Origin of the sequence: Agromyces seonyuensis (genome assembly GCF_009789225.1) — a bacterium.
In the GTDB taxonomy this organism is placed as follows: domain Bacteria; phylum Actinomycetota; class Actinomycetes; order Actinomycetales; family Microbacteriaceae; genus Agromyces; species Agromyces seonyuensis.
The window spans coordinates 1-55,529 of record NZ_WSTA01000003.1 but is presented as its reverse complement, the minus strand read 5'-3'; the positions used below and the strand labels follow the sequence as shown (position 1 = coordinate 55,529).

Annotated in this window: 55 protein-coding genes (1 of these 55 running past the window's edge); 30 read left to right on the top strand and 25 right to left on the bottom strand. The window is 72.3% G+C overall.

Going from position 1 to position 55,529, the window contains the following annotated elements; all coding sequences use genetic code 11:
• From pcaG to dctP, 5 genes are all read left to right on the top strand, one after another.
• On the top strand, positions 1-506 hold the 3' portion of the coding sequence (gene pcaG / locus GB864_RS01415) for a protocatechuate 3,4-dioxygenase subunit alpha (protein ID WP_160422498.1). The gene continues 73 nt to the left of window position 1, outside the view; 506 of the gene's 579 nt are visible here — the last part of the coding sequence; its start codon lies beyond the left edge, outside the window; its stop codon occupies positions 504-506.
• Positions 496-2,082 carry a lyase family protein gene (locus GB864_RS01410; RefSeq protein ID WP_236778803.1) on the top strand — a complete coding sequence of 529 codons (1,587 nt, stop codon included), beginning with the start codon at positions 496-498 and terminating at the stop codon, positions 2,080-2,082. The genes pcaG and GB864_RS01410 overlap by 11 nt, the downstream gene beginning before the upstream one ends.
• The gene (locus GB864_RS01405) at positions 2,079-2,873 is read left to right on the top strand and encodes an alpha/beta fold hydrolase (protein WP_160422497.1); all 795 of its coding nucleotides are present in this window, start codon (positions 2,079-2,081) and stop codon (positions 2,871-2,873) included. The genes GB864_RS01410 and GB864_RS01405 overlap by 4 nt, the downstream gene beginning before the upstream one ends.
• The gene (gene pcaC / locus GB864_RS01400) at positions 2,870-3,271 is read left to right on the top strand and encodes a 4-carboxymuconolactone decarboxylase (protein WP_160422496.1); all 402 of its coding nucleotides are present in this window, start codon (positions 2,870-2,872) and stop codon (positions 3,269-3,271) included. The genes GB864_RS01405 and pcaC overlap by 4 nt, the downstream gene beginning before the upstream one ends.
• 197 nt (positions 3,272-3,468) lie before the next feature.
• Positions 3,469-4,524 carry a TRAP transporter substrate-binding protein DctP gene (gene dctP / locus GB864_RS01395; RefSeq protein WP_160422495.1) on the top strand — a complete coding sequence of 352 codons (1,056 nt, stop codon included), beginning with the start codon at positions 3,469-3,471 and terminating at the stop codon, positions 4,522-4,524.
• A 301-nt stretch (positions 4,525-4,825) separates the two neighbouring features.
• On the opposite strand, the gene GB864_RS01390 is transcribed toward dctP, so the two are convergent.
• Together GB864_RS01390 and GB864_RS01385 are read right to left on the bottom strand one after the other, a co-directional pair.
• Positions 4,826-5,488 carry a helix-turn-helix domain-containing protein gene (locus GB864_RS01390; protein WP_160422494.1) on the bottom strand — a complete coding sequence of 221 codons (663 nt, stop codon included), beginning with the start codon at positions 5,486-5,488 and terminating at the stop codon, positions 4,826-4,828.
• 4 nt (positions 5,489-5,492) lie between these two features.
• Complete coding sequence (locus GB864_RS01385; RefSeq protein ID WP_160422493.1) at positions 5,493-6,230, bottom strand: IclR family transcriptional regulator; 738 nt, start codon at positions 6,228-6,230, stop codon at positions 5,493-5,495.
• 159 nt (positions 6,231-6,389) lie between these two features.
• Between GB864_RS01385 and GB864_RS01380 the strand changes: the two genes are divergently transcribed.
• From GB864_RS01380 to GB864_RS01365, 4 genes are read left to right on the top strand one after another with little or no spacing between them, the layout of a single operon-like run.
• A complete protein-coding gene (locus tag GB864_RS01380; RefSeq protein WP_160422492.1) occupies positions 6,390-7,040 on the top strand; it encodes a TRAP transporter small permease in 651 nt (216 codons plus the stop codon).
• 5 nt (positions 7,041-7,045) lie between these two features.
• On the top strand, positions 7,046-8,323 hold the full coding sequence (locus GB864_RS01375; protein WP_160422491.1) for a TRAP transporter large permease: 1,278 nt from the start codon (positions 7,046-7,048) through the stop codon (positions 8,321-8,323).
• A gap of 28 nt (positions 8,324-8,351) precedes the next feature.
• A complete protein-coding gene (locus tag GB864_RS01370) occupies positions 8,352-8,807 on the top strand; it encodes a type II 3-dehydroquinate dehydratase (protein ID WP_160422490.1) in 456 nt (151 codons plus the stop codon).
• Entirely contained in the window at positions 8,804-9,106 is a 303-nt protein-coding gene (locus GB864_RS01365; RefSeq protein WP_160422489.1) for a Dabb family protein, read from the top strand. Before GB864_RS01370 ends, GB864_RS01365 begins: the two co-directional genes overlap by 4 nt.
• A gap of 244 nt (positions 9,107-9,350) precedes the next feature.
• On the opposite strand, the gene GB864_RS01360 is transcribed toward GB864_RS01365, so the two are convergent.
• Entirely contained in the window at positions 9,351-10,142 is a 792-nt protein-coding gene (locus tag GB864_RS01360) for an IclR family transcriptional regulator domain-containing protein (protein WP_160422488.1), read from the bottom strand.
• Positions 10,143-10,252: 110 nt separating this feature from the next.
• On the opposite strand from GB864_RS01360, the gene GB864_RS01355 reads away from it, so the two are divergent.
• Genes GB864_RS01355 through GB864_RS01345 form a run of 3 tightly spaced genes read left to right on the top strand, consistent with a single transcriptional unit; the run spans position 10,253 to position 12,935 of the window.
• Positions 10,253-11,011, top strand: a complete 759-nt coding sequence (locus GB864_RS01355) for a 3-oxoacid CoA-transferase subunit A (RefSeq protein WP_336603832.1) — start codon at positions 10,253-10,255, stop codon at positions 11,009-11,011.
• The gene (locus GB864_RS01350) at positions 11,008-11,724 is read left to right on the top strand and encodes a 3-oxoacid CoA-transferase subunit B (protein ID WP_160422487.1); all 717 of its coding nucleotides are present in this window, start codon (positions 11,008-11,010) and stop codon (positions 11,722-11,724) included. The genes GB864_RS01355 and GB864_RS01350 overlap by 4 nt, the downstream gene beginning before the upstream one ends.
• Entirely contained in the window at positions 11,721-12,935 is a 1,215-nt protein-coding gene (locus tag GB864_RS01345; protein WP_202106907.1) for an acetyl-CoA C-acetyltransferase, read from the top strand. Before GB864_RS01350 ends, GB864_RS01345 begins: the two co-directional genes overlap by 4 nt.
• Before the next feature lie 308 nt (positions 12,936-13,243).
• Here GB864_RS01345 and GB864_RS01340 read toward each other — a convergent pair whose 3' ends face one another.
• Positions 13,244-13,786 carry an acyl-CoA thioesterase gene (locus tag GB864_RS01340; RefSeq protein ID WP_160422486.1) on the bottom strand — a complete coding sequence of 181 codons (543 nt, stop codon included), beginning with the start codon at positions 13,784-13,786 and terminating at the stop codon, positions 13,244-13,246.
• Positions 13,783-14,694 carry an alpha/beta fold hydrolase gene (locus GB864_RS01335; RefSeq protein WP_160422485.1) on the bottom strand — a complete coding sequence of 304 codons (912 nt, stop codon included), beginning with the start codon at positions 14,692-14,694 and terminating at the stop codon, positions 13,783-13,785. The genes GB864_RS01340 and GB864_RS01335 overlap by 4 nt, the downstream gene beginning before the upstream one ends.
• Positions 14,695-14,740: 46 nt before the next feature.
• Here GB864_RS01335 and GB864_RS01330 point away from each other — a divergent pair, with 46 nt between their 5' ends.
• Positions 14,741-15,202 carry a hypothetical protein gene (locus GB864_RS01330; protein ID WP_160422484.1) on the top strand — a complete coding sequence of 154 codons (462 nt, stop codon included), beginning with the start codon at positions 14,741-14,743 and terminating at the stop codon, positions 15,200-15,202.
• A 4-nt stretch (positions 15,203-15,206) separates the two neighbouring features.
• Here the strand turns inward: GB864_RS01330 and GB864_RS01325 are convergent, their stop codons facing one another.
• Positions 15,207-15,728, bottom strand: a complete 522-nt coding sequence (locus GB864_RS01325; protein ID WP_160422483.1) for a hypothetical protein — start codon at positions 15,726-15,728, stop codon at positions 15,207-15,209.
• Positions 15,729-15,851: 123 nt separating this feature from the next.
• Between GB864_RS01325 and GB864_RS01320 the strand changes: the two genes are divergently transcribed.
• Positions 15,852-16,241, top strand: coding sequence for an iron chaperone (locus GB864_RS01320; RefSeq protein WP_160422482.1), 390 nt, complete (start codon positions 15,852-15,854; stop codon positions 16,239-16,241).
• Positions 16,242-16,273: 32 nt separating this feature from the next.
• The gene (locus tag GB864_RS01315; RefSeq protein WP_160422481.1) at positions 16,274-16,912 is read left to right on the top strand and encodes a GyrI-like domain-containing protein; all 639 of its coding nucleotides are present in this window, start codon (positions 16,274-16,276) and stop codon (positions 16,910-16,912) included.
• A gap of 138 nt (positions 16,913-17,050) precedes the next feature.
• Here GB864_RS01315 and GB864_RS01310 read toward each other — a convergent pair whose 3' ends face one another.
• Positions 17,051-17,998 (bottom strand): LacI family DNA-binding transcriptional regulator, encoded by a 948-nt coding sequence (locus GB864_RS01310; protein ID WP_160422480.1) that lies wholly within the window; start codon positions 17,996-17,998, stop codon positions 17,051-17,053.
• A gap of 134 nt (positions 17,999-18,132) precedes the next feature.
• Here GB864_RS01310 and GB864_RS01305 point away from each other — a divergent pair, with 134 nt between their 5' ends.
• Positions 18,133-19,152 carry a zinc-dependent alcohol dehydrogenase gene (locus GB864_RS01305; protein ID WP_160422479.1) on the top strand — a complete coding sequence of 340 codons (1,020 nt, stop codon included), beginning with the start codon at positions 18,133-18,135 and terminating at the stop codon, positions 19,150-19,152.
• A 195-nt stretch (positions 19,153-19,347) separates the two neighbouring features.
• Here GB864_RS01305 and GB864_RS01300 read toward each other — a convergent pair whose 3' ends face one another.
• Positions 19,348-20,013, bottom strand: coding sequence for a hypothetical protein (locus GB864_RS01300; RefSeq protein WP_160422478.1), 666 nt, complete (start codon positions 20,011-20,013; stop codon positions 19,348-19,350).
• Between the two features lie 214 nt (positions 20,014-20,227).
• Between GB864_RS01300 and GB864_RS01295 the strand changes: the two genes are divergently transcribed.
• Together GB864_RS01295 and GB864_RS01290 are read left to right on the top strand one after the other, a co-directional pair.
• Positions 20,228-21,502 (top strand): DUF445 domain-containing protein, encoded by a 1,275-nt coding sequence (locus GB864_RS01295; RefSeq protein WP_160422477.1) that lies wholly within the window; start codon positions 20,228-20,230, stop codon positions 21,500-21,502.
• 79 nt (positions 21,503-21,581) lie between these two features.
• Positions 21,582-22,145, top strand: a complete 564-nt coding sequence (locus GB864_RS01290; protein ID WP_160422476.1) for a dihydrofolate reductase family protein — start codon at positions 21,582-21,584, stop codon at positions 22,143-22,145.
• Between the two features lie 129 nt (positions 22,146-22,274).
• On the opposite strand, the gene GB864_RS01285 is transcribed toward GB864_RS01290, so the two are convergent.
• Both GB864_RS01285 and GB864_RS01280 read right to left on the bottom strand, forming a co-directional pair.
• Complete coding sequence (locus GB864_RS01285; protein WP_160422475.1) at positions 22,275-22,724, bottom strand: hypothetical protein; 450 nt, start codon at positions 22,722-22,724, stop codon at positions 22,275-22,277.
• 142 nt (positions 22,725-22,866) lie between these two features.
• A complete protein-coding gene (locus tag GB864_RS01280) occupies positions 22,867-24,606 on the bottom strand; it encodes an FAD-dependent oxidoreductase (protein WP_160422474.1) in 1,740 nt (579 codons plus the stop codon).
• Between the two features lie 55 nt (positions 24,607-24,661).
• Between GB864_RS01280 and GB864_RS01275 the strand changes: the two genes are divergently transcribed.
• A complete protein-coding gene (locus GB864_RS01275; RefSeq protein WP_160422473.1) occupies positions 24,662-25,234 on the top strand; it encodes a TetR family transcriptional regulator in 573 nt (190 codons plus the stop codon).
• Positions 25,235-25,255: 21 nt separating this feature from the next.
• Here GB864_RS01275 and GB864_RS01270 read toward each other — a convergent pair whose 3' ends face one another.
• From GB864_RS01270 to GB864_RS01260, 3 genes are all read right to left on the bottom strand, one after another.
• Positions 25,256-25,852 carry a GIY-YIG nuclease family protein gene (locus tag GB864_RS01270; RefSeq protein WP_236778802.1) on the bottom strand — a complete coding sequence of 199 codons (597 nt, stop codon included), beginning with the start codon at positions 25,850-25,852 and terminating at the stop codon, positions 25,256-25,258.
• Between the two features lie 66 nt (positions 25,853-25,918).
• Entirely contained in the window at positions 25,919-26,899 is a 981-nt protein-coding gene (locus GB864_RS01265) for a cation diffusion facilitator family transporter (RefSeq protein WP_160422472.1), read from the bottom strand.
• 82 nt (positions 26,900-26,981) lie between these two features.
• Entirely contained in the window at positions 26,982-28,142 is a 1,161-nt protein-coding gene (locus tag GB864_RS01260; protein ID WP_160422471.1) for an SLC13 family permease, read from the bottom strand.
• 152 nt (positions 28,143-28,294) lie between these two features.
• Between GB864_RS01260 and GB864_RS01255 the strand changes: the two genes are divergently transcribed.
• Both GB864_RS01255 and GB864_RS01250 read left to right on the top strand, forming a co-directional pair.
• Complete coding sequence (locus tag GB864_RS01255; protein WP_160422470.1) at positions 28,295-28,870, top strand: NADPH-dependent F420 reductase; 576 nt, start codon at positions 28,295-28,297, stop codon at positions 28,868-28,870.
• Between the two features lie 154 nt (positions 28,871-29,024).
• Entirely contained in the window at positions 29,025-29,603 is a 579-nt protein-coding gene (locus GB864_RS01250) for a dienelactone hydrolase family protein (protein WP_160422469.1), read from the top strand.
• Between the two features lie 99 nt (positions 29,604-29,702).
• Here GB864_RS01250 and GB864_RS01245 read toward each other — a convergent pair whose 3' ends face one another.
• Complete coding sequence (locus GB864_RS01245; protein WP_202106906.1) at positions 29,703-31,973, bottom strand: hypothetical protein; 2,271 nt, start codon at positions 31,971-31,973, stop codon at positions 29,703-29,705.
• A 324-nt stretch (positions 31,974-32,297) separates the two neighbouring features.
• Between GB864_RS01245 and GB864_RS01240 the strand changes: the two genes are divergently transcribed.
• Complete coding sequence (locus GB864_RS01240; RefSeq protein ID WP_160422468.1) at positions 32,298-32,963, top strand: DUF305 domain-containing protein; 666 nt, start codon at positions 32,298-32,300, stop codon at positions 32,961-32,963.
• Between the two features lie 159 nt (positions 32,964-33,122).
• Here the strand turns inward: GB864_RS01240 and GB864_RS01235 are convergent, their stop codons facing one another.
• A complete protein-coding gene (locus tag GB864_RS01235; protein WP_160422467.1) occupies positions 33,123-33,584 on the bottom strand; it encodes a hypothetical protein in 462 nt (153 codons plus the stop codon).
• A 289-nt stretch (positions 33,585-33,873) separates the two neighbouring features.
• On the opposite strand from GB864_RS01235, the gene GB864_RS01230 reads away from it, so the two are divergent.
• Positions 33,874-34,179 carry a hypothetical protein gene (locus tag GB864_RS01230; RefSeq protein WP_160422466.1) on the top strand — a complete coding sequence of 102 codons (306 nt, stop codon included), beginning with the start codon at positions 33,874-33,876 and terminating at the stop codon, positions 34,177-34,179.
• A gap of 295 nt (positions 34,180-34,474) precedes the next feature.
• On the opposite strand, the gene GB864_RS01225 is transcribed toward GB864_RS01230, so the two are convergent.
• Positions 34,475-35,341: a carbohydrate kinase family protein gene (locus GB864_RS01225; protein WP_160422465.1), complete on the bottom strand. Its 867-nt coding sequence runs from the start codon at positions 35,339-35,341 to the stop codon at positions 34,475-34,477.
• Between the two features lie 67 nt (positions 35,342-35,408).
• Between GB864_RS01225 and GB864_RS01220 the strand changes: the two genes are divergently transcribed.
• Entirely contained in the window at positions 35,409-36,470 is a 1,062-nt protein-coding gene (locus GB864_RS01220) for an EamA family transporter (protein WP_160422464.1), read from the top strand.
• Here the strand turns inward: GB864_RS01220 and GB864_RS18865 are convergent.
• The 4 genes from GB864_RS18865 to GB864_RS01200 all read right to left on the bottom strand — a co-directional run bounded on the left by GB864_RS18865 (position 36,467) and on the right by GB864_RS01200 (position 43,616).
• Entirely contained in the window at positions 36,467-38,446 is a 1,980-nt protein-coding gene (locus GB864_RS18865; protein WP_160422463.1) for a glycosyl hydrolase, read from the bottom strand. The two genes, GB864_RS01220 and GB864_RS18865, sit on opposite strands and share 4 nt — an antisense overlap.
• A gap of 47 nt (positions 38,447-38,493) precedes the next feature.
• Positions 38,494-39,213 (bottom strand): efflux RND transporter periplasmic adaptor subunit, encoded by a 720-nt coding sequence (locus GB864_RS01210; RefSeq protein ID WP_160422462.1) that lies wholly within the window; start codon positions 39,211-39,213, stop codon positions 38,494-38,496.
• Positions 39,210-41,246, bottom strand: coding sequence for a glycosyltransferase family 2 protein (locus GB864_RS01205; RefSeq protein ID WP_160422461.1), 2,037 nt, complete (start codon positions 41,244-41,246; stop codon positions 39,210-39,212). Before GB864_RS01205 ends, GB864_RS01210 begins: the two co-directional genes overlap by 4 nt.
• A gap of 207 nt (positions 41,247-41,453) precedes the next feature.
• The gene (locus tag GB864_RS01200) at positions 41,454-43,616 is read right to left on the bottom strand and encodes a prolyl oligopeptidase family serine peptidase (protein ID WP_160422460.1); all 2,163 of its coding nucleotides are present in this window, start codon (positions 43,614-43,616) and stop codon (positions 41,454-41,456) included.
• 92 nt (positions 43,617-43,708) lie between these two features.
• Here GB864_RS01200 and GB864_RS01195 point away from each other — a divergent pair, with 92 nt between their 5' ends.
• The 4 genes from GB864_RS01195 (at position 43,709) to efeB (ending at position 48,147) form a co-directional block, all read left to right on the top strand.
• A complete protein-coding gene (locus GB864_RS01195) occupies positions 43,709-44,521 on the top strand; it encodes an MBL fold metallo-hydrolase (RefSeq protein ID WP_160422459.1) in 813 nt (270 codons plus the stop codon).
• Positions 44,522-44,690: 169 nt separating this feature from the next.
• The gene (gene efeU, locus GB864_RS01190; RefSeq protein ID WP_160422458.1) at positions 44,691-45,557 is read left to right on the top strand and encodes an iron uptake transporter permease EfeU; all 867 of its coding nucleotides are present in this window, start codon (positions 44,691-44,693) and stop codon (positions 45,555-45,557) included.
• Positions 45,554-46,756 (top strand): iron uptake system protein EfeO, encoded by a 1,203-nt coding sequence (gene efeO, locus GB864_RS01185; RefSeq protein ID WP_160422457.1) that lies wholly within the window; start codon positions 45,554-45,556, stop codon positions 46,754-46,756. The genes efeU and efeO overlap by 4 nt, the downstream gene beginning before the upstream one ends.
• Positions 46,757-46,818: 62 nt before the next feature.
• On the top strand, positions 46,819-48,147 hold the full coding sequence (efeB, locus tag GB864_RS01180; RefSeq protein WP_160422456.1) for an iron uptake transporter deferrochelatase/peroxidase subunit: 1,329 nt from the start codon (positions 46,819-46,821) through the stop codon (positions 48,145-48,147).
• 19 nt (positions 48,148-48,166) lie between these two features.
• Here efeB and GB864_RS01175 read toward each other — a convergent pair whose 3' ends face one another.
• Positions 48,167-48,682 (bottom strand): LysM peptidoglycan-binding domain-containing protein, encoded by a 516-nt coding sequence (locus GB864_RS01175; protein ID WP_160422455.1) that lies wholly within the window; start codon positions 48,680-48,682, stop codon positions 48,167-48,169.
• A gap of 150 nt (positions 48,683-48,832) precedes the next feature.
• Positions 48,833-50,605, bottom strand: coding sequence for a hypothetical protein (locus GB864_RS18860; protein WP_160422454.1), 1,773 nt, complete (start codon positions 50,603-50,605; stop codon positions 48,833-48,835).
• A 192-nt stretch (positions 50,606-50,797) separates the two neighbouring features.
• On the opposite strand from GB864_RS18860, the gene GB864_RS01165 reads away from it, so the two are divergent.
• Positions 50,798-51,745, top strand: a complete 948-nt coding sequence (locus tag GB864_RS01165) for a DUF389 domain-containing protein (protein ID WP_236778806.1) — start codon at positions 50,798-50,800, stop codon at positions 51,743-51,745.
• Positions 51,746-51,761: 16 nt separating this feature from the next.
• Here the strand turns inward: GB864_RS01165 and GB864_RS01160 are convergent, their stop codons facing one another.
• A complete protein-coding gene (locus GB864_RS01160; RefSeq protein WP_160422452.1) occupies positions 51,762-52,802 on the bottom strand; it encodes a DUF2804 domain-containing protein in 1,041 nt (346 codons plus the stop codon).
• A 151-nt stretch (positions 52,803-52,953) separates the two neighbouring features.
• Between GB864_RS01160 and GB864_RS01155 the strand changes: the two genes are divergently transcribed.
• Positions 52,954-53,829: an alpha/beta hydrolase gene (locus GB864_RS01155; RefSeq protein ID WP_160422451.1), complete on the top strand. Its 876-nt coding sequence runs from the start codon at positions 52,954-52,956 to the stop codon at positions 53,827-53,829.
• 23 nt (positions 53,830-53,852) lie between these two features.
• Here the strand turns inward: GB864_RS01155 and GB864_RS01150 are convergent, their stop codons facing one another.
• Together GB864_RS01150 and nucS are read right to left on the bottom strand one after the other, a co-directional pair.
• On the bottom strand, positions 53,853-54,584 hold the full coding sequence (locus GB864_RS01150) for an HAD hydrolase-like protein (protein WP_160422450.1): 732 nt from the start codon (positions 54,582-54,584) through the stop codon (positions 53,853-53,855).
• A gap of 91 nt (positions 54,585-54,675) precedes the next feature.
• Positions 54,676-55,371 (bottom strand): endonuclease NucS, encoded by a 696-nt coding sequence (gene nucS / locus GB864_RS01145; protein WP_160422449.1) that lies wholly within the window; start codon positions 55,369-55,371, stop codon positions 54,676-54,678.
• Positions 55,372-55,529: the final 158 nt, after the last annotated feature.

Here is a 55,529-nt window from a genome sequence, read left to right as displayed (position 1 = left end):
TCTTCGCCTACGGCACCGAGTTCGAGCGCATGAACGAGATCGCCTTCCCGCATTCGCCCGGCGCGATCGTGCTCGGCGGCACCGTCTTCCAGGGCGACGGGGCGCCGATCCCCGACGCGATCATCGAGGTGTGGGGAGCCGACGTCGACGGCTCCATCCCCCGTGCGCGGGGCTCGCGCAAGCGCGACGGGCACACGTTCACCGGCTACGGCCGCACCTTCACTGACGACGAGGGCCACTGGGAGTTCTGGACCCGCGCGCCCGGCGCGACCGAGCCCGGCAGGCCGGCCTTCTTCGCCGTCATCGTCTACGCGCGCGGCCTGCCGAGCAAGCTGCACACGCGCATCTACCTGCCCGACGACGAGGCCGCGCTCGCCGCGGACCCGTTCCTCGCCTCGCTCGACGACGACGAGCGGGCGAGCCTCATCGCGACCCGCACCCCCGAGGGCCTGCGCCACGACTTCCGCCTCCAGGGCGAGCACGAGACGGTCTTCCTTGCCTTCTGAGCCCGCCCCGATCGACGTCGGCCTGCTGTCGCCCGTGACGGCCGGCCACGACGACGCCGTCTCGGATGCGGCCGTGCTCGACGCGCTCGTCGCCGTCGAGATCGCGCTCGCGCGCTCGTACGAGCGCATCGGGCTCGCGCCCGCGGATGAGGTGGCTGCGGTGGAGGACGGACTCGCCCGGTTCCGCCGGTCGAGGAGCGACGAAGGAGCGTCTCGAGACCCCGCAGCGGACCTTCAGGGGTCTCGATACGGCGCTGCCGCGCCGACTCGACCGGCGGGAGTCGACCCTGGCGCGCCGACTCGACCGGCGGGAATCGACCCCGGCGCGCCGACTCGACCGGCGGGAATCGACCCCGGGGCGCCGACTCGACCGGCGGGATTCGACCCCGCCGTGCTCGCGCGCGAGGCCGTCGCCGGCGGCAACCCCGTCATCCCGCTCGTCGGCGCGCTCAAGGCCGCCGTTCCGGAGGACGGCCGACGCTGGGTGCATCGCGGCGCGACCTCGCAGGACGTGCTCGACTCGGCCCTCATGGTCGTCGCCGCGCGCGCGGCCGGGCTCGTGCTCGACGACCTCCGGGCCGTCGAGGGGGCGCTCGCGCGGCTCGCCGCGGCCCACCGCGACACCGTGGGCGCGGCGCGAACGCTGACCCAGCACGCCGTGCCGATGACCATGGGCCTGCGGATCGCGAACCGGCTCCGCGGGCTCCGCCGTGCGGCCGCGCGCCTCGAGGACGCCCGCTTCGCCCTGCCCGCCCAGCTCGCCGGCGCGGGCGGCACGCTGGCGTCGTTCGTCGAGCTCGCGGGACCGGAGGGCGCCGCCGAACTGCCCGCCGCCTTCGCCGCCGAACTCGGCCTCGCCGTGCCCGATGCGCCGTGGCACACGACCCGCTGGCCCGTCACCGAACTCGGCGACGCGCTCACCGGCGTGCTCGACGCCCTCGGTGCGATCGGCACGGATGTCGCGACCCTCAGCCGCACCGAGATCGGCGAGCTCGCCGAAGGCGCGGGCGGCGGCTCGTCGGCGATGCCGCAGAAGCGCAACCCCGCCGGATCGGTGCTGCTGCGCTCCGCCGCGCTGCGCGCCCCCGGCCTCGCGTCGACGCTGCACCTCGCGGCGGCCCTCGCGGGCGACGAGCGCCCCGACGGCGCCTGGCACGCCGAGTGGCCGACCCTGCGGGAGCTGCTGCGCCTCGCGCTCGGTGCCGCGGCGAACGGCCGACGGCTGGCCGAGGGGCTGCGCGTCGACGACGCAGCCGTCGCCCGCAACCTGGATGCCACGCACGGCGCGATCCTCGCCGAACGGCTCTCGCTCGTGCTCGGCGCCGACACGGCTCGCGAGGTGCTCGACGACCTGACCCGCCGGTCGCGCGGCGCCGGAGGAGCGTCTCGAGACGGCGCCGGCGCGCCGACTCGACCGACGGAGCGGGACCTCGCCGCCGTGCTCGAAGCGCGCGGCCTCGACCCAGCCCTCGCCGACCCCGCGGGCTACACCGGCCTCGCCGGAGCGCTCGTCGACGATGCCGTCGGCACCGCCGCATCGGGCATCCTGGAACCCGAACCGCTGGAGGAACCGTGACCGTCCCCGTGCTGCGCTTCACCGAACCCGTCGGCCCCGCCGGCGCGCCGCTGCTCGTGCTCGGGCCTTCGCTCGGCACCTCGGCGATCCTCTGGGAGGACGTCGTGCCGCTCCTGGCCGACCGCTACCGCGTGACCGCGTGGGAGCTGCCCGGCCACGGGGCCGCGCCCGCGACGACCGACTCCTTCACGATCGGCGAGCTCGCCGACGCCGTTGCGGCGGCGATCGCCGAGTTCGGCGGCCAGGCGTTCTACGCCGGCATCTCCATCGGCGGCGCGACCGGCCTCGAGCTGCTGCTCCGGCATCCGGACCTCGTCGACGCGGCGGCGGTCCTCGCGTCCGGCGCGAGCCTCGCCACCCCCGAATCCTGGCGCGAGCGCGCCGCGCAGGTGCGGGCGCAGTCCACGTCGAGCCTCATCAGCGGGTCGGCGCAGCGCTGGTTCGGGCCGACGTCGGTCGCCGACCGTCCCGAGCTGACCGGTCGGCTGCTGCACGTGCTGCAGGACGCCGACGATGAGAGCTACGCCCTCGCGTGCGAGGCGCTCGCCGCGTACGACGTGCGCGAGCAGCTCGGCGGGATCGAGGCGCCGCTGCTCGTCGTGTGGGGCGAGCACGACCAGGTCGCTCCGGTCGAGAAGGCCGGCGAGATCGCGTCGGGCGTCGCGAACGCCGAGCTCGTCGAGATCGAGGATGCCGCCCACCTACCGGCCGCCGAGCGCCCGGCCGCGACCGCCGCCGTGCTCGGCGCGTTCTTCGATGCGCACTCGCGCAGGGAAGGAGCATCCCGATGACCCGGCCCGACGGCGACGGCTTCAGCGACGGCGAGCGCTACGACCAGGGCATGGCGGTGCGCCGCGAGGTGCTCGGCGACGCCCACGTCGACCGCGCCGTCGCGGGCACCACCGAGTTCACCGCCGACTTCCAGGACTTCATCACGCGCACCGCGTGGGGCGACGTCTGGTCGCGGCCCGGACTCGACCGTCGCTCGCGCTCGGTCGCGGTGCTCTCGACCCTCATCGCGCTCGGCCACCACGAGGAGTTCGCGATGCACTGCCGCGCCGCGCTGCGCAACGGGCTGACCGTGGACGAGATCCGCGAAGTCATCCTGCAGTCCGCGATCTACGCCGGCGTGCCGGCGGCCAACACGGCCTTCCGCATCGCGCGCGAGGTCTTCGACGCCGAGGCCTGAATCGGGCGCCGTCCCATTCCCCGGGACGGGTCTTCCGGAAATGTACTGTTCAGTACAGAGTCGGATCGCCACCGGGCCGATTCATTGACAGCGCTGTCGACGAACCTTCGCAAGAGCCGACACGGGAATCACCGACTCGCCCATCCAGGCGCACCCGTCCCGGCCGGGACGGGTGCCGACGCACGAGGAGAGGTCACATGGTCACATCCCACCCGGCGCGACGCCGCATCGCGGTCGCGTCGGTCTTCGCAGCAAGCGCGCTCGTCCTCGCGGGATGCTCGAGCAGCGCCGACCCCGAGCCGAGCGCCTCCGGCGGCGCCTCGGAGAACGAGGACGTCACGATCTCGGTCGCGACGAGCCAGAACGAGGAGACCCCGAACTACTACTGCGGCGTCGAACTGCTGCAGGAGCGGCTCGAAGGCGCCGACATCGGCTTCACCGTCGAGCTCTACCCCGCGAGCCAGCTCGGCCCCGACGCCGACCGCTTCCCGCTCGTGCAGGCCGGCGACATCGACATCGACCTGCAGGGCGCCTCGGCGCTCAGCTCGACGTTCGAGCCCATCGGCGTCGTGGACGCCGCCTACGCGTTCGACGACGTCGACCACGCGTTCGACTGGATCGACAACGGCTCCGAGGATCTGTTCGCGGCGTTCCACGATGCCACGGGCGTCACGATCGTCGACGGCTGGTTCTTCGGCAACCGCACCTTCACCACGAAGGACGTCGAGGTGAGGAGCCCCGAGGACCTCGCCGGCGTGCCGATCCGTTTCCCGAACTCGCCGGCGTTCCTCGCCAACGCCGAGGCGCTGGGGGTCACGAACCCCGTGTCGGTCGCAGTGGAGGAGGTCTACACGGCGCTCCAGCAGGGCATCGCGGTCGGTCAGGAGAACCCCATCGTCGCGACGCGCTCCTCGAGCTACGACGAGGTGCTCAACACTGCGATCCTGAACAACCACAACGTCGGCATCCACTGGATCATCGTGAGCGACGCGACCTACGACAAGCTCAGCGACGAGCAGGCCGCCCTCCTCGACGAGACGATCCACGAGATCCGCCCCGAGAACGCCACGTGCGTCGACGAGGCGACCGAGGAGATCCTCGACGAGTACCGGGCGAACGACGCCTTCACGGTGATCGAGACGGAGGACATCGACATGGATGCCTTCATCGACCAGTCCGAGGAGTACTTCGAGGGCCACTTCACGGGCGAGTCGCTCGAGTACTACCAGGCGATCCGCGAACTGGCGGGCTGATCGGCCGAGCAGGATGACGGGGCGGGCGCGATGCGCCCGCCCCGTTCCGTCGGTCGAGACCTCGGCAGGTCGGCCCGCGTGGTCTCGATACGCTCCTTCGTCGCTACTCGACCGACGGGGCGTCGGTCGAGTAGGCGCGCAGCGCCGTATCGAGACCTTCGTGGGGGGTCTCGAGACGCTCCTTCGTCGCTACTCGACCGACGGGGTGTTGGTCGAGTAGGCGCGCCAGCGCCGTATCGAGACCTTCGTGGGTCGGCCTGCGGGGTCTCGAGACGCTCCTGCGTCGCTGCTCGACCGGCGGTCAGCCCGCGAGGCGGTGCTGCAGTGCGACTGACGCCTCGCGCAGCGCGGCCCGGATCGGGTCGGAGGAACCGGCCGCGGCCGAGCGGGTCACGGCGATCGCGGCGACCGCACGGCCCTCGACCCCGAGCCCGGGAACGGCGAGGTGCTCGACCCCGGCCTCCGGGTCGACCGACTCCGATCCCGCGCCGGCCCGGATCGCGGCGGCGAGGGCAGCTGCGAGCGAGGGCTCCGGCTCCGCCACCTCTCCCACCGAGAAGCGCTCGCCGATCGCGAGGTCGGCCGCCACCCCGCCGATGCCCCGGATCGATGCGACGACGAGCGCGTCGTCCCCGTCGACGAGGGCGATGCACACCGCGAGGCCGGTGGCGTCGCGGAGTGCGGTCGCGATGGGCACGGCGGCGTGCCGGAGCGCCCGCGGGCGCTCGACGGACTGGCCGAGTTCGAAGAGCCGCAGGCCGAGGAACAGGCGGTCGCCGACGCGGTCGAGGTAGCGGCGGCGCACGAGGTCGGCCGCGATGCGCGAGACGGTGGACTTCGGCAGGCCGGCCCGACGGGCCAGTTCCGAGACGCCGAGGCCGTCGTCGTCGCCGTCCACGAACGCCTCGAGGATCGCGGTCACCCGATCGAGCACGCCGGTGGCGTCGGCTCCGTCGCTCGCCATCCCGTCAGGCCGCCGACAGCCGACGGGACATGCTGAGCCCGGCCGCGCGCACGAGGGGCGCGGCGTGCTGGGCGTTCATCGAGTCCGCCGGCCCGGCGAGGGAGACCGCGCCGATCACGGTGCGGTCGGCGGAGAAGACGGGGCTCGCGACGGCGACGATGCCCGGGTACGCGACCCCCGCATCCGTCGCGACGTTCGAGGCGCGCACGAGGTCGAGCTCATGGCGGAAGCCGCTCGCGGCATCCGGGACGAGCTCGGCGCTCAGCCGGTCGACGACCGTGCGGTCGGCGCAGAAGGCGAGGAAGGCCTTGCCGCTCGCGGTCGTGAGGGCGGGGGAACGCATCCCGGCGCGCGTCGGCAGCATCGGGAGCCGGCCGGCGACGGCGGCGAGGGAGACCATCTCGGCGCCGTGGTGCACCCAGATGCCGACACGGTCGCCCGTGGCCTCCCACAGCTCCCGCATGACGGGGGCCGCGGCGGTCATGAGACGGCGGGGGAGCCCGGCGCGGGCGCCGAGCTCGAAGACGCGGAGTCCGAGGCCGACGGTGCCGTCGGCGTTCCGGACGAGGAATCGCTGATCGACGAGCCCGGCGGCGAGCCGCGAGACGGTCGACTTGGGCATGTTCGTTCGCGTTGCGAGCTCGGTGATCGACGTCGATCGCTCCGATTCCTTGACGGCATCCAAGATCGCCAGGTAGCGGTCGAGCACCGAGATCGTCGCTGCAGTCTGCGCTGACCTCATGCCGTAAGTATCCAACCGGTACATTGTCGTCGGCAAGCCTCCGTCTCGGCTGTCCCACTCCGTGGGACGCTCCTTCCACGCGCGGCCCGAGGCGGATGCAATACCCACGGGCGATCCGCGCCCACGACGCAGTGGCCGCGCCCGACACGGAGGTGGAACATGCCCGATGAGCCCGTCGAGCCCGAGGAACCGGAGCGCACCAGGCCGCCGGACGGCGGGGGTGCCGGCACCCCCAACGACACCGATCAGTCGATCTTCGGCCACACCGACTCGTTCTACGCCGTGCCGGAGCTCAACCGCGACGCCCCGCGCGACCCCCTCGCGCTGCGCTGGATCTCCAAGGGCGAGCTCGCGATCGCCATGGTGCTCTTCGCGATCGTGTTCATCGGCGTCATGTACCAGGTGCTCGGCCGTTACGTGCCGCAGGCCGCCTGGATCGGCGCCGGCGAGGCCGCGCTGCTCTCGATGATCGCCCTGACCTTCATCACGACGGGCTACCTCGTCGGGCGCAACGGGCACATCGTGCTCGAGATCTTCGACGGCCTCCTCGCGGGCACGAAGCTCTTCGTCGCGCTGCGCGTCGTCTCGGCGGTCATCATGGTGCTCATCTGCCTCGCGCTCTCGTACGAGGCGGTCATCAAGATCGACTCCGAGTGGGCGCGCGCGAGCGCGGCGATGCGCATCCCCCAAGGCGCGATCTACGTCTTCGCCCTCATCGGCTTCGTCTCCGGCGCGCTCAACTCCGCCTGGAAGATCCCCTACGCGAACCGCCCCGAGCGCAAGCTCGAACTCGGCGAGATGGACGTCTGACCCCCATGGACCTCTGGCTCTACATCGCCCTCATCGTCATCCTGCTGCTGCTGCGCGTGCCCGTCGCCTTCGCGATGATCGGGCCGAGCATGCTGTACTTCTACAGCCACGGCCTCTCCTCCGGCTACGCGCTGCAGTCGATCGTGAACGGCGTCAACAGCTTCCCCCTGCTGGCCGTGCCCCTGTTCATCTTCGTCGGCACGATCGCCAACCACCTCGGCATCGCCACCCGGCTCTACGACTTCGCCCGCGCGGCCCTGTCGTGGCTGCCCGGCAACCTCGCGTTCGTGAACCTCGGCACCGCGATCGGCTTCTCGTGGATCAGCGGCTCGGCGCTCGCCGACGCGGCCTCGACCAGCAAGGTGCAGATCCCGCAGATGCTGAAGGCGGGCTACCCCTACGGCTTCTCGGCCGGCCTCACGGCCTCGGGCTCGCTCATGAGCACGGTCATGCCGCCGAGCATCCCGGCGGTGCTCTTCGCCGCGACGGCATCCATCTCGACGGGCGCGCTGTTCGCGGGCTCGATCCTCCCGGCGCTGCTCATGGCGCTCGGCCTCGGCCTCTACGTCTTCATCTGGGTGAAGCTGCACCCGAAGGTCGCGGGCCGGCAGCCGTTCGACGGCGGGATGTTCCGCAGATCGATCGTGCGCGTGCTCGGCCCGATCGTGCTGCCCGTCATCATCCTCGGCGGCATCTTCAGCGGCTGGTTCACCCCGACCGAGAGCGCCGGCATCGCCGCGGCGTACATGCTCGTGCTCGGCGCCGCCTACCGCACGCTCACCTGGAAGGGCCTGCTCGCCGCCGTCAAGGAGACGGTGATCATCTCCGGCGGCATCCTGCTCATCCTCGGCGCCTCCAACCTCATGGGCCAGGTGCTCGCCCGCGAGCAGGTCACGCGGGCGCTCGGCGAGTGGCTGACGGGGCTCACCGACAACCCGGTCGTGTTCCTGCTGCTGCTCAACGTGCTGCTGATCCTGCTCGGCATCTTCCTCGAGGCCGCACCGGTCATCCTCGTGCTCGCGCCGATCCTCATCCCGATCACCGCGCAGTTCGGCATCGACCCCGTGCAGCTCGGCGTCATCATGATCCTCAACCTCATGATCGGCTCCCTGACCCCGCCGGTGGGCGCGGTGCTCTTCGTCGTCGGCTCGATCACGAGGCGGCCGATGGGGCAGCTCTTCCGCGGCATCCTGCCCTTCCTCATCCCGCTCGGCGTCGTGCTGCTCGCCCTGACGCTGTTCCCGGGGATCGTCACCGTCGTGCCGGACCTGCTCGGGCTCTGAGCACCCGCTCCATCAGAAAGGAACCGCCGTGACCCGGAAGCTCTTCGTGCTCAACGGACCCAACCTGAACATGCTCGGCCACCGCGAGCCCGAGCTGTACGGCACCACGACGATCGACGACATCCGCGACTCGTGCGCGCGCCTCGCGGCGGAGGCGGGCTTCGAGCTCTTCTTCGGCCAGTCCAACGCGGAGTCGCAGCTCATCGACTGGCTGCACGACGCGTACCGCGAGGATGCCGCCGTGGTCATCAATCCGGCGGGGCTGAGCTTCCGCTCGATCCCGCTGCTCGACGCGCTGCTCATGCTGCGCACCCCGATCGTGGAGATCCACCTCACGAACATCCACCGCCGCGACGCGCTGCACCAGGACTCGCTCGTCTCGACGGTCGCGACCTCGGTGATCGCCGGCGCGGGCGCCTTCGGCTACGAGCTCGCGATCCGTGCGATCGATCAGCTCGTGCCGCGGGCGAGCGAGGCGGCGTGATCCGTCACGTCGCGGTGTTCCGGTTCGCGCCCGAGTTCACCGCGGCCGACCGCGAGCACTGGATGGGGCTGCTGCGGGCGCTGCCCGGCCAGGTCGAGGGGCTGCGCTCGCTCACGGCCGGCGTCGACGTGGTCGGGGGCGCCGCAGCGTGGGAGCTCGCGATCGTGGCCGACTTCGACGACGTGGCTGCGCTCGAGCGGTACACCGCGTATCCGGCGCATCAGGAGGTGCTGCGCATCTCCGCGCCCGTGAAGACGGCGCTCGCGACGGTCGACTTCGAAGTGCCGTCGGTCGAGTAGCGACGCAGGAGCGTATCGAGACCCCGTTCGTCGGTCGAGTAGCGACCCCGTTCGTCGGTCGAGTAGCGACCCCGTTCGTCGGTCGAGTAGCGACGCAGGAGCGTATCGAGACCCAGCGACCGGTCTCGATACGCGCTCCGCGCTACTCGACCGACGGATGGCCGCTCCGCGCTACTCGACCGACGGATGGCCGCTCCGCGCTACTCGACCGACGGATGGCAGCTCCGCGCTGTTCGACCGACGTTCAGGTCAGGCGGATGCCCGTGCGCGCGAGGTCCTCGGAGATCGCCGCCGCCGCGCGCCGCAGCGGGAGGACGAACGCCTCGTCGTCGGCGCTGCGGCGGGCCGGTGCGGCGACGTTGACAGCCGCGATGACGCGACCGGCGGCGTCGCGCACGGGTGCGGCGACCGAGCGCACGCCCGCCTCGAGCTCCTGGTCGACGAGGGCCCACCCTCGCTCGCGCACCCGGGTGAGCTCCGCGCGGAGTTCGGCTGGGTCGGTGATCGTGGCGGTCGTGCGCGGTGCGAGGTCGGCCGTGCGGAGGAACTCGTCGAGGGCATCGTCGTCGAGGCCGGCGAGCAGCACTCGGCCCATCGAGGTCGCGTAGGCGGGGAAGCGGGTGCCGACGCCGATCGCGACGGACATGATGCGCGAGACCGCGGAGCGCGCGACGTAGACGATGTCGTGGCCGTCGAGGATCGCCGCGGAGGAGGACTCGTGCACCTCGTCGGAGAGGTGCTGGAGGTGCGGCTGCGCGACCTGGGGGAGCGAGAGGCCCGAGAGATACGCGTAGCCGAGCTCGAGCAGGCGCGGGCGCAGGTGGAACTCGCGGCCGTCGGTGCCGACGTAGCCGAGGTCGACGAGCGTGTGCAGGAAGCGCCGGGCCGCGGCACGGCTCATGCCCGTCTCGCGGGCGACCTCGCTGAGCGTGAGCACGGGCCGGTCGGGTCCGAAGGCGCGGATGACCGCGAGCCCGCGGTCGAGGGACTGCACGAAGTCGGGGTCGCGGGGCGCCGGGTCATCCGTCTGCGGCATGGGGTGTCCTCCGATCGTCGGTGCTAGCATCCGAGTATCCACCCTGCGAACACGTGTTCGCAATGCGAACAGGGTTCGACGGGACACCCGAACACACGCGAGGAGGCGCCGTGATCGACAAGACCACGCCGGACGCCGCCGCTGCGGTCGCGGACATCCCCGACGGCGCGACGGTCATGATCGGCGGCTTCGGCCGCGCGGGACAGCCCGTCGAGCTCATCGACGCGCTCATCGCCCACGGCGCGGCCGACCTGACGATCGTCAACAACAACGCCGGCAACGGCGACACCGGCCTCGCGGCGCTGCTCGCCGCCGGCCGGGTGCGCAAGATCGTCTGCTCCTTCCCGCGCCAGTCCGACTCGTGGGTCTTCGACGGCCTCTACCGCGACGGGAGGATCGAGCTCGAGCTCGTGCCGCAGGGCAACCTCGCCGAGCGCATCCGGGCCGCGGGCGCCGGCATCGGCGCGTTCTTCTCGCCCACCGGCGTCGGCACCGAGCTCGCCGAGGGCAAGGAGGCGCGCACGATCGAGGGCCGCGACTACGTGCTCGAGTACCCGATCCGCGCCGACTTCGCGCTCATCGCGGCGCGCGCCGCCGACCGCTGGGGCAACCTCGTCTACCGCGAGACAGCCCGCAACTTCGGTCCGATCATGGCGTCGGCCGCGACGACCACGATCGTGCAGGTCGACGAACTCGTGCCGCTCGGCTCGCTCGACCCCGAGACCGTGGTCACCCCCGGCATCTTCGTCGACCGGGTCGTCCCGGTGGGCATCCGGTCCTGGCTCGACGCCGACGGCGCCTTCGTCGGCGGGGTCGACCTCGAAGGGCGGCCGCTCGCCGCCGCGACCGCCGAGGAGGCAGCCGCATGAGCGCGCAGCGCACCGCCGGCACCCGCATCTCGCGCGACGAGCTCGCCGCCGTCATCGCGGCGGACATCCCCGAGGGCTCGATCGTCAACCTCGGCATCGGCGCCCCGACGCTCGTCGCCAACGCGCTCCCCGAGGGGCTCGAGATCATCCTCCACACCGAGAACGGGATGCTCGGCATGGGTCCGGCGCCCGAGCCCGGCCGGATCGATCCCGACCTCATCAACGCCGGCAAGCAGGCCGTCACCGAGCTGCCGGGCGCCGCGTACTTCCACCACGCCGACTCGTTCGCGATGATGCGCGGCGGTCACCTCGACGTGTGCGTCCTCGGCGCCTTCCAGGTCTCGGAGCACGGCGACCTCGCCAACTGGTCGACGGGTGCGCCCGGCGCGATCCCGGCGGTCGGCGGTGCGATGGACCTCGCCATCGGCGCGAAGTCCGTCTACGTCATGACCGACCTGCTGACGAAGACGGGGGAGTCGAAGCTCGTGGCATCCTGCTCGTACCCGCTCACCGGCGTCGGCTGCGTCACGCGCGTCTACACCGACCACGCCGTCTTCGACGTCACGCCCGACGGGTTCGCCGTGCGGCAGGCGTTCGGCGACAACACGATCGACTCGCTCGCCGAGCTCACCGGGCTCGCGCTCGTCGACGCGACGCAGGGTTCGTCGCCGGATGCCTCGGGCGGCGCCCGCACGAAGGAGGAAGTCCGATGACCGAGCTGCGCGAAGTCGTGATCGCGTCGCCGCTGCGCACGCCCGTCGGCCGTTTCGGCGGCGCGCTCGCCGCGGTGCCGGCGACGAAGCTCGCCGAGACGGTGCTGATCGCGCTGCTCGAGCGCTCCGGCCTCGACCCGGCCGCGGTCGACGGCGTCATCGCCGCGCAGGGCTACCCGAGCATGGAGGCGCCCGCCTTCGGCCGCGTCGCCGCGCTCGACGCGGGCTTCCCCGTCACGACGACGGGCTATCAGCTCGACCGTCGCTGCGGCTCGGGCCTCCAGGCCGTCGTCAATGCCGCGATGGAGGTGCAGACCGGGGCCTCCGAGGTCGTCGTCGCCCTCGGCGCCGAGTCGATGTCGAACGCGCCGTTCTACACCGTCGAGGGCCGCCGCGGCATCGTCGGGGCCGGCCTCATGCTCCACGACGCCCTCACCCGCGGCCGCGAGACCGTCGCCGGTCGCCGCTTCCCGAGCCCCGAGGGCAACGTCGGCGCGGCCGAGCGGCTTCGCCGCGACTACGGCATCTCGCGCGAGGCGCAGGACGCCTTCGCGCTGCAGTCCCACCGTCGCGCCGTCGCCGCGCAGTCCTCCGGCGCGTTCGACGCCGAGCTTGTGCCCGTCACGGTGCCCGGCCGCAAGGGCGACACGATCGTCGATCGCGACGAGCATCCGCGGGCCGACACCTCGCTCGAGTCGCTCGCGGGCCTGCGCCCCATGCTCGGCCGCAGCGACCCGGATGCGACCGTGACCGCGGGCAACGCCTCCGGCCAGAACGACGCCGCGGCCGCCGCGATCGTCACGACCCCCGAGCGGGCGGCCGCCCTCGGCCTGACGCCGATGCTGCGGCTCAGGTCCTGGGGCGTCGCCGGCAACGAGCCCGCCCTGTTCGGCGTCGCACCGGTGCCCGCGGCGAATCTGGCGCTCGCCCGCGCCGGTGTCGGCTTCGCCGACCTCGACGTGATCGAGCTCAACGAGGCCTTCGCCGTGCAGGTGCTCGCGTGCCTCGCCGACTGGGGGCTCGACGCCGAGGATCCGCGCCTCAATCCCCGCGGCTCGGGCATCTCGATCGGGCATCCGATCGGCGCGACGGGCCTGCGCATGCTCGCGACCCTCGCCCACGAGCTCCCCGCGCTCGACGGGAACCTCGCCCTCGAGACGATGTGCATCGGCGGCGGCCAGGCGCTCGCGGCGGTCTTCGAGCGCGTCTGAGGCACCCTCGCTGGTCGAGTAGCGACGAAGGAGCGTATCGAGACCCGGTGACCCGACCGTTGGTCGAGTAGCGACGAAGGAGCGTATCGAGACCCGGTGACCCGACCGTTGGTCGAGTAGCGACGAAGGAGCGTATCGCGACCAGGGGACCGTACGACGGAGCCGGGTCTCGATACGCTTCGCTACTCGACCGGCGGGGGGTCTCGATACGCTTCGCTACTCGATCGGCGGGGAGGGGGGTCTCGATACGCTTCGCTACTCGACCGACGTGGGTGTACTCGACCAACGAACGGTCTCGATACGCTTCGCTACTCGACCCGCGCGGAGACGTACTCCTTCGGGATGACCGCGTTCGCGGTCCACTCGTCGAGCCACTCGGGCAGCTCGAGGTGCGCGGGGTGCTCGCCCGCGAGGGCGAAGAGCTCGTCGTGGTCGACCGAGCCGCCCGACTTCTTCAGGAACCGGCTGCGCACGATCGCCTGCGCGTAGACCGTCGAGCCGACGACGAAGGTCTGCTCGAGGTAGCCCCAGCGCTCGTCGAAGCCGAGGATGCGCGTGTACACGTCGAACCGCTGCCACGGCTGCAGCGACTTGCGGTAGGCGATCGTCTGGCCGGCGACGACCGGGTACCACCCGGCATCCTCCAACCGCTTCCAGAAGCCCGAGCGGATCATGAGGTCCATGCGGGCGACGTCCATGATCGTCAGGTACTTGCCGTTGTTCATGTGCCCGAGCAGGTCGAGGTCGGTCGGCACGACGCGGAACGGCGTGCGGGAGGTGTCCCAGACGCCGAGGCGGCCGCGGCGCTCCGCGTTCAGGCGCAGCAGCAGCAGGCGGAGGTAGAGGTTCATCGGGCGTCCCGTTCGGTCGAGGCGGAAGGTCGGGCGGCGCGCTCGGCGCGTGCGGATGCCGCGCGCCGCTGCACCCACTCGAGCACGGGCGGCCAGAGCGTGTCGGACTGCGTCGGCTTGAAGAAGCCGAGATGGCCGGCGGGGGAGCCGGGTGCGGGCGTCAACTGGAGGCGTTCGATGGGGGCCGCCGGCAGGTGGGCTGCGAAGCGGTCCATCCCGTGCGGCGTCGACCACGGGTCGTCGTCGATGCCGACGTAGAGGGTCGGGATCGCGTAGCCCGCACCGCGGCGGCGGGCATCCATCGACGGATCGTCGAAGAAGTACTCGGTCTTGCGCGTCCAGCCCGACCACTCGAGCATCGCGGCGGCAGGCAGGTCCTCGCCGAGTCCGAACCGGCGTCCCGGCATGTAGCCGACGACCCGCGTCGCGACGGGGGCGACGGCGCCGAGCAGCAGTCGCACGCGCGCTCGCTCGCGCGGGTCCGGGATGAGCTTCGTGTTGGCGAGGTGCATCGAGACGAAGACGGCTCCGTCGAGGCGTCCGCGCCCGGCGCCGAGGGCGATCGCGTGGGCGCCGACGCTGTGCCCGATCGCGAGGAGCGGCAGGCCGGGCGCCAGTTCGGCGAGCCGGTCGGTCGCGGCATCCGCGTCGCGGTCGATCCAGTCGCGCATCCGCACGCCGCGGTCGAGGCTGCGCGGCGTCCGCGCCGAGCGCCCGGTACCGCGGTAGTCGTAGGTCAGCACCGTCGCACCGCGCTCGACGAGCGCCCGCGCGAACGACGCGTAGATCCGCGACGGCACCGCGGTCGCGGCATGGATGACGATCGCCAGGGCCGGCTCCTCCGCCTCGAACAGCGTGCCGACGAGCACCGCGCCGCCGGCGTCGATGCGGACCTCGGACTCGCGCACGTGACCTCCCGAACCAAGTGGATGCGACCCGACGACGTTAGGCGGGATGGCGGGAGCCGTCCGGATCTTCGTGCTGATCGACGCACCCGTGCGGCGCCCGGGCGCCCCGCGTTGGCGGGTCCCGACGAACCGGCGGCGCGTCGCGGGAGCGCCCGCGGGGGAGGTCGATCGATGGGAGGATCCGAGCAGGGACTCCGTCGCCCCCAGGCCTGCCGCTCCGCGTTCGAAGCTGCTGGTAGGGCTGCTCGTCGCCGGCGGTCTGCTCGTAGTGGGCGGCGCCGTGCTGCTCGCCGAGTCGCAGCCCGCCGTCGTCGGCTCCTTCGGCTGGTTCGCGTACCAGCCGCTCTCAGAATCCGTCTTCGTTCCGATGCTGCTCTCGCCGACCTCGATCGCCGGTTGGACCTGCCTCGGCTTCGGGGCGCTCGTGCTGGCCTTCGCCGCGGGACTCGCCGTCGGACGTCGCTCGCGCCCGTCGTCGGCCGACGCGGCCGCGGGAGGCCCGGCCTGAGTCGTCAGACCTCGAGCGCGCTCGCGTCGACGGCGGTGATGCGCGGGGGCACCGGTTGGTCGTGCTCGCCGGGCGCGGCGAGCACCTCGATGCCGGCGACGCCGGGATGCCCGAGGAGCCAGCCGCCGACCATCGACGCGCCGTCCAGCGCGCCGTCGAACACGGGCGCCTCCACGACGGTGCCGGTGAGGAAGAAGCGACCGTGGCCGTCGTTGAAGGCGGCGGCGCGCACGACGGCGCCGTGCTCGGGCACCTGCTCGCTCGGCGTCACCGAAGCGGGTTCCTCGAGCACCGTGATCGAGAGGAGGGAGCCGTCCGGCGCCTTCGCGGAGCCGATCGGGGAGCCTGCGACGGTGAAGTCGCCGGCGCTCGAGCGCTTGAGCTCGCCCTCGACGATCCATCGTCCGTAGCGCGGGTTCTCGAACTTCGCGGCGACGAGCGTGCCCGGTTCGAGGGCAGCGAGCTGCTCTTTCATGCCGCGCACGTCACGGCGCGGCGCCCGCCAGAGATCGCTCAGTTCAGCCACCCCGCGAGCCTACCCGCCGGGCCCGACGCCGCATCGCCCGGTCGGCCCGCAGCGGTCGACCGGTTGTGACGGGTCGGGCCGGATGCCTCGCGGCGGGCGCGCGGGACGGCTACGGTGACGCGCATGGTCGCCGCCAAGCCCTCCAACGTCGACGAGTACATCGCCGGGTTCCCGCCGGAGGTCGCCGGCCGACTGATCGCCGTGCGCGACGCGATCCACGACGTGCTCCCCGGTTCGCCCGAGAAGCTCCGCTACGGGATGCCCGCGATCGAGGTGCGGGGTCGGTACTGGATGCACTTCGCCGGGTGGAAGCACCACATCGGGCTCTACCCCGTGCCGCGTGCCGAGGGAGCGCTCGAGGAGGAGATCGCGCCCTGGCGCTCGAAGACCGACACCGTCGAGCTCCCGTACTCGAAGCCGCTGCCCCTCGAGCTCGTGCGCGACATCGCGGGGCTCATCCTCTCGCTCCACTCGTCGCCCTCGACCCATCCGGCGTCGCACCCGGGCGAGTAGCCGGCTCGTCCGCCGCTCAGTAGCGTCGGAGGATGGCCGCACCGACGAAGCTCGACCTCACGCGCGAGCACCGCGCCCTGTTCACGGCGCCGACGGCCGACTTCGTCGAGGTCGACGTGCCGGAGCTGACGCACCTCGCGCTCGCCGGGCACGGCGATCCCAACACGGCTCCCGCGTACGCCGAGGCGGTCGGCGCGCTCTACGCGGTCTCGTACTCGCTGAAGATGACGAGCAAGCGCTCCGGCGGCCCCGACTGGACGGTCGCGCCGCTCGAGGGGCTCTGGGATGCGGCGGACCCGAGCGTGTTCACCCGGGGACGCAAGACCGAGTGGGACTGGACGATGCTCATCCTGCAACCGGCGCACGTCGACGCGGCGGCGTTCGAGGCGGCCGTGGCCGCGGTCGCGACGAAGAAGCCCGAGCTCGCCGAACCGCTCGCACGCCTCGAACTGCGGCGCTGGACTGAGGGGCGCTCGCTCCAGATCCTGCACGTCGGCCCGTACGACGACGAAGCGCCGACGCTCGCGCGGCTGCACGACGAGGTCATGCCGGAGCGCGGTCTCGCGTTCGACGGCCTCCACCACGAGGTCTACCTCGGCGACCCGCGCCGCGCCGCTCCCGAGAAGCTGCGCACGATCCTGCGCCAGCCGGTGCGCCCGTCGGTCGAGTAGCGCTGGTCGAGTAACGAAGGTCTCGTCGGTCGAGTAGCGAAGGTCTCGTCGGTCGAGTAGCGAAGCGTATCGAGACCGCGTGAGGCGCCGTGCCGGGTCTCGATACGGCGCTGGCGCGCCGACTCGACCGACGGGGCTTCAGGCCGACTCGCGCCGGATGACCGTCGCCGCGAGCGAGGCCGACCCGCGGTCATCCGTCGCGGCGGGCAGGCCGAGCAGCTCGCGGGCCGCGCGCCGGCCGAAGGCCGCGGTGTCGATGCGCACCGTGGTCAGCGGGGGCTCGGCGAGTTCGGCGAACGGCGTCTCGTCGAAGCCGATGACCGCGAGCCGATCGGGCACCGCGAGGCCGAGTGCGCGGGCGGCCGCGAGCACGCGCATGGCCGCCTCGTCGTCGACGCCCGCGACGGCCGTGATCTCGGGATGCTCGGCGAGCAGTGCGGCGAGGGCGTCGCGGTCGTGGGCGGCGGCGGGGTGCCCGACCGCGACGGGGACGAGCGCCGGCAGGCCGGCCTCGGCCGCGGCGTCGCGCGCGTAGTCGAAGCGGAGGGCCCCGAGCCGGCTGAGGCGCTCGTCGCCGCGCAGCGCGAAGGCGATGCTCCGGTGCCCGGCGCCGACGAGGTGCCGCAGCTGCACCGCCGTGTGGGCCGCGAGTCCGTCGACCCAGCCGCCGTCGGCGAGCTCGGGCTCGTCGTCGAAGTAGACGCGGTCGAGGTCGAGCACCGCGCGCGGCGAGATGGCCGCGAGCACGGGGTCGGCGTCGTCCGGGGCGTCGCGGTAGCGCACGAGCAGCGTGTGCCCGTGCTCGGCGAGCTCGTCGGAGAGCCCGCCGATGAAGCCGGCGAGGGCGACGCCGTCGCGGGGGAGGCGGGCGACGTTGAGCACGACGATGCGGCTCGAGCCTTCGCGCAGCGCCCGCGCGAGGCCGTGCGGCACGTAGCCGAGCTCCGCGGCGGCCCGCCGCACGCGTTCGCGGGTGGCATCCGGGATGGTCTGACCCGGGGCGTCGTTGAGCACGAACGACACGGTCGACGCCGAGACGCCCGAGGCGCGCGCCACATCCTTCATCGTCACGCGCTTCGCAGCCATGCGCTTCTCCCCGATTCCCAGCCGACGCTCGGCAGCATCCAGACTAGACTCTCCTACTAATTCGATTTAGTGATCGAGCGACTCGAGCACCGGCGAGGATGCCGGGAGCCCCGGTCGCCCGGAAGGGAAGCACCATGCAGGCAGTCCACGTCACCGGCCCCGGCACCACCGCGATCGTCGAGGTCGACGAGCCCCAGGCCGGCCCGAACGACGTCCTCGTGCGCATCCGCGCCTGCGGCATCTGCGGCAGCGACCACACGTACACGATGTACGGCGGCATCCCGCCGCGGCAGGGCGCGACCCCGCTCGGGCACGAGCCCGCGGGCGAGATCGCGTTCGTCGGCGAGAACGTGATGGGCGCGAAGGTCGGCGACCACGTCGTGCTCGACACCATGCGCTTCACCGACGGCCTGCTCGGCTCGGGCGGGGCGCAGGGCGCGTTCTCGCCGATCGTGGCGATCTACGACGCGAAGCCCGGCGTGCAGTTCCGCGTCATCCCCGACCACATCCCCTTCGACGTCGCAGCGCTCAACGAGCCCATGGCCGTCGCCCTCCACGCCGTGAACCGGTCGCGCGCCGCCGCGGGCGAGCACGCCGTGGTGTTCGGCGCCGGCCCGATCGGCCTCGGCGCCCTGCTCGGGCTCAAGTCGAAGGGCGTCGCGAAGGTCGTCGTCGTCGACCTCCTGCCGAGCCGGCTCGAGAAGGCGCTCCAGGTCGGGGCCGACGCAGTCGTGAACTCCGGTGAGGAGGACGTCGCCGCGCGCCTGATCGAACTCTTCGGCGAGGCCCCCGCCGTCCTCGGCCAGCGCGGGGTGCGTCCCGACGTCGACGTGTTCATCGACGCGGCCGGCGCCCCCGTCATCCCGACGACGGTCTTCGGGCTCGCCAAGCAGGGCGCCCGCCTCGTCATCCCCGCCGTGCACAAGAAGCCCGTCGAGGTCGATTTCGGCACGCTGCTCACGACCGAGATCGAGATCATCATGTCGATGGGCTACCCGACCGAGATCTTCGAGGTCACCGACGACATCATCGCCAACTGGGAGAAGTACGCGCTCATCATCAGCGACCGCTTCCCGGCTGTCGACGTGCTCCACGCGCTCGAGGTCGCCGCGACCCCCGGCGCCGCCGACAAGGTCACGGTCGTCTTCGACTGACGTCCTGACGACCCGAATCAGGATGCCCCGTCGCCGTCGTCCTCCGTTGGTCGAGTAGCGAAGCAACCCCCTCCGCTGGTCGAGTAGCGAAGCAACCCCCTCCGTTGGTCGAGTAGCGAAGCGTATCGAGACCGGGTGACGTGTGCTCCGGGCTCCGGAAGGTCCGTTGCCGGGTCTCGATACGCTCCTTCGTCGCTACTCGACCAGCGGGAGACTGCGGCGGTCGAAGTCCGGGCGCACCTCGAAGCCGTCGCCGAGTTCAGCCTGGAGTTCCGTCGCGAGCGCGTACCCGCGGTCGTACCAGGCGTCGTCCGGCGCAGCCGAGTCGTCGACCCCGTGCCAGGCCGGGGCGACCGCCGTCTCCCAGTCGTCGCGCCAGGCGCGCAGCCGCGCCTCGAGGTCGGCGGACACCCCGAGATCGGCCCCGGTGAGCGTATACCGGTCGGCGAAGCTCTCCCAGAGCGGCTGGTCGTGCCCGGCATCCGGGAACAGGCGGATCACCCGACGTCCGTCGGGCAGCACGACCGGCCGCCCCTGCGTCGACTCCGCCATCAGGTAGCGGTCCTGCATCCGCGCCCGGCCGCGCCGCTCGACGGGCGTGCCGGGGGTCCCGTGGTAGTCCCAGCCCGAGAGCCAGACCAGCCCACGGCCGTCGGCCGAGTCATCCACGACGAGCGCGAGCGACCAGATCGCACCGTCGCGCCCGAAGACCGCGCCCGAATCGAGCACGTCCTCGAGCGAGGCATCCTCGAAGTCGATCTCGGTGAGGGCTCCGCCCGCCCCGCGGTAGACGTGCAGCCGGTACCGCGCGGACGACCGCTCCCACCGGGCATCCCGCCCGTCGACCTCGCTCGCGCGCATGGCGGCACGCTATCGCGCGCCCGTGGCGGTCGGCCTCCCAACTGCGCCACCTTCTCCGTGTCTGCGCCACCATTTCTGGCGCAACAGGTGAAGAGGTGGAGCGGCAGCGGCGGGTGCGGGAGGACGGCCCGGGGTGCGCGGCGGTTCAGGGTGGCCCGGCGGCCGGCCGGGGCGCGGGCGGGGCGCGCGGCGGCGTCGGTGCGAGGATGCCCGTATGGCGCGCACCCCGACCGCACTGCTGAGCCCCGCCGACCAGGCGCGGCGGCGCGGTCTGCGGCGCATGAAGTCCGTCGCCCTCGGGGCGCTCGTCGCGCTCGCCGTGGTCTTCGCCGTCGCGTTCGTGCTGCAGGAGCAGGTGCCGTGGCTCGCGTACGTGCGGGCGGCGGCCGAGGGCGGCATGGTCGGCGCGCTCGCCGACTGGTTCGCCGTGACCGCGCTCTTCCGGCATCCGCTCGGGCTGCCGATCCCGCACACCGCGATCATCCCGACCCGCAAGGACGAGATCGGCCGCACCCTCGGGGAGTTCGTCGAGACCAACTTCCTCTCGGAGGAGGTCGTGCGGGCCAAGCTAACGCAGACCTCGGTGGCGCGGCGTGCGGGGGAGTGGCTCGTGCAGCCGGCGAACGCCGCGCGGGTCGTCGACGAGGCCTCCACGATGGCATCGGGGGTGCTGCGCGCCCTCGGCGACGACGAGATGCAGGACGTGCTCGAGCGGCTCGCGCGCGAGCACCTCGTCGGTCCCGACTGGGCGCCCTCGCTCGGCGGTTGGCTCGAGCGTGTGGTGGATGCCCGCGCCCATGAGGGTGCCGTCGACCTCGCCGTCGACAGCGCCGCAGGGTGGCTGGCGGGCAACCGCACGGCGTTCGAGGGACTCGTGTCGCGGCGACTGCCGTCGTGGGTGCCGGGGGTCGCGCAGCGCCTCGTCGACGACACCGTCTACTCGGAGGCGGTCAAGTTCGTCGCGGCCGTGCAGGCCGACCCCGCGCATCCCGCGCGCCGGGCGATCGACGGGTACCTCGCCCGGCTCGCCGACCGGCTCCAGCACGACCCCGGCACCGGCGGACGGTTCGAGGACGCCAAGTCGGCCGTCTTCGACAGCCCGCGCGTGCGCGAGCTCGCCGGACAGGCGTGGGGCGCCGCGAAGACGGGGCTGCTCGCCGCGCTCGCCGACCCCGAATCCGCCCTGCGCCGACGGGCCCAGGATGCCGTGGCCGATCTCGGCGGACGGCTCGCGACCGACGAGGCCCTGCAGGCGCGCGCGGATGCCCGGATCGCCGACGCCGCCGGGCACCTCGTCGAGCGCTACCGGCACGACCTCGCCTCGATCATCGTCGACACCGTGGAGCGCTGGGATGCCGCGGAGACGACCGAGAAGATCGAGCTCATGGTCGGCCGCGACCTGCAGTACATCCGCTTGAACGGCACGGTCGTCGGCGCGCTCGCGGGGCTCGCGATCTTCGCGGTCGCCCAACTGCTGCCGACGCTCTAAGCGGACCCGCGTCACCGAGGCCTCGCGGCGCGGCGACGCCGCGAGTAGGTTCGGCGAGGATGCCGAAGGGGGCGAACGGATGCGACGCGTCACGTACTCGATGGGATGCTCGCTCGACGGCTACATCTCCGGGCCGGACGGCGGGTTCGACTGGGGCGCGCCGAGCGAGGAGGAGTTCGCCTTCTACCTCGACGAGCTCCGCGAAGCCGACGTGCACCTCCTGGGCCGGCGGCTCTACGAGACGATGGTCTACTGGGAGAGCGACGAGCACGCCGCCGAATGGACCGATCCGGAACGCGAGTGGGCGGTGCGTTGGCGCGAGATGCCGAAGACGGTGTTCTCGACCACCCTCGGCTCCGTCGTGGGCAACACGCGCCTGCTCGACGGCGGTCTCGTCGAGGAGATCGAGCGGCTGCGGGCCGAGCCCGGCGACGGCGACATCGCGATCGGCGGTGCCGGGCTCGCTCGGGCGGCCGCCGAGGCCGATCTCATCGACGTCTACCGCCCCCGCTTCTCCCCGGTGATCGTGGGCGGCGGGGTGCCCTACTTCCCGCAGATCGCGCGCCGGTTCGACCTCGAGCTCATCGCCACCCGCACCTTCGCCTCGGGCATGATCGCGTCGGACTACCGGGTCGTGCGCTGAGCGCCGACCGACTGCGTCGCGTCGCTCCCGCCCGCCGAGCAGAAGTCGCGGGGATGTCAGCGGCGTGTCGCTGTTGAGCGATCAGGACGTCGATCCGCTCGAGCGTTGCACCGGGAGGTGCTTCGCGGGTCAGGCGCGGGTGAACTCCATGACCCAGTTGCACTCCCAGGTCTCGCCGCCGTCGCGCGAGAACTCCTGCTGCCATCGCGCCGAAACCGGGGTGATGTCGGACCAGGTGAAGTGCGCCCTGATGGGCTCGCCTTCGTGGGTGTCGTCGCCGTAGAAGTCGCCGCGCCCGTCGGTGAACCGCCCGACGACAGGCGGAAAGAGCCGGCCCGTGCTGCTGTTCGCCCAGTAGATCGACCATTCGCCGCTCGCTTGGTCTTGGAACCGGATGCTCGCACCCGACCAGCCCTGCGTCGGGCAGTGCATCTCATCGACGTTGCCGACGCCGTCGAGCAGTGGACGCGCCCACGACGTCGCGGGGAACTCCTCCCACTCGTCGCTGCCCACGAACAGCTGCCGTAGCCGGCGGTTGGCGACGTTCCATTCGCCGGAGAGGAAGTCGAAATCGCTCATGGTGCGATCATCCAGCGAGCCACCGACAGCCGACCCCGTCACCGGGGCCTGCAACGCCGGCGCGCGACCCGTCGGCGCGACACGGGCCGGTTCTGGTGGAATCGGCCGTCTTCGCGTGGATCGGCACGTCGGCGTCGGGCCGTCAGGCGAGGGACTCCTCGGCTGCGGGCGCGGGATCCGGAGCGGCGGCGGGCGTGGATGCCGGGGCGGCGGGGGCCTGGACCGAGACCGGCGTCTGCGCGGCCGCGTGCATGGCCGCGAGGTAGCCGAAGACCGCGGCGGGGCCGATGGTCGAGCCGGGGCCCGGGTACGTGCGCCCCATGACGCTCGCCGTCGTGTTGCCGGCGGCGTAGAGCCCCTCGATCACCGCACCCTCGGTATCGAGCACGCGGGCGTGCTCGTCGGTGAGCAGGCCGCCCTTCGTGCCGAGGTCGCCGGGCACGATCATGGTGGCGCGGAACGGGCCGCGCTCCAGCGGGCCGAGGTTGGGGTTGGGCTTCACCCGCGGGTCGCCGTAGTAGTTGTCGTAGGCGGTGCGGCCGCGCCCGAAGTCGGCGTCGACGCCGGTCTTCGCGAAGCCGTTGAACCGCGCCACGGTCGCGCGGAACGTGTCGCGGTCGAGGCCGATCTTCCCGGCGAGCTCGTCGAGCGTCGGGGCATCCACGATGATCCCCTCGGTGCGCATCGCCTTGCCGCCGATGAGGCCGGCGGGGGCGAGGTAGCGCTGGGCGTGACGGCGCTCGGTGATGAGCCAGGAGTGATTCGCGGGCACGGTCCGGTCGCGTTCGAGCAGGTGGTGGCCGAAGTCGATGTAGCTCTCGGACTCGTTGAGGTAGCGCTGTCCGGTTTGGTCGACGACGATGCTGAAGGGGTCGCTGCGCTCGTTGAGGATGAACGACGCCTGCTTGCCGGGGATCGGCACCGATGCGCCCCACCACGCGTCGTCCATGAGGTCGAGGGCGCCGCCGGCCCCCGCACCCGCTTCGATCGCCGTGCCGAGGTCGCCCTCGGCGGCCGACGTGTGGCCGGGGATGCCGTGGTGGCGCTGCCGCCACTCGGTGCGGTGGGCGAACCCGCCGGCCCCGAGGATGACGCCGCGCCGCGCGCGGATCCGCTGCGACCCCGAGGGGCTCGACACGACGGCCCCGACGACGCGGCCCGAGGCATCCTGCACCAGCTCGGTGAGCGGCGAGGACAGCAGGATCTCGGTGCCCTGCTGCTTCACGATGAGCCCGAGGCTCAGCATGAGCCCGCCGCCCATGCCCATGAGCTTGCGGCCGGTGACGAGCCCGCCGAGGGTGCGGAACACGAACTGCGCGCCGCGCACGAAGCCCGACGGGGTGGACCAGGCGCGGGTGAGCAGCCACACGTCGTCGGTCTTCATCGGGATCGGCACGGCGTCCCTGATGCGGGAGGTGGCCTGCCAGTCGCCGAGCTTGTGCGCGTCGATCGGCTTGACCTCGATCGAACGGCCGATCTTGCCGCCGCGGCGGTCGGGGTAGTAGTCGGGGTAGTCCTTGCCGACGGTCCAGACGACGCCGAGTCGGCGCAGCAGTTCGAAGGTCGGGGTGACGCCGTCGACGAACGCCTCGCGGCGCTCCTGCGAGGAGGCCGGGCCGATGTCGGCGACGGGGCCGACGGATGCCTCGAGGTAGTCGAGCGCCTCCTGGCGGGAGTCCGCGATGCCGTGCTTGCGCATCGCGGGGTTGTTCGGCATCCAGAGGCCGCCGCCGGAGCGCATGGTGGTGCCGCCCCAGCGGTCGGTGCTCTCGACGACGAGCGTCTCGAGCCCCGCATCGGCGGCGGCGATGGCCGCGGTCAGGCCGGCCGCCCCCGACCCGGCGACGAGCACGTCGACTTCACGATCCCAATGGTCTGACATGGGTTCCTCCTCGAACCTCGAACCGGACAACGCTGTCCGGTCGTAACCTACTCCTGTGACCGTCGAGCGCAAGCCCAATCGCGGACCGAGCGCCGGCCCGGAGAACCGGCGGGCGCTCATCGCCGCCGCGCGCGCGGTCTTCGCGGAGGACGGCTACGACGCCCCCCTCAGCCGCATCGCCAAGCGCGCGGGCGTCGGCCAGGGATCCCTGTACCGGCACTTCCCCGACCGGCAGTCGATCGCGCTCGCCGTGTTCGACGAGAACCTCGCCGACCTCGAGGCCTTCATCGCGGACCCCGACCGCACGCTCGACGACCTCTTCGCGAAGCTCATCTCGCAGTCGATCGCGCACTCGTCGCTCATCGACTTCATGATGCGCGAGCGCGCCGACGATGCGGTGGTCGACCTCGGCGGCCGGCTCCGCACCATCGTCGAGCTCGCGGTCGAGCACGAACGTGCGGCCGGCCGCCTCGCCTCGGCCGCCTCGACCGATGACGTGCTGCTCGCCGTCTCGCTCATCGCGGCGCTCGTGTCGCGCACGCCGCCCGCCGATCGCCGCGCCGTCGCCGAGCGGGCGTGGGCGCTGCTGCACGCCGGGATGGGCGCGGCCCGGCCGGCGAACGGCTGATGCCGCGTCGCCCCGTCCGGTTCAGGATGCGTCGCGCGCGCGGCGCCGGCTCACCCAGCGGCCGTACTCGACCCACGGGTCGTCGACGCCGAGCCGGAGGTCGGCGATGTGCGCGAGCAGCGGCTCGCCGCGGGCGAACCACTCGCCCCCGCGGAGCCGGAGTTCGCCGAACTGGGCATGCCGGCGCTGCTCGAGCGTGCGGCCGCCCGGCTCGAAGGCGAGCACCTCGTCGTGGGGGAGCGCGGCGATGCGCCGGCGCGGGTTGCCGCTCGTGCCGATCTTGATCTCGTCGCGGAAGCCGAGGTAGTAGACGACCTCGAGGGTCGGGCGGGCGACGAACGCGTCGGGCTGCTCGCCGTGCCGCCACTCGCACTCCGCGCAGACCCAGCCGCTCGGGTAGCGCACCCCCACCCGGCAGCCGCACGCCGCGCACGGCGCGGGCAGCAGGTCGCGCGCGCCGACCTCGCCCTCGACGTGCTCGTGCACGGCGAGCTGGTGGGCGACGCAGAGCGGGAAGGGCGACTCGGACGGGACGGGCCTCGGGCAGGCGGCACCGGATGCCTCGGGCACGGCGCACTGCCGCCGCGAGGCATCCTCGTCGTCGCCGGTGCCCGCCATGCGCCGACCGTACCGCCGTCCGCCGACAGGGGCCCGCCGTCCCGTCCGCCGGAGTGGGCGGCACGCTCAGAGCTGCGGCACCACCGGGTCGCCGGGGTGCACCGAGGGCTCGTCGGGCGCCGAGAGCGTCAGCACCGCGAGTCCGACGTGCGGGTTCGCGGCGATCTCCTGCTCGAGACGTCGGAGCGTGTACGCGACATCGTCCTCGGGCGCATTGCCCGCGAGGTCGACTGCCGCGACGACCGAGACGGTCCCGGGACCGAGGTACTGGATGCGGAGCGAGGTGACGCGCTCGATCCCCTCGTTGGCGAGGAGGCCGGCCAGGACGGCATCCCGGGTGGGCAGGTCGACGGATTCGCCGAGGAGGAAGTCGCGATTGCGGGCGATGAGGATGATCGCGACGACGCCGAGCAGCACGCCGACGAGGATCGAGCCGATCGCGTCGGGCACGGGGGAACCGGTCGCCTGGTGCAGCCCGACCCCGGCGCCGGCGATGAGGAGGCCGATGAGCGCCGCGGCATCCTCGGCGAAGACGGCGCGCAGCGTCGGGTCGGAGTGGTGCAGCACCCGGGCGAGCGTCGAGACGCCGCGCGCCCGCGCACTCCGCCGCGTCTGCAGGTAGGCGCGGGTGAACGAGACGCCCTCGAGCACGAACGAGATCGCGAGCACGACGTACGCGATGACGTAGTCGCTCGCGGGCTCGGGATCGAGGAGCTCCGTGATGCCGTGGGTGATCGACACGGCGGCGCCGACGGCGAAGAGGCCGAATGCGGCGAACATCGACCAGATGTAGGCGTCCTTGCCGTAGCCGAGCGGGCGCCGGGCGTCGGCGGGCTTGCGCGAGCGGCGCTCCGCGACGAGCAGGAGCACCTCGTTGCCGGAGTCGGCCCACGAGTGCGCGGACTCCGCGACCATCGACGCCGAGCCGGTCAGCATCGCCGCGATCGTCTTGGCGATCGCGATGAGGACGTTGGCCACGAGCGCGACGAGCACCGTGAGCAGGCTCTCGGACGAGCCGCCTGCTGTCGTCGTGCGTTCGTCGGTCATCGCGCCCCCGCTCGGTTCCCCTCCGGGGAGTCTTCCACTCGACGGGCGCGCGGCGACACCCCGTCGCACCGGCCGACGGGCCTCAGGTGCCGTGCACGAGCCAGAGGGCGAGCGTCGCCGCGCCGACGACGAGCGGCGCGGCGAGCAGGCTGAGGCCGAGGTAGCGCCGCCAGCTCAACTCGACGCCGAGCGCGGTGAGCCGGCCGTGCCACAGCAGGATCGCGAGGGACGCCCACGGCGTCACGATCGCGCCGGCGTTGACGCCGATGAGCAGGGCGATGAGCCGGACGGGATCGTCGGCGAAGGGCTCGAGGGCGAGGTAGGCCGGGAGGTTGTCGATCGCGTTGGCCGCGAGGGCGCCCGTGCCGGCGACCCGCAGCAGGTCGCCGAGCCCGGTGCCGGTGCCGACGAGGTCGTCGAGCCAGCGGGTGAGCCCCGCCGCGTGGGCGGCGGCCATGGCGAGGAACAGGCCCGACGCGAACACGAGGATCGGCCAGGGCACGAGGTTCCACCGGAGCACGGCCGGCCGCCGGAAGGCGAACGCGACGACGAGGACGACCGCCGCCACGGCGGCCGGGATCCAGACCTCGATGCCGGAGACGAGCGCGGGCAGCAGCGCGCCGACCGTGACGGCCGCGATCAGGAAGAGGGTGCGGTCCTCGACGGGGCTCGGCGGGTCGGGCGTGTAGCGCTGGAGGATCTGGCGCGGGCGGGTCGCGAAGACGATGACCACGGTGACGAGGATCGCCGCGACGGCGGGCGCCCAGGTGAGCGCTGCGAACGCACCGGGTCCGGGATCGCCGAGCCGATGGGCGGCGAGCAGGTTCGTGAGGTTGGAGACCGGCAGGAGCAGCGAACCGGTGTTCGCGATCCAGACGGTCGTGAGGGCGAAGGGGATGGGCGAGATGCGCACGTGCTGAGCGAGCACGACGACGACCGGCGTGAGCAGCACCGCCGCGGTGTCGAGCGAGAGGAACACCGTCGCGGCGACGGCGAGCAGCACGACGAGCAGCCAGAGCGCGAGGCCGCGGCCCCGGCCGAGGATCGCCAGCCGCTCGGCGATGGCCTGGAAGAGACCGGCCTCGGCGGCGAGCTCGGCCACGACGGTGATCGCGAGGACGAACGCGAGGATCGGGCCGACGCGCTCGACGAGCTCGGCGACGTCCTCGACCCCGAGGATGCCCGCGGCGACGGCGACGCCGCCGAGCAGCAGGAGGGCCGCGCCCACGATCGCCGTCTTCACCGGGCGAGGGTATCCCGCCGGGAGGTCCGGACGAATTCCGGTGCTGCGGGAATAGTTGTCGCGGCAAGTGAGTTGGACCAGGCAGCAACGCACGTTGCGGGCAAGCGATCGGCGGCCGATTCGGGGCCGGCGATCCGACGAAAGGAACTCGGATGACCGACGTCACCATCTTCGGCAAGGGCAACATGGGCACGGCCATCGGCGCCGTCTTCGCGGAGGCCGGCGCCGACGTCGACTACCGCGGCAGCACCGACGCGGTGCAGCCCGTCACGGGCGAGATCGTCGTGCTCGCGGTGCCGCACCCCGCGGTCGAGGGCATCCTCGCGAACTACGGCGAGGCGTTCGCCGGCAAGACCGTCGTCGACATCACCAACCCGCTCGACTTCGAGACGTTCGACTCGCTCGTCGTGCCGGCCGACTCCTCGAAGGCCGCCGAGCTCGCCGCGGCGCTGCCCGAGTCGAACGTGCTCAAGGCGTTCAACACGAACTTCGCCGCGACCCTCGGCGCCAAGCAGGTCGGCGGCCAGCCGACGACCGTGCTCGTCGCGGGCGACGACGCCGAGGCCAAGGCGGCCCTCATCGCCCTCGTGCAGGGCGGCGGCCTCGCGGCGAAGGACGCGGGCTCGCTCAAGCGCGCCCGCGAGCTCGAGGCCGTCGGCTTCCTGCAGCTCACCCTCGCCGTCACCGAGCAGGTCGGCTGGACCGGCGGGTTCGCCGTCGCCGCCTGACGCGGCTCCTCGGCATCCATCCCTCGGGCGGGCGCGCGACCCGAACGCGCCCGCCCGCACGCTCGCACACCTCCTCGCCACTGTGCAAGGGGGTGACCGCGCCGCTGCGTCCGTGACACCATCGCTCCACCGACATCCTCGGAGGGGAGACGCCATGGCGGAGATCGTCCTGTTCCATCACGCGCTCGGCGCGACGGCGGGCATCCGCTCGCTCGCCGCGCAGTTCGAAGCTGCGGGCCATCGCGTGCACGTCCCCGATCTGTTCGAGGGGCGCACCTTCCCCTCGATCGAGGAGGGCGTCTCGTACGCCGGCGAGGTCGGATTCGGCGCGATCCTCGAGCGCGGCCGGGCCGCCGTCGAGGGCCTGCCCGACGAGCTCGCGTACGTCGGCTGCTCCCTCGGCGTGCTGCCGGCGCAGCTGCTCGCGCAGACGCGGCCGGGCGCGACCGGGGCGATCTTCCTGTACTCGTGCGTGCCGCCCGAGGAGTTCGGCGGCGAGTGGCCGGCCGACGTGCCCGTGCAGATCCACGGCATGGCGAACGACCCCTACTTCGCCGACGAGGGCGACCTCGACGCCGCACGCGAGCTCGTCTCCGCTGCACCGCGCGGCGAACTGTTCGTCTACGACGGCGACCAGCACTACTTCGCCGACCCGGAGCTCCCGTCCTATCGCCCGGTCGCCGCCGAGCAGGTCATGGCGAGGATGCTCGAGATGCTCCGGTCGATCCCCTGACGACCGAGCCGTTCGACACGGCGCGGGCTGCCCGAGCACGAGAAACGCCGCCGGGGGAGCGGATGACCCGCACCCCCGGCGGCGCCGGGATCACTCGATTCAGACGGCCGGGGCCGTCACGGTGAACGTGAGCGTCGACGTGTTGCCGGCGACGTCGTACACGACCAGGGTGTTCGCACCCAGGACCGCGCCGAAGACGCCCGGCTTGACGAAGTTCACGTCGGACCACGCGTTGTTCGAGAGGTCCTTGACCACGCCGTTGAGCTCGACCTTGTCGATCTTGCCCGCGTCGTAGAGCTTGAAGCTCACGAGCGAGTAGGAGCCGTCGGCTCCGACCGTCTCGGTCGCACCCGTCTTGACGGTCACGGTGGGAGCCGTGGTGTCGATGACGACGGTGTACTCCTTGGTGGCCGACACGTTGCCGGCCGTGTCCGAGGAGTTGTAGCGCACCTGGTAGGTGCCCTCGGGCAGCGTCACGGTCGCCGAGTGCGTCGCCGAGGCGGCGCCGTTGGCGGCGGTCTGCGTGCTCTTGACGAGCTTGCCGTTCTGGTAGATGTTCGCGACGACCCGCTCGAGGCCGATCTCGTCGGTCGCGTCCACCTGGACGGTGAGCTGCTTGAACGGACCCGCGGTCGTCGGCGCGACGAGCGTCGAGACCGGCTTGATCGAGTCGACGTGCACCGTCGCGGCGAACGCCGTCAGCGCCTCGCCGGCCTTGCCGCCGGCCGCGGCGGCCGAAGCCTGGAACGCGGCGATGGCGGCACGGGCCTGCTTCGGGTCGGAGACGAGCGACTTGCCGAGCTCGAACTGCGTGCGGGCGGTGGCGAGCGCCTCGCCCGACAGCTCGCCGGAGCGCTCCGCCTGGTCGAGGTACGCGCCGGCCAGGGCGAGGGATGCCTCGTGCGAGAACTCCTTCTGACCCTGCACGTTGACCTCGGCGAACGAGATCTCCTTCGCGGCGGCGATCTCGTCGGCGCTCAGGAACTCGCTCGGCACGAGGCCGAGCGCGTCGAAGCCGCGGCCGATCTCGTTGCCGTAGACGTAGCCGTTGTACCAGTACGTCGACCAGTAGCCGCCCGTGACGAGGCGGGTCGCGTCGTTCGGACCGCGGTCGAAGAACGCGATCTCGACCGGGTTGGCGCTGTCGGTGAAGTCGAACACCGAGAGGCCGCCCTGGTACCAGGCCTGCACCATGATGTCGCGGCCGGGCACCGGGATGAGCGAGCCGTTGTGGGCGACGCAGTTCTCCTGGGCCGTCTGCGGCGCGGGCATCTTGTAGTAGCTCGCGAACTGGAGCTTGCCGTCGACGATGTCGAAGATGGCGTTCGCGCCCCAGTTCAGCGGGTCGACGTCGCGGCAGCGAGCGGCCGAGCCGCCGCCCCACTCGTCGGTGAAGACGACCTTGGTGCCGTCGTTGTTGAACGTCGCGGAGTGCCAGTAGGCGAACCGCGGGTCGGTCACGGCGTCGAGGCGCTTCGGGTTCACCGGGTCGCTGATGTCGATCAGGATGCCGTTGCCCTCGCAGGCGCCGGCGGCGAGACCGATCTCGGGGTACGCGGTGATGTCGTGGCACGCGTCGGTGGCCGACGTGGTCTGCAGACCCTCGCCGTGGCTGCCGCCCGGCCAGAGACCGGCGACCGAACCCGTGGCGGAGTCGGCGAACAGGCGGGCCTCGTTCACGATCGCGGCCGCGGCCGGGTTCGCGCGCGGGACCTTGATGACCTCGACCTGGAAGCGCGCCGAGTCGAGCGGCGTGCCGTCGGGGCCGAGCTGCGACTCGAGCGTGTTGCCGGCCGGGTTGACGCAGCCGCCCTCGACCGTCGTGGTCGTGGTGCGGACGCCGCCCGTGCCGGAGACGTAGACGTACACGTTCTCCGTGTCGTCCGGGTCCTCGACCACGGTGTGCGTGTGCGAGCCGCGGCACGTCTGGACGGCAGCGACCTGCACGGGCGCGAGGATGTTCGAGATGTCGAACACGCGCACGCCGCGGAAGTACTGCGGGTCGGTCGCGCTCGTCGGTGCGACGGTGCCGCAGTCGAGGCGGCCCGGGGACGACTCGACCGACATGAACAGCAGGTTGCCGGCGACGGAGACGTCACCCTGCCCGCCGGGGCAGACGAAGGTGCCGGCGAGCGTCGGCGCTTCCTGCTCGGCGATGTCGTAGATCTGGAACCCGTAGTAGTTGCCGGCGATCGCGTAGTCGCCGGTGAAGGCGAGGTCCGAGTTCGTGGTGAACGGGGCGGTCTTCTGCTGCGCGGACAGGAGCGCGATGTTCTCGGCTGCCTGACCGGCGTCGTGCAGGCCGGCGGTGAGGCCGACGCGGGGATCGGCTTCCTCGTCGGCGGCCGCGGCGGGTGCCGCGGCGGTCATCAGGGAGACCGCGAGTGCGGCCGATCCGATGACGGCGAAAGCCCGCGCTTTCTGAGCGCGGGTCGTCGTTCTGGTTCTCATACGGAAGGTTGTGCCCTTCTTCTCGTTGCGGGACAGCGATTGCAGTGCCCGTGCCGCGCGCTCTGCGCGGTCCGCAACCAGGGGACATGGCCGGGGAACACGTGTCGCGCGCGGCACGTTGCCCTGAACCTATGGGTTGGCTAGGCAGTTCCGATAGGGTCTGTGTGAATTTCTGGTTACACGTGTCGCGACGCCGGGACTCGTGACGGACCATTGAGCCACCCCGAACGAGAGGCTCCACCCATGGCAACACCCGCGCGCCTCGTCGCAGCGAGCGCGGTCGCCGCGCTCGCGTTCGCCCTCGTCGGCTGCACCCCCGGGGTCGAGGAGGCGCTGCCGATGCCGACGACGCCGGTCGTGCAGCTCGGTGCGCCGGGGCAGCCGAACCGCACCCTCTCGCCCGAGGAGGTGGCGGCGCTCGACTCGCCGGAGAAGACCGAGGCCGACGTGACGTTCGTGCGGCACATGCTCGAGCACCACGCCCAGGCGATCGTCATGATCGGCTACGTCGAGGATCGCTCCGACGACGACGACATCCGACTGCTCGCCGAGCGCATGCGACTGTCCCAGGAGGCGGAGTCCGATCAGTTCGCCGCCTGGTTGCAGGACAACGGCGAGCTGCTGCGCGACCCCGACGCGGAGCACGCGCACACGGCGGCGGCGCCGATGCCCGGGATGCTCACCGATGCGGAGCTCGCCGAACTGGAGGCCGCCGAGGGCGACGGGTTCGACCGTCTATTCCTGACCTCCATGACCAAGCACCACGAGGGCGCGATCGTCATGGTGGAGGAGTTGCGCGCGGCCGGCGGCGGCAACGAGGTCGACATCGACACGATCGCGAAGCACATCGAGGCCGATCAGCAGATCGAGATCACGCGCATGCAGACCATGCTCGCCGAGCGCTCGTAGGCAGGCCGGACGCCGGTGCTCCGTGCGGTCGGGGCGGATCCGACCCGGATGCCGCGCCAGTGCCCGTACCGGCCCGAGACCCCCTCGACGAGGTTGCCGAGCGTTCCCTCGCCAGGCCGAGGGAGGCGGGCTCGATGTCCCACCTCCCCCGGTGCACTCCTACTTGTCGCTCATGGACTTCCAGCTGAGTGCGGTGACGATCACGACCGTCGCCGTCAGCACTTCAGCGGACGCCGTGAAGCAGTACAAGATGAACCCCGCAACGCCGATGGCACTCGCAGCCAAGGACCGAGGTCGCTTGGTGAGCGGGTTCGCACGGCGATCCTTCATGTCGACGATGCGAACGCCGACCACGATCGTCGAGCGGGTCCGGCCGGCGGGCATCTTCGCTCCGATGTAGCGGTTCGGATCGTCGTCACCGGGAGGCTCCTGCGGGGGCGCGGACTCGATCGAGGTGGGGGCGGTCTCAGACACGGGGTCGAAGATCGGAACTGCACCCGTTTCGGGATGCGGCTCGGCGGGGGCGTGGGACATTTCGCTCCTTCGGTCGTTCGAACACGGAATGGCACAGCGGCGAAACTCGCAGATCAGCCGCGATTCCACCAGCACCGTCTCGAACACGCAGTGCACCCCCTTCCCCGAGACCTGCTAAACGCCGAAGATACCTCGCCCTACGCCAGCCGCACAAGAGTGCATTGCTCCTCCAGCAAGCGAAATCCACGCGTTCAGGACTTGAATTCTGCACATTTGCCTCGACCCGGGGCACGTGGTCCTTGCGGAGTGCTTTGTTTTTGCGTACTTTGACCGTAATCCATTGACCCAGAGGTCTCCCAAGGCCTCTGAGGCAGCGATCCCGCTGGGGAGGGTCGCTCGACTCAGGGTCACCGATCGCCTTACGGAGGCGCACAAATTGCCCACTCACAAGAATGAAGTCGGCGCTTCGAGCAGCTTGCCCGGCGTAGACCGGAAGGATGTCACGAAGTCCGGCTGGGAAACCGGAACTGCCGAGACTCTGCCCAGTCGATACACGATCCAACTCGGCCCTCGCTTCTCCAAGATCGTCCAGGAGACGGCCGAAGCTCGCGGTGTCAGCGCGGTGGAAGTGTTCCGGAGAGCGCTCGCAATGATGGACGCGATCGACTCCGAACTCCAGAACGGCCACGATATCCACGCAGTTTCGAGCGAGGGCTTCGCGACCAAGCTGGTGTTCCTCTAGGCCGGTCCTGACGCATTTTGGAAGAGGCGGTGCTCCCGGCACCGCCTCTTCCAGCATTCGAGACCGGGCATCCTCGATCAGCCGCCAGGAAGTCGAGATCCTCCGTTCGTGCGCTGATCGACGGGTCGGGCTGGGCGCGCGACCGATCTGCTCTCAGGCCCATCGCACCGGGGCTTCCCGAGGCGCTGCGCGGCACCGCGATGCCCGCCGACAGGGCAGAACGCAGGCACGACTACGAGCGCGGGCTCGCCGCAGCCTTCACGGGTGCAGAACTGACCTCGCAGCACCGGGCGGCTCACGGCGCCCGGTCGAGCACCGGGTGCAGGTTGCGCGTCGTGAGCGCGAGCGCCGCGTCCGCCGACGCGGCGGCGAGGCAGTCCTCGAGCGCGGCACCCGCGAGGTGCGCATCAAGGAAACCGGCGACGAACGCGTCGCCCGCGCCGTTCGTGTCGACGACGTCGACCGGCACGGCGGCGACCCGGTGCCGGACGCCCGGCTCGTCGGCGGTCACCGCGACGGCTCCCTCGGCGCCGAGCGTGCACACCGCGATCCGGATGCCTCGCGCGACGAGCGAATCGAGCAGCGCGTCGGGACGGCCGCCGACGCCGTCGGCGTTGCAGAACGCGACGTCGGCCGCGGCGATGAACGGCTCGTGGAACGGGTTCTCCCCGTCGTAATCGTGGAGGTCGGTCCAGACCGGGATGCCGCGCTCCGCGGCAGCGGGCAGCAGCGACGCTCCGAGCCCCGAGAGGTCGAGCACGGCGACGCGCGCCGCCTCGAGCGCCTCGAGCACGCCGGCCGGCGGCTCGGCCGCGACGGGCGTCGGCGTCGCGAGGAAGAGCGAGACCCGTTCGCCCGCGGGCGTCATGAGGTTGCAGTGCTGCTCGGTCACGTCGGCCCCGGCGGCGAGCAGCGGCACCCGGGCGCCCTCGAGCGCGGCGGCGACCCGCCGACCGGGCTCGTCGTCGCCGAGCAGGGCGTGCAGGGCGACGCGGCGACCGAGGGCCGTGAGGCCGAGTGCCTTGCCCGCCGAGGTGCCGCCGACGGCGTCGAACCAACCGGTGGCGAACTGCATGTGCGGGCGCGGCTCGGGCAGCCGGTCGAGCTCGATCATGCGGTTCCACGTCGCGGGGCCGGCGATGAGGACCTCAGGAGCATCCATGCGAGAACTGTAAGCGCTTGCACGCCACGGCGTCGAGCGCGCTCGCCCGGCGACATAGGGTGATCCGGTGCACCACGAACAGAACCGCCGCCGCCGCGCCGCCGGCGCCGCGACCCAGATCGGCACCGAGGTGAGCATCAACCTCGGCTCCGCGCTGTCGGGCATCGTGACGCCGCTCGTCGGCGCGCCCGTCGTGGTGGTCGCCCGGCAGCTCGTGATGCTCGCCGCCGTGCTGCCCGTCTTCCGTCCGGCGCGGGAGCGTCTCACCTGGAAGCGCCTCGCGCCGGCGATCTGGCTGGGCGTCGTGCTCGCCGTCATGAACCTGACGTTCTACATCTCCGTCGCCCGACTCGGCCTCGGCGTCGCCGCGACGATCGAGTTCCTCGGCCCGCTCGCGCTCGCCCTGCTCACGAGCCGGCGCCTGCTCGACGTGATCTGCGCGGTCGCCGCGGGCGCTGGCGTCTTCCTGCTCACCGGCCTCGACGGCACGGCCGACGTCCTCGGCATCCTGCTCGCCCTCACCGCCGCGGGGGCCTGGGCCGCCTACATCGTGCTGACCCGAACCGTCGCCCACGGACTGCCGGGCCTCGAGGGCGTGACGATCGCGAGCATCGTGAGCCTCGTTCTGCTGCTGCCCTTCGCGATCGCGGGCTTCGACGCCGGCGCCTTCGACTGGGGCATCGTCGGACTGCTGCTGCTCATCGGCGTCCTCTCGTCGGCCGTGCCGTACTCGCTCGACACCTACATCCTGCGGCGCATCGACACCCGCCTCTACGCGATCATCACGAGCTTCGGCCCGGTCATCGCCGCGTTCTTCGGCGTGCTCGTGCTCGGCGAGCACCTCGCCTGGCTCGAGTGGATCGCCATCGTCGTCGTCTGCGCGGCCGCGGGCACGGCGATCGCCACGCAGCGCGACGTGCCCGTCGTCGAGTCCTCGGCCGCCGAGGCCGCTGCCGCCGACGCGATCGTGCACGAGTACGGCCTCGAGGCGGGCGCCGATGAAGGGGTGCCCGATGAGCGGGTGCCCGATGCGCCGGCGGAAGCGGATGCGGCCGGGGAGCCGGGCGCCGAGCCCGACGCGGGCGGCGGCCCCGGCTCGCGTCCCGACTCCGCCGACGGCCCGCGCTAACCCGCTGCGGCCGCCGCCAGGAACGCCGCGAGGTAGGCGCGCGAGTCGCCGTCGTCGATCGCCTCGTCGGGCAGATCGCGCGCTGTCGCGACCGGATCGTCGGGCACGTCGCCCGCGAGCGCCGCGTACATGAGCAGGTAGTCGCCGAAGGCGCCGTCGGTCGGGATGCCCGCGAGCGACGCGCGGATGACCTCGGGATCGTCCGGCAGCGCGCCGGGTGCCACGGGACTCATCGGGATGAGCTGGATGGCGAGGATCGCGGCGGGGTCGTCGCTGAACCAGGTGGCCCAGTCCCGTTTGCCGCCCCACGTCAGGGACACGACGGGATGGGCGTAGCCGTCGGCGAGGGAGGCCGGGTCGGGCGCGGTCCAGAGCGCCCGCGCCGACGCGGCCTCCGCGGCGAGCAGCCAATCGCCCCGCGCCTGCTGGCCCGCGTCGCCCGTGAGCCCGCCCCAGCGCGAGATCGCGTACCAGGCGTTCGCCGCCTCGGAGGTCGACTCCTGGTTGTTGCCGTCGGCGAAGGGCGAGAAGCCGGACGCCCACGAGTGGCCCCAGTAGGGGTCGAAGACGCGCGTCTCGGGGAAGGCCTCCCCGTCCGCGCCGGCGATGTCGGCGATGAGCGTGTCGACCATCGGGTCGTAGCGGTCCGCGAGCGCGGGGTCGCCCTCGACCGCGAGCGCCGCGGCGGCGATGAGGTAGCCCCAGTGGAAGTGGTGGTCGTTGAACTCCTCGGAGCCGAACGAGGACGGGAGTCCGACGACGCCGTGCAGTTCGGGGTCGTAGACGAAGCAGCGCTCCCGGCGCTCCGCGCACCCCTCGGGATCGAGCCACTCGTCGAGGCCGGCGACGAGGGGCTCGGCGAACCGCTCCGCGAGGTCGTCGCGGCCGAGTTCCCTCGCGAGCGCGGCCGACTGGCCGAGTCGGTGCAGGGCCTTCGCGCCGAAGTAGGTGTCGGCGGGGATGGGCTCGTCGGCGGTCCCGGCGTCGGCTTCGAGCAGGCCGACGATGCCCGCGCGGGTGGCGTCGTCGACGCCGGAGAGGTCGAGGCCCGCCGGCGTCGCGGTGCGCGGCACCGACAGCTCGAGGGTCGAAGCGGCGCAGAGTGCTGCCTCGCCGAAGATCGTCGCGTACATGCCGAGGACCTCGCCGCATCCGTCGACGGATGCCTCGTCGCCGAGCGGCGGCGCCACGAGCAGCGTCGGGGTGCCGTAGTCGAGCACGGTCGTCACCCGGTCCTCCTCGACCTCGGACGACACGTCGACGCCCGCGACGGGCTCGCCGAGGGCGTCGGCCAGCGCCTCGAACGAGGCATCCTCGGGCACGGCGACGAGCTGCGCGCTCGAACCGGCCGGCAGCTCGAGCGTCCCGCCGTCGAGGCTGTCCGCGGGCGCCGCGAGTCCGTACGCGGCACCGGAGGCGGTCGTCGTCGTCCAGCGGCCCTCGCCGGCCGCCTCCCAAGCGGAACCCTCCGGGTCGAGCACGAGCGAGGCATCCGCGGAACCCGCCGTCAGCGCGACGACCGGCAGCCCCTCGGCGAGCGTGACCCGCAGTGCGTCGTCGCCGTCGCCGCCCTCCACCGCCACCGTCACCGACACCGGGTCGGCGGCGACGACCACGGGGTCGAACGAGCCGCCGGCGGCCGGGCCGACGAGCACATCGGCGGCGAAGGGACCGATGATCGCGTTCGCGCTCGCCGTCACGTTCGGCAGGCCGACGGCGATTCCGGCGGCGTCGACCCGGGCCGCGAGCGGGAACGGATAGACCGATTGCGGCTCCTGCCCGAACACGAGCCCCGAGTACCAGCGGTTCGTGGGCGGCACGACCCCCTCGGCGACCCGCATGACCGGGGTCTCGGCGACGGACTCCTGGGGCAGCGCCGCAGCGAGCTCGGCCTCGCGGGCCGCTTCGGCGCCCTGGGCCGACGTGTCCGGCGAGCTGCCCGCCCCGTCGGTGCATGCCGCTGCGAGGGCGATCACGGCCGCCGCCGCGACGATCGCGCCCAGGATCCGCCGGATGCGGGAGGTCAGAATCCCACCTGGGTCAGCAGGTCGGCGATGGCGTCCTGCGCTCCGGCGAGGAAGCCGTCGTCGCGGAGCTGCACGGTCGCGCGCATCGGCGTGCCGGGCACGAGCAGCCCCGAGTCGTCGCCGCGCGCGACCTCGGGGCTCGCGACCGTGAGTGTGGCCTTCGCCTCGCCGGCGATCGTCTCGACGTCGATGGCCTCGACCGTGCCGTCGAGCGTGCGCCGGTCCGGCAGTTCGAGCGAGACCGTCGAACCCTCGCCGAGGCGGCCGTAGTCGCGGGCGGTGAGGGTGAACTCGGCGACCACCTCGCCGGTCTCGGCGCGATCGATCGTCGCGAGCACGCCGCCCGCCTGGGCGTAGCCGCCCTGCGGGATCATGATCTCCGACACGGTGCCGTCGACGCCCGCGACGATCGTGGCCGTGCCGTCGGCCGCCGCGGTCGGGTCGTTCACGACCTCCCACGCGAGGTCGCGCTGGAGCTGCTGGCTGCGCACCTCGAAGAGCGGATCGCCCTGCTTGACGGCGTCGCCCTCCTGCACGAGCTGCGTCACGACGAGGCCGCCGTAGTCGGTGCCGACGGGGAACTCCTGCGCGACGATCGTGGCGCTGTCGGAGACCGCCCGCGACTGGCGCTGGGAGAACAGCACGGTGCAGGCCGCGACGAGCAGGATGACGCCCAGGGCGCCGAAGAACAGGCGCAGCCGACCCGCCCAGCTCATGAACCGCCTCCGCTCGGCGCGGCCGCCCGATCGGCGAGCAGGTGCGGCGGCGAGGCGCGCCTCGGCATCGGGCCGATCGGCGAGCGGTGGACGCCCGTGCTCCGGCGGACCGTGATGGTCGGCGCCGGGATCGGCGCCGAGATGGACGCCGGTGCCGGGATCGCGGGCATCGCGAGGTCGGCGGGGCGTGCGACGACGGTGCGCGGCTCCGCGCTCGCCGCGGCGGAGCGCAGGACCGGTGCGGGCTGCAGGTCGGGCCGCTTGAGGCGGCGGGCCTCGCGCAGGCCCGTGAGGGCGAACGCCCCGAGGATGAGGGTGTTGGTCACGTTCCACGCCGTCGCGATGGTCAGCACCCCGTTCTCGACGTCGCGGTTGATCGCGACGACGCTCGTGAGCGCGAGGAACAGCAGGAAGAGCAGCTGGGGCACCATGAAGTCGAACGGGGAGCGCTTGGCCCCGGAACCGCCCGTCACGTGCCAGCCCACCTCCTTGCCCGAGATGACGTTGAGCAGGGCCTTCGTGTAGATCGGGAACGACACGGTCGCGAGCGTCAGGGTCTCCCACCGGAAGGAGCCGAGCGTGAACCAGGCGAGCACGACCTGCATGACGTAGAAGCCGCAGTAGTAGAGCAGCCAGGTGCCCGGCGTGATGGCGAGGTTCATCGGCCGCAGGTCGAAGTAGATCTCGAGCGGCGGCACGATGAGCAGCAGCAGCGGGCAGATGCCGGTGAGGTAGAACGTCGCCGTCACGAGGTACTGGAGCCGCTGGTCGCTCGTGAGACGCCGGCGCGGGCCGAGCGGGTTCGCCGTCAGCAGGATCTCGAAGCCGCCGGTCGCCCAGCGGAGCTGCTGCTTCGAGAACGCCTCGACGGTCTCGGGGGCGTCGCCGATCGCGAGCACCTGCGGGATGAACACCGATCGCCAGCCGCGCTCGTGCAGCCGGAGCGACGTCCAGACGTCCTCGGACTTCGAGTCGGTGCAGATCCCGCCGACCTCGTCGATCGCCCGGCGCCGGAACACGACGTTGGTGCCGACGCAGATCGCCGCGTTGAAGCGGTTCCGGCCCGGCTGGATGAACCGGTAGAACACCGCCTGCATGTAGGCCGCGCCGCGGGCCATGGTGGTGTCGAGGTTGCCGTAGGCCTGCGGCGTCTGCACGAACGCGACGCCGGGATCGATGAAGAACGGCATGGTCTCGACGAGGAACTCGGGATCCGGCACGAAGTCGGCGTCGAAGATCGCGAAGTACTCGCCTTTCGCGATCGAGAGCGCGTGGTTGACGTTGCCGGCCTTCGCGCCGCCGGAGGAGAGCCGGCGCACGTAGTGGGCGCCGAGCTCTTCGGCGAGGTCGCGCACCTCGTCGCTGCGGCCGTCGTCGAGCACCCAGGTGCGGTGCAGTCCGCGCATCGCGACGGCGGCCTCGACGGTCGCGCGGATCTTGACGAGCTCCTCGCCGTAGACGGTGATGAAGACGTCGACGAGCACGGCGCGGCCGTCGAGGCGGATCTCGGCCTCGCGGTCGTCGCGGTCCGGGCGCTGATCGAGCAGCCGCGCCTGGGCGCGGTGGAACGCGAAGTCGCGGGGGTCGTCGCCGCCCGCGAGGATCGTCCACATCGCGGAGAGCGCCTGGGCGACGAGCACCGTCTCGGCGACGATGACGAGCACGTAGGGGATGATGTCGCCGCGATTGCCGGGGTTCAGGAGGAACCCGGCGTAAGCGAGGATGCCGATCGTCGAGACGAGCACGAGCAGCACGAGGAAGGGCGAGCGCCCGGGCTTCGCCCGCTCCACCGGTTCGCCGTCGGGCCCGGTGACGACGCTCCGTCGCGGTTCGGTGCGCTCGAAGTCGGGCAGGGCTGCAGTCGCGGGCCGTCCGCGTCGCCCGCGGCGCGGCGGGGGCGGGGAGAACGGTGCGACGCCGGGCGGTGCGGGCCGCCACGGCGCGATCGTCGTCGTCGGCTCCTCGTCGAGATCGTCGAGGGGCGGGTTCGCCGGCAGGCCGGCGAGGTCGTGCGTCGGTTCGGTCGTGGTCATCTGCGTCGTCCCCTCGAGGCGGTGTGGACGACGCGTCGTAGCGCCGCTCGGAGGTTCGCGTCGACGTCGGCGCACTTCCACTCAAGGCGGCGGAAGTCGACGACGGGTGTCGGGCATGTGAACTGTTGCTGAGAGAGTCTCGGGAAATCTCTCACCTCCGCCTCACCCGACGAGCGGCGTCCGCCTCACCCCGGAACGGCCCGCGACCTACTCCCCGGAGGGGTGCGCGCCCGCCCGGTCGATGATCCACGCGAGCTCGAACGCGCGCTCCCGCCAGGCCGAATAGCGCCCGGAGACGCCGCCGTGGCCCGCGGCCATCTCGACCTTGAAGAGCGGGTCGGCGCCGACGTCGCGCAGCTTCGCGACCCACTTCGCGGGCTCGACGACCAGCACGCGCGTGTCGTGCAGGCTCGAGACCGCGAGGATCGGCGGGTAGCCGTGTGCGCGCACGTTCTCGTACGGCGTGTACGACTTCATGTAGTCGTAGACCTCGCGGTCGTGCAGCGGGTCGCCCCACTCATCCCATTCGATGACCGTGAGCGGCAGGTCGGGGTCGAGGATGCTCGTCAGCGCGTCCACGAACGGCACGCCCGCGAGGATGCCCGCGAACTGCTTCGGCGCGAGGTTCGCGACCGCGCCCATGAGCAGGCCGCCCGCGCTGCCGCCCTCGGCGACGAGCCGGTCGGGCGAGGTCCAGCCCTCGTCGGTCAGGTGGCGCGCGACGTCGACGAAGTCGGTGAAGCTGTGCTTCTTGTGCAGCTTCTTGCCGTGCTCGTACCAGAGCCGGCCGAGCTCGCCGCCGCCGCGGACGTGGGCGATGGCGAACACCATGCCGCGGTCGAGCAGGCTCAGGCGGGCGATCGAGAAGCCGGGGTCGATCGAGTGCTCGTACGAGCCGTAGCCGTAGAGCAGCATCGGCGCCGGCTCGCCGGGCTCGACGAGGTCGTGGCGGTAGACGATCGAGATCGGGATGCGGGTGCCGTCGGCCGCCTCGGCCCACTCGCGGCGCTGCGTGTAGTCGGTCGCGTCGTAGCGGCCGAGCACCGGCTGGCGCTTGCGCACGAGCCGCTCGCCGGAGGCGACGTCGTAGTCGATGACGGTCGACGGGGTGACGAAGCTCGTGAAGACGAGGCGGATGGTCGGCTGGTTCCACTCGGGGTTGCCCGCGAGGCCGACCGCGTAGAGCGGCTCGTCGAACCACAGCTCGTGCGGGACGTCGTCGACCTTCTCGGGCCCGCGGTGGATGTCGGCCGACGCGACCGGCGGCTGCGGGCTCGACGGCACCTTCGCGACCGCGATGCGGGGCAGTCCGTCGCGGCGGTACTCGACCGCGACGAAGTCGCGGAAGGCATCCACGCCCTCGAGCCGGATCGCCGGGTCGTGCGGCACGATGACGCGCCGCGCCCCCTGCGGGTCCTCGGCTGCGACGCTCACGATCTCGAAGTTCGGCGCATCCTGGTTGTGCGTGATGACGAGCCGGTCGTGCCCGCCCGCGACGACGTGCTCGACGTCGTACTCGACGCCGTCGACGCGCGGCCAGACGACCGCGAACTCGCCGGTGGGGTCGGATGCCTCGAGCAGCCGCGTCTCGCTCGTGACGTTGGAGCCGGCCTCGATGACGAGGTACTTGCGGCTGCGCGTGAGGCCGACGCCGAGCCAGAAGCGCTCGTCGGGCTCCTCGAACACGACGACGTCCTCCTCGGCCGCCGTGCCGACCGCGTGCCGGTGGATGCGATCCGGGCGCCAGGCGTCGTCGACGGTCGCGTAGAAGACGAAGTCGCCGGTCGCGTCGAACGTCGCGCCGCCGGCCGTGCCCTCGATCTCGTCGGTGAACGCGCGGTCCGTGCCGTCGATCGCCTTCAGCCGCAGGGTGTACCGCTCGTCGCCCTCCGTGTCGACGCCGTAGAGCAGCACGCCGCCGTCGGCCGAGACGTCGAACGTGCCGAGCGCGAAGAAGCCGCTGCCCGCCGCCTCGGCGTTCTCGTCGAGCAGCACCTGCTCGCCGGGCAGCGCCGAGCCGTCCTCGGGGATCGCGGGGGGCGTCCAATCATCGGGCCCCGCCGCCGGCACACGCGCGTGGATCGGGTACTGCGCCCCCTCGACCGTGCGGCCGTAGTACCACCAGTCGCCCTCGCGCGTCGGCACCGACAGGTCGGTCTCCTTCGTTCGGGCCTTGATCTCGCCGAAGATCTGCTCGCGCAGCACGCTGAGGTGCTCGGTCTTCGCCATCGCGTACGCATTCTCCGAGTGGAGGTGCGCGAGCACCTCCGGATCCTCGGCGTCGCGCAGCCATTCGTAGTCGTCGACGAACACGTCGCCGTGATGCACGCGCTCGGTGGGTCGCTTCTCAGGACGGGGCGGAGTCAGCACGTCCCCACGCTACGCGTCGGCGGCGTCGCCGACATCCCCGGCTTCGTGCGCGGCTGCGGCGGCGGGCGCCCTCCGACGGGCAGGATGTGCGCATGACGCGCCTCACGCGGATCGGCGGACCCACCGTGCTCGTGGAACTCGACGGTCGACGCATCCTCGTCGATCCGACCTTCGACCCGCCGGGGCGCGAGTACGCGTTCGCGCTCGGGACGAGATCCACGAAGCTCCTCGGCCCCGCCCTCGGCATCGACGAGCTCGGCCCGATCGACCTCGTGCTCGTGAGCCACGACCACCACGCCGACAACCTCGACGACGCGGGGCGCGGGATGCTCGGCAGTGCCGGGCACGTCGTCACCACGGCATCCGGGGCGAAGCGGTTGACGAGCGGCGCCGACGCCCTGCCGACGGGCCGGGTCACCGGGCTCCGCGCCTGGGAGTCGGTCGAGCTGCCCGGCGACGAGCAGCGCGGCCTGGAGCCCCTCGAGGTCACCGCGACTCCCTGCCGCCACGGACCGCCGCTGACGCGGCCGATCGTCGGCGACGTCGTGGGGTTCGCGCTCCGGCGCCCCGGCGCGGACGGGTTCGCCGTCTGGGTCACGGGCGACACCGTCTGGTACGGCGGCGTACGGGACGCGGCGGACCGCCTCGACGTCGACGTGGCGATCGTCAACGTCGGGGGCGTGCGCTTCGGCATCACCGGCCCGCTGCACTACACGATGACCGGAAGGCAGGCGGTGTCGCTCGTGCAACGCCTGGAGCCGCGGGTCGCGGCCTTCGCCCACTACGACGGGTGGTCGCACTTCCTCGACGGCCCCGACGGCCTGCGCACGGCCGTCGAGGCGGCGCCGTCCGAGCTGCAGGACCGGGTGCGCTGGCTGCCCGACGGGCGGTCCGTGGAGGTCTGATCGACGCGGGCGTCCGAGGAAGTCCGTTCGACGCGGGCGTCCGTGGGGAATTCCCTTCTCGGGCCGCGGGGGAGTACAGTCGCCGTTGCCGAACTGAGGTTTGCCTTACCGAAGTTCATTGCAAGGCCACGACGGCCGCCGACCCCCACGCCGATCCCTCAGGAGACCAGTGCTCGCCAACGCCCTCATCGGCCTCCGCGAAGGCCTCGAAGCCGCACTCGTCGTCGGCATCCTCGTCGCCTACCTGCGCAAGATCGGGCGCACCGACCTGCTCGGCCGGCTCTGGATCGGCATCGGGTTCGCGATCGCCGTCTCGTTCGGCATCGGCGCCCTGCTCACCTGGGGACCCTACGGGTTGAGCTTCCAGGCGCAGGAGATCCTCGGCGGCGTCCTCTCGATTCTCGCCGTCGTGCTCGTCACCTGGATGATCTTCTGGATGGGCGCCCACGGCGCGACCCTCTCCAAGGAACTGCGAGCGCAGGTCGACGTCGCCGCGGAGCGCTCGGGCTGGGCGATCGTCATCCTCGGCGTCGTCTCCGTCGGCCGCGAGGGCATCGAGACGGCGCTCTTCGTCTGGGCCAACCTCGCCGGTTCGACCGACCCGCTCGCCGGCTTCCTCGGCGCGATCGGCGGCATCCTCGTCGCCGTGCTCATCGCGTGGCTGCTGCAGCGCGGCCTCGTCCGCTTCCCGCTCGGCACCTTCTTCACCTGGACGGGTGCGATCCTCGTCATCGTCGCCGCCGGCGTGCTCGCCTACGGCGTCGGCGACCTCCAGGAGGCGTCCGTGCTGCCTGGCTGGGGCGTCCCCGCCTACAGCCTCGCGACCGTCATCCCGCCGACGAGCCTGCCGGGCGTCATCCTCGGCGGCATCTTCAACTTCACTCCGGAACCGACCTGGCTCCAGGTCATCGCCTGGGTCGGCTACGTCGTCGTCACCCTCACCGTCTACCTCGTCGTCGTGCGTCGCCGCCACCGGCCCGCCGCGAGCGTCCGCAACGCCACCACCGCCCCCCAGAACCAGGAGCGCACCGCATGAGCACCCGTCCCGTCAGCTTCCTCGCCGTCGCCGCCCTCGCGAGTCTCGCGCTCACCGGCTGCGTCGCCAACGACACGGGCGCCGAGGCGCTGACCGTCGACATCGTCGACGACGCGTGCGCGGTCTCGACCGACACGGCCGCGACGGGCGCTGTGACCTTCACGGCGACGAACAACGGCAGCGACGTCAACGAGTTCGAGATCCTCGCCGACGACAAGCTCCGCATCGTGGGCGAGAAGGAGAACATCACCCCCGGCCAGACCGTGAGCCTCGTCGCGAGCCTCGAGCCCGGCACGTACTACACGGCCTGCAAGTTCCAGCAGGTCGGCGCCCCGGTCGGCCTCGCCGAGTTCACCGTCACGGGCGAGGCGAGCGAGGTCTCGGCCGACCGCCAGGCGCTCGAGGACCAGGCCGTCGCCGAATACGTCGCCTACCTCCGTTCGCAGGTCGGCGAGCTCATCCCCGCTGTCCAGGCCCTCGTGGACGCGTACGTCGCCGGCGACGATGAGACGGCACGCACCCTCTTCGCCGACGCGCGCGTCTCCTACGAGCGCATCGAGCCCACCGCCGAGTCGTTCGGCGACCTCGACCCGAAGATCGACTACCGCGAGGTCGACGCCGTCGCCGAGGGCCTGGACTGGACCGGCTTCCACCGCATCGAGAAGGACCTCTGGGCGCCCGAGCCCGGCGACCTCAACTCCGACGGCACCGACGCGCTCGCCGACTGGGCGCCTTCGACGCCCGAGCAGCGGGCCGAGTACGGCGCGCAGCTCGTCGACGACGTGGCGGCGCTGCGCGAGCTCGTCGACGCGGACGACTTCGCCGTCGGCCTCGGCGACATCTCCAACGGCGCGATCGGCCTCCTCGACGAGGTCGCCGCCGGCAAGATCACGGGCGAGGAGGACTGGTGGTCGGGCACCGACCTCACCGATTTCGCCGCCAACGTGCAGGGCGCCGGCGTCGCCTTCGGCGCCGTCCGCGAGCTCGCGGAACAGGATGCCGAGGGCGAGCAGCTCGCAGCCGAGATCGACGCGGCCTTCGACGAGCTCGAGAGCGGCCTCGCGACGTACGGCTCGATCGAAGACGGGTTCGTGAACTACCGCGAGCTGACGGATGCCGACAAGAAGGCGCTCTCGGACCAGGTCAACGCCCTCGCCGAGCCGCTCTCGCAGCTCACCTCGACGGTGCTCGGCGTCTGAGCCGGAATCCGGTCGGGCGAGGTAGCGTACCTCGACCCCGCCCGCTCCAACCGATCGGAACGATGGACGAGACCTCGACCCCGGAGACGCCCGCGCCGCACGACGGCGGTTCGGGCGGACCAGAGCGTCCCGGCATCACCCGGCGCGGCTTGTTCGGCCTCGTCGGCGTCGGCACCGCCGGGCTCGCGGTCGGTGCGGCGGCGGCGGTCGGGACCGCTGCGGCCGTCGACGCGGCGACCGCGGAGGGCGACGGCTCCGGCGGCGTGCACCCGTTCTACGGCGAGCATCAGGGCGGCATCGTCACCCCCGCGCAGGACCGGCTGCACTTCGCCGCCTTCGACGTCTCGAGCACCCTCGACCGGGACGGCCTCGTCGGACTGCTCCAGGATTGGAGCGCCGCGGCGGTCCTGCTGACGCAGGGCCTCGAGATCGGCGAGGGCGGTGCGGTCGGCGGCAGCGACTACGCGCCGCCGTCCGACACGGGCGAGGCGCTCGGCCTCCCGGCGGCCGGGCTCACCCTGACCTTCGGGTTCGGACCGACGCTGTTCACGGATGCCGACGGCGTCGACCGGTTCGGCATCGCCGACCGTCGGCCCGAGGCCCTCGCCGCGCTGCCCCGGTTCCAGGGCGACGCCCTCCAGCCGGCCTGGACCGGCGGCGACCTCGCGATCCAGGCCTGCGCAGACAACCCCCAGGTCGCCGTCCACGCGATCCGCAACCTCAGTCGCATCGCCTTCGGCCGCGCGAGCCTGCGCTGGTCGCAGCTCGGCTTCGGACGCACGTCTTCGACGACGCGCGCGCAGCAGACGCCCCGCAACCTGTTCGGCTTCAAGGACGGCACGGCCAACCTCAAGGCCGAGGACACTGCGCTCGTCGAGGAGCACGTGTGGACGGGCTCGGGCGACGGCCCCGCCTGGATGACCGGAGGCAGCTATCTCGTCACCCGCAAGATCCGCATGATCATCGAGAACTGGGACCGCGTGCAGCTCCAGGAGCAGGAGAGCCTCGTCGGCCGCACCAAGGGCGAGGGCGCCCCGCTCTCGGGCGGCACCGAGTTCACCGAGCCCGACTTCTCCGCGACCGGCGCGACGGGCGAGCCGCTCATGCCGACCGCGTCGCACGTGCGCCTGGCGCATCCGGACCAGAACGGTGGGGCGAGGATGCTGCGACGCGGCTACAACTTCGTCGACGGCAACGACGAGCTCGGTCGTCTCGACGCCGGGCTGTTCTTCATCTCGTACCAGCGCGACCCCGCCGACTTCATCGCGGTGCAGCGCTCGCTCGCGGCCGACGGCCTCAACGAATACCTGCGGCACGTCGGCTCGGCGGTCTTCGCCGTGCCGCCGGGCGCGCGCCCCGGTGGCTACGTCGGGTCGGGGCTGTTCGCCTGATCGGTCGCGGTCGCCGCCCTCAGCACCCGCCGCCGATCCGGCAGTCGAGGTTGATCACCTGGCCGATGTAGATCGCCGTGCCGACGTCGGAGACCTCCGGGTTCATCTTCAGCAGGCGCTGCTGCGCGATGTTGAAGCGCTGGGCGATGTCGAAGAAACTATCGCCCTCGACGACCTTGTAGCTCACGAGCTCGTGCGCGTCGTTCGCGACCGGGAACCCGGATGCTCCCGCGCGGGCGCCGCGATCCTCGGCCGGTCCGCCGTCGGTCGCGGCGGGGTCGTTCGGGTCGATCTCGGCGGGCGGGGCCGGCTCGGGGGAGGTCGCCTCCTCCGTCGGAGCGGGCGGCAGCGCCACCTCGACGGTCGGGACCGGGGGCGTGACGGTGACGGTCGCGAGGATGGTCTCGGGCGGCGGTGCCGTGGGCACGGGGACGAGCGCCGTCGTCGCGACGGCGGTGACCGGGACGGCGATGGTGATCGCGATGAGGCCGGTGAGGGCGGCGACGATCACGGTCTGTCGGGAAGGGCGCGACATAGCGACTCCAGCGGCGCGGGGGTTCGGGACCCGCGTTTTCGTCACATTATCCCCACTGCCGCGGGAGCGGGAGGGCCGTCGTCCTCGGGAAACGGAATGCGGCCCGGGGCATCCGATCGGATGCCCCGGGCCGCTCGCATCGTCGGGGCGTCAGCCCGCGACGGTGAAGGCCGCGTTCCCGGTGGTGGAGACGTTGCCGGCGAGGTCGGACGCGTTGAAGCGGACGACGTAGTCGCCGGCGGGCAGGCTCGCCGTCGCGGTGTGGGTCGCCGCGAGAGCGCCGCCGGCCGCGGTGAAGGTCGACTTGAACAGCTTGCCGTCGCGGTAGATGTTCGCCGTGACACGGTTGAGGCCGCGGTCGTCGGTCGCGTCCACGCGGAGCTGCACGCTCGTGCCCGCGACGGTCACGCCGACCGTCGGGGTCACGAGGCTCGCGACGGGCTTGACCTTGTCGGCGCCGGTGGGCGCCGCCTGCACGACGACGGCCGCGCTCGTGGCGGTGGTCGGGGCGTAGCCCGACGCGGTGCCGGTCACGCGGACCGAGAGGGACGCGCCGAGGTCGGCGGCGACCGCCGTGTACGCGGTCGAGACGGCGCCGGCGATCGGTTCGCCGTTGCGGAGCCACTGGGTCGAGAGTTCGACTCCCTCCGGGCCCCACGTGCCGGGGTTCGCGTTCAGGGTGCTGCCGACGACGGCGCTGCCCGTGATGACGGGCGTTCCCGCCGTGACGTCGCACTCCACCGGGGTCGGGGCGAAGTCGATCATCCACACGGTCTGCCCGGTCGTGCCCCAGCCGTCATCGAACGAGGCGGCGACGCCGTAGCTCGCGCCGTGGTTCGGCGAATAGCCCCAGGGGCGCAGGTCGTAGGACTCGCCGGAGTCGCCGGACTGGCTGAACGCCTTGCCCATCGACCACGAGCCGTGCTCGAAGTCCTGCAGCACGAGGTGGGGCTCGACGCCGCAGCCGGCGTCGGTGACGATCGGTGCCGGGACGTCGACGAGCTGGAAGACGGCGTCGGTGTCGACGTCGAAGTCGAGACCCCCGAGGTCGGCCGGTGCCGTCGTGTCGTCGATGCCGACCGGGTTCTTCCAGACGACCTCGCCCGCGCGGTCGAACACGACCACGCTCATCGCGGGGGTCCAGACCTGGACCTGGCGCAGCGTGACGTCGCCGTCGCCCCACGAGTCGTCGACCGTCGTGGTCGCCGTGCCGGTGCTGCCGCCCGAGCTGAAGACGCTGTGCGCCCGGCCCACCGCGTCGACGAAGTCGAACGAGACCCACTCGACGTCGAGGTCGGTCGCCCACTCGACGGCGAGCGTGTCGCCGACCTCGAGGACGTCGTCGGAGGAGCGGCTCACGTTCAGCAGCGACGGGACCTGCGAGAGGTCCGTGTCGGTGTCGACCGTGAACGCGACCGGGTCGAGCGCCGGGACCGCGGCCGCGAGGCCCTCAGGGTAGGCGTCGACGACGCGACCGTCGGCCTCGACGGTGAGGGAGCCGTACTCCGCGCCGGAGCCCCATGAGTAGGCCGCGCTGTCGAGGGCGACCGGTCCGGCGGCCCAGGTGCCGGGCTCGATCGTGGCGCTGACCGTGCCGGACGTCGCCGGCACGTACGGGCCGGGCACGTACGGCGCGGCGACGTAGTGGCGGTAGCCGAGGGCGTCCACGAGCGTGAGCGAGACGCTGTTGAGGGCGGTCTCGGAGGTCCAGCCGATCCGGACCGTGTCGCCGTCGACGACGACGGCGGAGGTCTCGAGCTCGAGCGAGGCGATGGCGGGCACGGCCGCGGTCGCGGCGGCGGCGACCGCCTCCGCAGGAGCGGTCGGATTGGGAACGGCGTTCGCCGTCGCGGTCGCCGTGACGGCGAGCGCGAGAGCGAGGGCGGCGGCGCTGCAGATCTGCGCCGGGCGTCGGAATTGCACGAGTCTCCTCGGTGTCGGGATCGGTCGGGGAGGCCGCAGCCGTCCCCCGTTGCGCGAAGGAGGCTATCCGCCCGATGACCCCCGAACGGGGTTATCCACAGCGCTGGGCGAATCGGGCCGCGAACGCGGGGCGGCGAGCCCAGCCCGGCGCGGAACCGGCGAGGTCGCCGGAGTGGCAGGATGCCTCCCGTGATGCACGTCCGGATCATCGTCCCGCCGGGCCGTCGCGCCGAGGTCGAGGAGGTCCTCGCCGACGCCGGCGACGCGGTGAGCGACGTCGTCCTGCTGCCCGATGCGGCCGTGCGTCCCGCCGGCGACCTGCTGCTGTGCGACATCGAGCGCGGCGCCCTCGACTCGGTGCTGCACGAGCTGCATGTGCGCGGCATCGACCGGGCGGGCTCGATCACGGTCGACCGGCTGGAGCTGTCGATGTCGGAGCGGGGCAAGCGCTTCCGAGAGGATCGGGCCGCGATCGCCTTCGGCGGGGACGACGACGCGCTCGTCTGGCAGGAGATCACCGCACGCACCGCCGACGAGACGCGGCTCTCGATCACCTATCTCGCGTTCATGGCGATCGCCGTGATGATCGCCTCCGTCGGCGTCGCGATCGACCAGCCCATCCTGCTCGTCGGCGCGATGATCGTCGGCCCGGACTTCGGCCCGATCGCGGGCACGGCGGTCGGCATCGTCCGGCGGCGGCTGCGGCCGGCGATGCGCTCGCTGCTCGCGCTCGGCATCGGATACGCGACGGGCATCCTCTTCGCCTGGGGGCTGACCGAACTGCTGCTCGCGCTGCGCATCTACGACCGGGATGCCCTCGACGCGGCGCATCCGCTCACGGCCTTCGTGTGGGCGCCCGACGAGCTCAGCGCGCTCATCGGATTCCTGGCGGGCATCGCCGGGATGCTCTCGCTCACGTCCGCGAAATCGGGCGCGCTCATCGGCGTGCTCGTCTCCGTCACGACGGTGCCGGCGGCGGGCGCGATCGCGATCGCATTCTCGGGGGTCGGGCTGACGGAGTTCACCGGGTCGGTGCTGCAGCTGCTGATCAACGTCGCGGCGATCCTGCTCGGCGCGAGCCTCACGCTCGGCTGGCAGTTCGCGGCCGAGCGGCGCCGCCGCCGACGCGCGGACGCCTGAATCGGCCCCAGCGGCGCTACCAGCGGTTGCGCACGTACTCGGCCCAGCCGAGGAGGTGGCCGACCGGCACGACCTCGCCGTCGTCGGCGACGACCGTGCCGCGGTAGTGGCCGAAGGCCTGGCGGGTGTCGTTCGCGACGAGGCCGAGGTTCATCGTCGACTCGCGCACGTGGAACGGCGTGAACTCGAGCGCGACGCGCTCGCCGCGGATGCTCCACGGGGCGCTCCAGTCGTCGGCCGAGCAGGTCCACTCGAGCGCCGTCGAGATCTTGTGCATGCGGCCGTCGAGCTGGAGCCCGTTCTCGGTCGACCCGGTGCCGTCGGTCCAGAGGCCGCCGAACTGCAGGCCGATGCGGCGGCCCTGCTCGACGCCGCTCGCCGCGCCCCACTTCCAGTCGATGCGGTACGGCCAGCGCCCGCGGCCGTGGTCGAGCACGGCCCAGCTGCGCCCCGCCGGCAGGGTGTGCACGTCGCCGTCGACGGCGATCGTGCCGCGCGCGGGCCGGGCGACGTCCTTCACCGTGTACTGGAAGCGGTCGGCCGACCACGGCACGACGACGGACAGGGACTCGTGCCGGTCGGGGAGTTCGGCGAGGACGTCGAGGCGCACGCGGTCGGTCTCGGCGACGAGCCGGTGGCCGCCGTCGATCTCCGCGAACTCGGCGCGCAGCCCCTTGACGCTCGCCTTCGCCGGACCCGCGCCGAACGACGCGGGCAGCTCGACGCCCCGGCCGAGGGGTGCGACGACCGTGCGGTCGAGTTCGAGCTTGGACGCCCGGTCGTACAGGTACACCGAGCAGAGGGCCGCGTAGTCGAGGTGGGAGACGGTGACCGCGACGATGTGGGTGGGGGTCGTGACCGCCCAGTACTCCCAGCGCTTGTTGCGCATCCGCCCGCGCCGACCGCGGCCGATGCCCGAGGTGTCGTGGAGGGGCGCGCGGGACCAGCCGACGGCGTCGGGATTCAGCCGGCCGTCGTCGCCGAGGAGCGCGACGGGCGCGGTCAGCTCGCGCTCGGAAGCGGGCCTTGGCGGCTCGGGCGGCACCGACGACGGCATGGAGGCTCCTCCCAGGAAGCCCTCAGCCTAGCGAGCGGGCTGCGGTTGCGACAGACCCTGTCCGGGGGTGGGCCTTTCGGCCCGCGTCGGATGGGCCTACCGTTGCCGCCGAGCGCGGGGCACCGGTCCCGCCGGCATTCGGGGGGATGCGATGGCCGAGGAGGAACGGACCGCGACGCTCGCGGAGTGGGAGGCGGCCGAGGTCGCGGCGGCGAACGCGGCGGGCGGCGTGCCCGTGGTCTTCATCCACGGACTGTGGCTGCTCTCGGAGAGCTGGCGCGCCTGGCGGGACCTGTTCGAGGACAGCGGGTACGCGACGCTCGCGCCGGGCTGGCCGGACGATCCGCCGACGGTCGCGGAGGCGCGCGAGCATCCCGAGGTCTTCGCCCGGAAGATGGTGCAGCAGGTCACCGATCACTACCTCGGTGCGATCGCGCTGCTCGATCGCGGCCCCGTCGTCATCGGACACTCGTTCGGCGGGCTCATCGCGCAGAAGATCGCCGGCACGGGCGCGGCCGCGGCGACCGTGTCGATCGACAACGCACCGTTCAAGGGTGTGCTGCCGCTGCCGGCATCCACGTTGAAGTCGTCGTCGCCCGTGCTCGGCAACCCGGCGAACGCCCGTCGGGGCGTGCAGCTCACGCTGGAGCAGTTCAAGTACGGCTGGGCGAATGCGCTGGATGACGCCGAGGCGGAGGAACTCTACGAGCGCTTCCACGTGCCCGCGGCGGGTGCGCCGCTCTTCCAGGCGGCGTTCGCGAACTTCAACCCGTTCGGCGGGGAGACGGAGGTCGATTCCAAGAACCCGGCGCGCGGCCCGCTGCTGCTCATCGGCGGCGCCGCCGACCACACCGTGCCGCCGGCGATCACGAACGCGTCCTACAAGATCCAGTCGAGGAACCCCGGGATCACCGAGGAGATCCTCATCCCCGATCGCGGGCACTCGCTGACGATCGACCACGGCTGGCGCGAGGTCGCCGACGAGGCGCTCGCGTTCGTGCAGCGCCACGCCCCCGCCGACGGGTGACGGCGGCGGTCGCGACGGGCGGCTCAGTACGCCGCGCGGGGCGGCGGGGCCGCGTGCGGCGTCGAGCGCTCCCCGGGGCGCGTGCCGAGCAGGAGCGAGGCGAGCTGGTCGGCGCTGTGCACGACGGCGATCGCGTCCGCGGCCTCGGCGGGGGAGCCGTAGCCCCACTCGACGAGGATCGTGGGCACGTCGTTCGCGGCGGCGCCGACGATGTCGTAGCCGCGGTCGCCGACCATCACGGTGTTCGACGTGTCGATGCCCGCCGCCTGGAGCCCGCCGAGCGCGTAGGCGACGATGTCGCTCTTCGCGGAGCGGGTCTCGTCGTCGCTCGCGCCCGCGATGACGGTGAAGCGGTCGGCGAGGCCGAGGTGGTCGAGGATGCGCCGGGCCATCGACTCGGGCTTGCTCGTCGCGAGGGCGAGCGGGACGCCGGCGTCGTCGAGCCGCGAGAGCAGGCCCTCGACGCCGGGGAAGACGGGGGCGTGCATCGCCGTCGGCTCGTAGTGCTCGCGGTAGAGCCGCAGGGCCTCCCACGCACGGGCTTCGTCGAGACCGGCGCGCTGGCGCAGGCTGTCGAGCAGCGGCGGGCCGACGTAGGCGCGGAGCGCCTCATCCGAGGGCACCGGCAGACCGAGCGCCTCGAACGTGTGGGCGAGCGATGCCGTGATGCTCGCGGCCGAGTCGACGAGCGTGCCGTCGAGGTCGAACAGCACGGCCGACCAGGTTCGGGTGAGGGGGATGAGCGGCGTTTCCACCCGGACAGCGTAGTGCGCCCCGCCTGAAAGCCGCAGAACGCTCCCGTTTCGACGGGCGCCACCCGTCCGGCGGCTCGCGCGCGAGCCCGGCTCAGAAGAGCGTCGGGACGCCCGAGTCGACGCCCTTCATGGCGTCGTAGTCGAGCACGACGCAGCGGATGCCGCGGTCCTCGGCGAGGGTGCGGGCCTGCGGCTTGATCTCCTGGGCGGCGAAGACGCCCGTCACGGGGGCGAGCAGCGGGTCGCGGTTCATGAGCTCGAGGTAGCGCGTGAGCTGTTCGACGCCGTCGATGTCGCCGCGGCGCTTGAGTTCGACGGCGACCGAGGCGCCCGAGGCATCCGTCGCGAGGATGTCGACCGGGCCGATCGCCGTCATGTACTCGCGGCGCACCAGACGGTGCCCCTCGCCGAGGAGCTCGATCTGCTCGGCGAGCAGCTTCTGCAGGTGGGCCTCGACGCCGTCCTTCTGGAGGCCGGGGTCGATGCCGAGCTCGTGGTTCGAGTCGTGCAGCACCTCGAAGATCGACACGATGAGCTTGTCCTCGGTCTTCTTGTGCGTGACCGTCCACACCTGCGCGACGCCCGCCTCGACCTGCTCCTCGCTCGGCGCCGACTCCTCGAGCGTGCAGGGCGGGCTCATCCAGTTGAGCGGCTTGTACGAGCCGCCGTCGCTGTGCACGAGGAGCGAGCCGTCGCCCTTCACCATGAGCAGCCGCGTCGCGAGCGGCAGGTGCGCGCTCAGCCGTCCGGCGTAGTCGACGGAGCAACGGGCGATGACGAGGCGCATCGTCCGAGTCTAATTCGGTCGGCCGTTCGAGGCGCGTCGGTCGAGTAGCGCGGAGTCCTGCGTCGGTCGAGTAGCGCGGAGTCCTGCGTCGGTCGAGTAGCGCGGAGTCCTGCGTCGGTCGAGTAGCGCGGAGTCCTGCGTCGGTCGAGTAGCGCGGA

Coding starts and splice junctions, on each gene's coding strand:
- GB864_RS01330 (WP_160422484.1), top strand. CDS start 14,741: ATGGCGGGAGCCGTCCGGATCTTCGTGCTGATCGACGCACCCGTGCGG.
- GB864_RS01305 (WP_160422479.1), top strand. CDS start 18,133: ATGCAGGCAGTCCACGTCACCGGCCCCGGCACCACCGCGATCGTCGAG.
- GB864_RS01255 (WP_160422470.1), top strand. CDS start 28,295: ATGACCGACGTCACCATCTTCGGCAAGGGCAACATGGGCACGGCCATC.
- GB864_RS01155 (WP_160422451.1), top strand. CDS start 52,954: ATGGCCGAGGAGGAACGGACCGCGACGCTCGCGGAGTGGGAGGCGGCC.
- GB864_RS01175 (WP_160422455.1), bottom strand. CDS start 48,682: ATGTCGCGCCCTTCCCGACAGACCGTGATCGTCGCCGCCCTCACCGGC.
- GB864_RS01285 (WP_160422475.1), bottom strand. CDS start 22,724: ATGAGCGATTTCGACTTCCTCTCCGGCGAATGGAACGTCGCCAACCGC.
- GB864_RS01345 (WP_202106907.1), top strand. CDS start 11,721: ATGACCGAGCTGCGCGAAGTCGTGATCGCGTCGCCGCTGCGCACGCCC.
- GB864_RS01375 (WP_160422491.1), top strand. CDS start 7,046: ATGGACCTCTGGCTCTACATCGCCCTCATCGTCATCCTGCTGCTGCTG.
- GB864_RS01340 (WP_160422486.1), bottom strand. CDS start 13,786: ATGAACCTCTACCTCCGCCTGCTGCTGCTGCGCCTGAACGCGGAGCGC.
- GB864_RS01160 (WP_160422452.1), bottom strand. CDS start 52,802: ATGCCGTCGTCGGTGCCGCCCGAGCCGCCAAGGCCCGCTTCCGAGCGC.
- GB864_RS01245 (WP_202106906.1), bottom strand. CDS start 31,973: ATGACCGCCGCGGCACCCGCCGCGGCCGCCGACGAGGAAGCCGATCCC.
- efeB (WP_160422456.1), top strand. CDS start 46,819: ATGGACGAGACCTCGACCCCGGAGACGCCCGCGCCGCACGACGGCGGT.
- GB864_RS01310 (WP_160422480.1), bottom strand. CDS start 17,998: ATGGCTGCGAAGCGCGTGACGATGAAGGATGTGGCGCGCGCCTCGGGC.
- GB864_RS01360 (WP_160422488.1), bottom strand. CDS start 10,142: ATGCCGCAGACGGATGACCCGGCGCCCCGCGACCCCGACTTCGTGCAG.
- GB864_RS01240 (WP_160422468.1), top strand. CDS start 32,298: ATGGCAACACCCGCGCGCCTCGTCGCAGCGAGCGCGGTCGCCGCGCTC.
- GB864_RS01295 (WP_160422477.1), top strand. CDS start 20,228: ATGGCGCGCACCCCGACCGCACTGCTGAGCCCCGCCGACCAGGCGCGG.
- GB864_RS01315 (WP_160422481.1), top strand. CDS start 16,274: ATGGCCGCACCGACGAAGCTCGACCTCACGCGCGAGCACCGCGCCCTG.
- pcaC (WP_160422496.1), top strand. CDS start 2,870: ATGACCCGGCCCGACGGCGACGGCTTCAGCGACGGCGAGCGCTACGAC.
- dctP (WP_160422495.1), top strand. CDS start 3,469: ATGGTCACATCCCACCCGGCGCGACGCCGCATCGCGGTCGCGTCGGTC.
- GB864_RS01225 (WP_160422465.1), bottom strand. CDS start 35,341: ATGGATGCTCCTGAGGTCCTCATCGCCGGCCCCGCGACGTGGAACCGC.
- GB864_RS01320 (WP_160422482.1), top strand. CDS start 15,852: ATGGTCGCCGCCAAGCCCTCCAACGTCGACGAGTACATCGCCGGGTTC.
- GB864_RS01290 (WP_160422476.1), top strand. CDS start 21,582: ATGCGACGCGTCACGTACTCGATGGGATGCTCGCTCGACGGCTACATC.
- GB864_RS01270 (WP_236778802.1), bottom strand. CDS start 25,852: ATGGCGGGCACCGGCGACGACGAGGATGCCTCGCGGCGGCAGTGCGCC.
- efeO (WP_160422457.1), top strand. CDS start 45,554: ATGAGCACCCGTCCCGTCAGCTTCCTCGCCGTCGCCGCCCTCGCGAGT.
- GB864_RS01165 (WP_236778806.1), top strand. CDS start 50,798: ATGCACGTCCGGATCATCGTCCCGCCGGGCCGTCGCGCCGAGGTCGAG.
- GB864_RS01210 (WP_160422462.1), bottom strand. CDS start 39,213: ATGAGCTGGGCGGGTCGGCTGCGCCTGTTCTTCGGCGCCCTGGGCGTC.
- GB864_RS01280 (WP_160422474.1), bottom strand. CDS start 24,606: ATGTCAGACCATTGGGATCGTGAAGTCGACGTGCTCGTCGCCGGGTCG.
- GB864_RS01380 (WP_160422492.1), top strand. CDS start 6,390: ATGCCCGATGAGCCCGTCGAGCCCGAGGAACCGGAGCGCACCAGGCCG.
- GB864_RS01195 (WP_160422459.1), top strand. CDS start 43,709: ATGACGCGCCTCACGCGGATCGGCGGACCCACCGTGCTCGTGGAACTC.
- GB864_RS01250 (WP_160422469.1), top strand. CDS start 29,025: ATGGCGGAGATCGTCCTGTTCCATCACGCGCTCGGCGCGACGGCGGGC.
- GB864_RS01265 (WP_160422472.1), bottom strand. CDS start 26,899: ATGACCGACGAACGCACGACGACAGCAGGCGGCTCGTCCGAGAGCCTG.
- nucS (WP_160422449.1), bottom strand. CDS start 55,371: ATGCGCCTCGTCATCGCCCGTTGCTCCGTCGACTACGCCGGACGGCTG.
- GB864_RS01350 (WP_160422487.1), top strand. CDS start 11,008: ATGAGCGCGCAGCGCACCGCCGGCACCCGCATCTCGCGCGACGAGCTC.
- GB864_RS01385 (WP_160422493.1), bottom strand. CDS start 6,230: ATGAGGTCAGCGCAGACTGCAGCGACGATCTCGGTGCTCGACCGCTAC.
- GB864_RS01205 (WP_160422461.1), bottom strand. CDS start 41,246: ATGACCACGACCGAACCGACGCACGACCTCGCCGGCCTGCCGGCGAAC.
- GB864_RS01300 (WP_160422478.1), bottom strand. CDS start 20,013: ATGCGCGCGAGCGAGGTCGACGGGCGGGATGCCCGGTGGGAGCGGTCG.
- GB864_RS01390 (WP_160422494.1), bottom strand. CDS start 5,488: ATGGCGAGCGACGGAGCCGACGCCACCGGCGTGCTCGATCGGGTGACC.